Source organism: Paenibacillus sp. FSL R7-0312 (assembly GCF_038004445.1).
GTDB lineage: Bacteria > Bacillota > Bacilli > Paenibacillales > Paenibacillaceae > Paenibacillus_AQ.
In genome coordinates, this window is record NZ_JBBORE010000001.1 from 4,666,681 (window position 1) to 4,724,351 (window position 57,671).

Consider the following 57,671-nt stretch of genomic DNA (forward strand, 5'->3'; position numbering starts at 1 on the left):
TGGAGAGCTGCGGAATGCCTACTCCATTAAGTCGATTGCCGACAGCGACGACAAGACGGTCTATAAGGCCAATACCACCGCTGAACGGGTGATGAGCGAGGACACGGCTTATCAGATGACTGAGATGATGCAGAAGGTCGTACAGGACGGCACGGGTAAAAAAGCCAGAATTAACCGTCCGGTAGCCGGTAAGACAGGAACCACCCAGAGCGGCTACGAAGGAATCAGTTCTAACCGCGATGTCTGGTTCGTCGGCTATACACCGGAATGGACAGCCGCGGTCTGGATGGGCTATGACAAGCCAAGCAAGAAACATCTGCTCAAGAACAGCAGTCCGCTTGCGGCAGCCTTCTGGGGCAAGGTCATGGAGGAAGCGCTGGAAGGCGTTCCTGCCAAATCGTTCCCGGTTCCCAAAGGCTCGGCAGAGGTTGAAGCCACACCGACACCTGAGGCGACTCCGGTTGTAACCGGTCTGCAGGCGGCTTATGATGCCTCGACCATGACGGTCAACCTCAGCTGGAACCCGGTTGAAGCTGCAGGGGTGGACTACCGCATATACCGCCGGGAAACCTCAGAAGCAGATTTTACTCAGCTTCTTAACACGAGCGCTGCTAGTGTTGGTGATATAAGTGCGATGCCGGGACTGTCTTATGAATATTATGTAAGAGCTTATGATCCGGAGCTTGATGTGGAAAGTGAGCCTTCGGATATCGTAACAGTGTCCGTGCAGGATGAACTACAAACGCCGGAACCTGAACCAACACTCGATCCGAATCTGCCTACGGATGACACTGGCAACGGCGGCAACTCCGGAAACGGCGGTATTCCGGGTGATGACGGCTCCGGCAACAACGGGAACGGAAATGGTAATGATAATGGCAATGGTAACGGTAATGGTAATGGTAATGGTAATGGTAACGGCAACGGCAATGGAGGCAGCGGCAATAACGGCGGAACAGTAACACCTCCGCCTGAAATAACACCGCCTCCAGTGCAAAGCACACCGCTGCCAACGCCGGCTCCGGAAGCAACCGCGACTACTGGCGAACCTGTAACGGATCCCGCTACAGATCCGGGCAGCGATCCGAACGCCGGTTTTGTAGAAGGCGCTAATACTACGCAGTAGGTAGCAGCGGTTTAATTGAAATCCATGGAAACATTTGACCCCGGCAGTCCGGAGCGCTCTGCATGCTGCAGAATTCCCGGCTGGCGGGGTTTTCTGGTGACTTGGATCACTGTGATATTTTGAGTGTCTACGCGAAATGTGTTAAGCTGAAGGCACCATTATCTGAGAGGGTTATTCATATGAAACGTAAATTCGGAGACCGGGCCAACTGGCGCCGGATTACGCGCCGCCATTTTGCCTGCCGCTATGTGGAAACCCGGGAATTCAGTGGGTACATTACACTGTATACCATTTACGGGCTGAAGGAGCCGCTGTGGAAGAGCTATGGCAGGCATACATACCGCATTGCGGACAAAGGGTATTCATGGCTGCAGTATTTTCCCAAAGACAGCCACTATATTGTGACGGCCATGTTTGACGAACGGCAGAATATTGTACAATGGTATATCGACACCTGCAAGGTTCAGGGAGTAACTGACCAAGGGGTTCCCTGGTTTGATGATTTATACCTGGATGTTGTGGTGCTGTGGAACGGTGAAGTGTTCTTGCTGGATGAGGATGAGCTGGAGGAAGCGCTGGAACGGGACGACATAACAGACAGTGACTATAATTTAGCCTGGTCTACAGCAAATACGATACTGCGCAGTATCGATGCTCATGCCTTCCCTTATTTCTCCCTTTCACTGAAGCACCGTGCCGAATTATTTCATCACGGAGAGTTCAGGAGGAAATAATAATGGAATGGTATGTCTATCAAAGAGGATCCTCCCCTATTCGCAGAGTCACCCGGAAGCGCCATTACCGTATGAAGCGAATGTTGTGGGCTGCACTGATTCTGCTCATCGTTGCCGGACTGATCTGGTGCGCTGTGGCACTTAGCAGAATTAATGGTGCAGAAACAACCGCGCCAATGGTGAAAGCGGATGCGGGTGTAATTCTGGGCATGTCGATGTGGGGGGATGAACCCAGTCCGGGTCTGAAGGAGCGGCTGGATTACGCGCTTGAGCTCTATCGTTCAGGGGCATTCACCCATTTTGTGGTTTCAGGAGGTCTGGATCACCCGGATTACAAGTATACTGAAGCCGAGGGAATGAAGAGGTATCTGGCGGCACATGGTGTTCCGGAGGATGTGATCTATCTGGAGAATCAGTCTACCAGCACCTATGAGAATCTTCTGTTCAGTAAGGCTGTCATGCAGCAGGAGGGCTTGTCTTCTGCGGTTATCATTACGCATGATTTCCATGGCCGCCGTGCGCTGGAGATTGCACGTGAGCTTAAGTTCACGAACCCGGAGCTTGGGGTTATGGAGTCTAAGGTCATGTCAATGTTCAAGTACAAGACACGCGAAATTCTCGCCTATACCAAATGGAAAATGCAGCAGTTATCTTTATAAATCTGCTAATTTCGGAAACTGCTAATAACACCCCCTGTACCGGAATAGACTGTTTAGAGCAAGTCAGCCCTGTATAATGAGGTGAATAAGGTGAACGGACATGTAGCGGCGGCAAGTGGACGGGATGAAGGAAGACCGTCACGGCAGATCAATATTGTGCTGAGGAATCAGGATCCGGCGCCGGTGGCCAGCTCACCCGCAGACAGTGCCAGCGGCCCGGTACCCCCCAAAAACCACAGCCACAGCGGACTGTTCCAGGAACTCAGCCGGGAACTGGACGCGTTAGTAGGTCTGGATAATATCAAAGAGCTAGTTTTTGAGATATATGCCCTGCTCCAGGTAGCACAGATGCGCAGTGAAGCCGGACTTGCCAGCGGGGGCCAGGCCTATCATATGGTCTTCAAGGGAAATCCCGGTACAGGCAAAACAACCGTAGCACGGATTGTTGCGAAGCTGTTCCAGCGGATGGGTGTGCTCAGCAAAGGCCATCTCATTGAGGTGGAACGGGCGGATCTGGTGGGCGAATATATCGGGCACACTGCCCAGAAGACGCGGGATCTGGTGAAAAAGGCGCTGGGGGGCATACTTTTTATCGATGAGGCCTATAGTCTGGCCCGCGGGGGAGATAAGGATTTCGGTAAAGAAGCCATCGACACACTGGTGAAATCCATGGAGGATCACCGGAGCCAATTTGTGCTGATTCTGGCCGGTTATTCCGGGGAAATCGACTATTTTCTGATGAGCAACCCCGGTCTGCCCTCACGGTTTCCGATTCAGGTGGAATTTCCTGACTATACGATTGACCAGCTGCTGCAGATTGCCGAGCTAATGGCCAAGGAACGCGATTATATTCTGATGCCGCAGGCCATACTCAAACTTAAGCAGGCTTTACTGCTTGAAAAAACAGAAAGTCTGCATGCCTTCAGCAACGCAAGGTATGTGCGCAACAGTATTGAGAAGGCGGTGCGCTCGCAGGCGGTACGGCTGCTGAATCAGTATGAGAGCACAAGTCCCGGCAAGCAGGAGCTGATGACCCTGCGGACGGAGGATTTCAAATTGTAAGACATGAATGCATACAGATAAGGAGCACTTAATTAATGGCAATCACCACACATGATACCCAAACAGATGTTCAGGACCGGGCAATACTCGTCAGTCTGGTCACGGACAAAATCAAACGCACGGGCATTGATCCCGAGCTTTCACTTCAGGAGCTGGTCCAGCTGGCTGAAACGGCCGGGGTGGAGGTGCTCGATGTCATCCGGCAGAACAAGGAAACCCCGGATTCCAAATGGTTCATCGGTAAGGGAAAGGTAGAAGAGCTGCGGATGGCCGCTGACGGACTGGGTGCCAATACGGCGATCTTCGACCAGGAGCTGTCCGGAGCACAGGTGCGGAATCTGGAGGAGTCTCTGGATCTGAAGATTATTGACCGGACCCAGCTGATCCTTGATATTTTTGCCGGCCGGGCAAAAACCCGGGAAGGCATCATTCAGGTAGAGCTGGCGCAGCTCTCCTATCTGCTTCCGCGTCTGTCCGGACACGGGAAGAATCTGTCGCGGCTCGGGGGCGGGATTGGTACGAGAGGACCAGGGGAGAGCAAGCTGGAGACCGACCGCCGTCATATCCGCGACCGGATTACCGAGCTGAAACGCCAGCTCGATGAGGTCGTCAAGACGCGTGAGCTGCACCGTGAACGCCGCCGTAAGAGCGGCGCTGTCCAGGTGGCACTTGTTGGCTATACCAACGCCGGCAAATCCACGCTGCTGAAGCAGCTTACAGATGCGGATGTCTATATTGAGAACCAGCTGTTTGCGACCCTCGATCCGACATCTCGCGTGCTCCAGCTTCCAGGGGGCAAAGAAGTTGTCCTTACAGATACTGTAGGGTTCATTCAGAATCTGCCGCATGATCTGGTAGCCTCCTTCCGGGCTACACTGGAGGAAGTGAATGAAGCGAATCTGGTGCTGCATGTCGTTGATTCCTCTTCGCCGATGCGTGAAGAGCAGATGGATGTTGTCCAGTCTATTCTGCAGGATCTGGGAGCCGCAGGAAAGCCGCAGATCGTCTTGTTCAACAAAACCGATCTGTGCCAGCCGGAGCAGCTGGAAATGCTTCCTACAGGTCCGGGCTTCCTGAAGATCAGTGCTTTTAATCAGGATGACCTGACCAGGATTACGGGGATTATCAGCGATGAACTGGCCGGGGACACCCTTATCTTCCGGATTCCCGGGGACCGGGGAGACCTGTCATCACTGCTCTACCGGGTTGGAGAAGTACTTGAGCAGAATTATGACGGGAATGACGTACTCTATAATGTTCGTCTGAATAAAGAGGACTACGATAAATGGAGCTACAAGCTTGCTGAGTTTATCGAACCGCAATAAGTGCAAGATAGGTACAGGCATTACAAGTCCCCGCACAGCCTCAGTTCTGCTTCGTATCATTCGGGGCAGGCGCTGCTGTGCGGGGTTTCTCGCTGAAACGCACACCGTTCCTCTTGGAATCGCGTAGATGTGTTCAGCTTTGACAAGTAAAAGTAGGGTAAGGAGAGATTGAGGGGAAATGGCAGTATTTGCAGAGGATCTATTACAGGCAGCGGAAGCTGCAGAGCTTGAAATTGAAGTTGCCGTTAAGCGGCTGGATAAAATTGTAGATCATAATCAGTGGAAGGTCATTGAAGCCTTTCAGCGCCAGCATGTCAGTGATTTTCATTTTGCCGGGTCTACGGGATATGCCTACAATGACCGGGGGCGTGAGGTACTGGATCTGGTCTATGCTGAAGTATTCGGCGCCGAGGCGGCGCTCGTACGCCCGCATTTCGCTTCTGGCACTCATACGATATCTACGGCGCTCTTTGGTGTGCTTCGTCCCGGAGACGAGCTTCTATACATTACAGGACGCCCCTACGATACACTGCATAAGGTAGTTGGCAAGGCCGGCGACGGGACAGGCTCTCTGGCGGACTTTGGCATCGGCTACCGCGAGACTGCACTGACGGCTGACGGTAAAATTGACTGGGACGAGGTTGCAATAGCGGTAAACGATAAAACTAAGGTCATAGGAATCCAGCGTTCCCGCGGTTATGATTGGCGTTCTTCCTTCACTGTTGCTGAGATTGGTGAGATGGTAGCGAAGGTAAAAGCGCTAAAGCCTGATGTAATTGTATTCGTAGACAACTGCTACGGAGAGTTCACCGAGACTCTGGAGCCCCCTCAGGTTGGCGCTGACCTCGTTGCCGGTTCATTGATTAAGAATCCTGGCGGCGGAATTGCCGAGACAGGCGGGTATATCTGCGGCCGGGCAGATCTGGTGGAATTGGCCGCATACCGCTTGACTGCTCCCGGGATAGGCGGAGAAGTCGGTGCCATGCTGGGGACGACGCGCGGACTGTATCAGGGGCTCTTCATGGCTCCGCATACCGTAGGGCAGGCTGTGAAGGGCAGTATTTTCGCTTCCGCTGTATTCCAGCGCTGCGGGTTTACGACCAAGCCTGCCTGGGATGAGCCGCGGACGGATCTGATCCAGGCAGTAGCTTTTGACGGACCTGAGCATCTGATTGCTTTCGTGCAGGGAATTCAGCGTGCAGCGGCAGTAGACAGCCACGTTGTTCCCGAGCCATGGGATATGCCTGGTTATGAGCATCCGGTCATTATGGCGGCAGGGACGTTCATTCAGGGCGGCAGTCTGGAGTTATCTGCGGATGCGCCGATCCGGGCACCGTATATCGGGTATATGCAGGGCGGATTAACTTATTCCCATGTAAAGTACGGGGTACTAATGGCCCTGCAAAGCATGAGAGAGCGCAATTTACTTTAATTAATTGTGAACTTACATTGACCGGACACTCAGCAGATGGCTGTCCGGTTATTTGCATTGGTGGATTGAATTAGAATTTCTCAAATTTGTCTACTTTCATAGAAGCCACTTCGCCGCATCTTTTGCAAATTGTCAATGTAAGCTTCGAACCAAAAGAAAAGTAGTTATTTACAGGCCTTACATTAGCGTAGCCCTCCAGTTTTCCTTCAGCAAAAGTGTTATTTCCGCAAGCTTTACAAATGAGATTATTCTGGTTCATAGAAGTCACCCCGTAGTAGTTTTATACTATATCTACGTAGTTTAAGGAGAAGCGTTCCCCTATGCTCAAAGTGAAGAGGAGATGAAGTCTATGCTGAATGAAGCAGCAGCGATAGAATATTTAACGCAACAAAACAATGTGAGCGAAGCTCCCGTTATAGTGATGATGTGCGGTGTGGCTGGCTCGGGGAAAACAACCTTTGCGCTGAAGCTGGAGAAAGCGGGATTCGTCCGGCTCTCGATCGATGAGGATATTTGGAGTACACATGGCCGTTTTGGTGTAGATTATCCGGAGCAGGCTTATGAATCCTTTAAGGAACAATCGGAAATCAGGCTGCGGGGGGAACTGGTGAAGCTGATTCAGGCGAAGCGTCATGTCGTTATCGATTTCAGCTTTTGGCAGCGGCAGAAGCGGGATGAATATAAACAACTGATTGAGCGTTATGGAGGCGTATGGGCACTGATCCATTTAAAAGTCCATCCGGACGAATTGCGCCGGAGGCTTCAGATCCGGAGCGGGCGTTTTGATGCTAATGCCGCTTTTCCAATCACGGAAGAGATTCTGACCCGTTTTTTGAGCGGATTTGAGACCCCGGCAGGAGAAGGGGAGCTGGTGATTGAAGGTTAGCCAGTCACATTTTCTTTTGAATAAGGAGTTTCTGAAAAGTTGGAGTCGTGCATGATGCGCGTTTGAGCGAAACTGTTTCCAGTACGGAACTTTTGCTTGAGGATTGATCTATGTGATATACTGCGGGAAGCCAGGTCCCATGTAGCTGACACTTTGTTCACTTAATCTCTCATTGGCTTAAAGAAATCTTGTGAGAAAAACTCACATACCATTGACACGCCATATAAGGAAATGTACAATGAGATGAGAAAAAGATCATTGGAAGGTTGGATGAGTCATGGGTGATGAAATCCGCAGAAATATGGCATTATTCCCTATAGGAATCGTAATGAAGTTAACCGATCTATCTGCCAGACAAATTCGTTATTATGAACAGCACAGTCTGATCGTACCCGCGCGCACATCCGGCAACCAGCGTTTGTTCTCCTTTAATGATGTTGAACGTCTGCTAGAGATCAAGGCATTGATTGAGAAGGGTGTTAATATTGCCGGCATTAAGCAGGTGATGAATCCTGTCTCGAAGGAATCCGAAGAAGCTACAGTCATTACCCCTGATACAGAGGTTCGGCGTAGAGAGTTATCCGATTCACAGCTTCACCGTCTGCTTAAGCAGGAACTGGTTTCCGGTAAAAGACCGGGACAAGTGTCTCTAATCCAAGGCGAGCTATCCCGGTTTTTTAATAAATAACATAGAGATTTTGAAAGGGAGAGGGTAAAGTGAGCTTTTCTAAAGAGGATATTCTGCGTATTGCCAAGGATGAGAACGTCCGGTTTATTCGCCTGCAATTTACCGATCTGCTCGGAACAATCAAAAATGTGGAAATTCCCGTAAGTCAGCTGGAAAAGGCACTCGACAACAAAATGATGTTCGACGGTTCCTCCATCGAAGGTTATGTCCGGATCGAAGAATCCGATATGTACCTGTATCCGGATCTTAGCACTTGGGTGATTTTCCCTTGGGTGACGGATAGTCGTGTTGCACGTCTGATTTGTGATGTGTATATGCCAGACGGAACACCGTTTGCCGGAGATCCGCGCGGTATCCTCAAACGTTGTCTGCTCGAAGCTGAAGAAATGGGCTTTACTGCTATGAACGTTGGACCTGAACCTGAATTCTTCCTGTTCAGAACAGATGAGAAGGGTAACCCGACCACTGAACTGAACGATCAGGGCGGATATTTCGATTTGGCGCCGATGGATCTTGGGGAGAACTGCCGCCGCGAAATCGTACTGACGCTTGAAGAAATGGGCTTTGAAGTGGAAGCCTCCCACCATGAAGTGGCTTCCGGCCAGCATGAAATTGACTTCAAATACGCCGATGCTATCAAGGCAGCGGACCAGATTCAAACCTTCAAGCTTGTCGTGAAGACGGTAGCCCGTCAGCACGGCCTGCATGCTACTTTTATGCCTAAGCCGCTATTTGGCATGAACGGATCCGGTATGCACGCACACCAATCCTTGTTCAAAGGCAACGAGAACATGTTTTATGACGAAAGTGACACACTGGGTCTGAGTAAAACAGCCCGTTATTACATGGCAGGGATTCTGAAGCACGCACGTGCTTTTGCTGCGATCACTAACCCGACTGTCAACTCATACAAACGTCTGGTGCCTGGTTATGAAGCTCCTTGCTACGTGGCCTGGTCTGCGAGCAACCGCAGCCCGATGATCCGTATTCCCGCTTCCAGAGGGCTCAGTACACGCGTTGAAGTCCGTAACCCGGACCCGGCAGCTAACCCTTACCTTGCACTTGCTGTAATGTTGAAGGCAGGTCTGGATGGAATCAAACGCCAGCTTGATCTTCCGGCTCCAATCGACCGTAACATCTATGTGATGTCTGAGGAAGAGCGGATTGAAGAAGGCATCCCAAGCTTGCCGTCCGATCTGAAGGAAGCCCTCAACGAAATGATCCGCAGCCATGTTATTACCGAAGCTCTGGGTGAACATGCGCTGGCCCACTTCTACGAACTTAAAGAAATTGAATGGGATATTTACCGGACCCAGGTTCACGAATGGGAAAGAGATCAGTACATGACGCTTTACTAGGATACAGCAGCCCTTGGCGCTCTAAGCGCCGGGGGTTTTTTTGTGTGGGCGTGAGGGTGGTGGGGGTTGCTTAAACTAACGGTGCCCACAAAATGCCCACAAATTAAATAGTGGGAGTTATTCGAGGATAGATTTTATGTGGGCTTCATATTTGCTGGAGGCGAATCTTGCCAAGAATGAGGCATATGTAAATAATCCGGCGTAATGTGCCGGTGACAGCACAGCTTAACCAAAATCAATACGATGCGCTGGTTGGCTTTTGCTATAACTGCGGCAACGGCAGTCAGGTCATCAAGGAGGACGACAGATTGGAACTGACAACCTAATAACGGAAACGCTACAGACACAGGTTAAAGCGCTGCTGAAAGCTGGGACAATTAAGGATACATCATGGTCGGATAAGATCGACAAAAAGACTCTGACAACATCTCAGCTTGCTTGGCTATCTTTTATTATTGTCAAAAAGTAAAGTGCAATTTGTTTCCATGGAAAATGCAAAATAAACCCTTACCACAGCTCCTTCCGTTAGTGGCAACAGCCGTTATCGATCATGGTTGAGAACTGAGAAAAGAAAAATCCCAGAGAATCTATTGAGCTCTGGGATTTTTCTAATGAACGTTAGCGATCAGAACGGGAAATCATCAATAATAAGGTGGTAAGTGCCGGATTTAGATTTGGCTTTGGCATACACATGATATCCACCACTTGGTATACCATTCACGGTTTTCATTTCTCCAGGTGCTACTTCTGTTGTGCTATATATTTTCCCTTTAGAGTCTTCGATGTAAAAATAAACATTTCCTTTATTGCCAGAGACGTTTTGAAAATTCACATTAGCAGTAAGCCAGTTGCTTGGCTCCCAAGCTACTTTTAAATATGATGGGTAGAGGAGTAGTTCACAACTACGATTTTGGCTGCATCAGTATTTGATCCAGTCGGGGCAATCTTTGCTTGCAGTAAGTGAATGATTTAGTTTTCACTAGTTGATATCGTTTGCGTAAAGTATGAATATAAATTCGTAATGAGAATTTTCTGGGCAGATAAAATGATGAAAACTGGAGATGTCTTTTACATAATGTACCATGTCCTATATACTAGATCATATGTACATTAGAGGAACCTTTTTGAAGGTGCTTACTAAGGGAGGGCTGTATTGAAGCATGTGTTTAGAGAGTTTGGGCTTGGGAAAGTAGTTGCAGTTATAACTGATATGGGGCGTTGCGGTATCGGTATTTCCTTTTTAATAAATAAGATACATAGGGGTATGAAATGAGAAATAAATATGTAGGTATCATTGCAATGATCCTATTCTTAACGCTAATTTGTTCTCAGGCTGGAGCTTCAGAAGGGACTGGCATGTCAACTGATACCAGGGAACGGATTATAGAGCAATACGGGCTGGATTTGCCGGTAGCGGGTAGTCCGGACTGGAGCGGAACGGATGTGGGGATAAGCGGGCCGGTTGAGCTGTTGGTTATGATCTGCAGGTTTATTGTGAGTCCGTTAGTGTTCACGATACAAGAAATATTATAGCTGGAGGGAATAAACATGAACCCGCGATATGATGCTCCGCAGCCTGAACCCAGAGCCCGCAAGAAAACAGCGGCGAAACTGTCTTTCGTAATTATAGTAGTACTGGTTTTACTAGCGGTCATGAATCCGGGTAAAGAGGACTTTGGAGAATACGCAGTGAATCATCTGGAGGAAACACTGGGGGGAGGGCTAGCTGGAGAAATTACCAGTATGGTCGCTCAGCCTATGGTCGAATCGTTTACTATCCGGGAAAATTACATTCTGTTCTCCACATTCAGCATACCTGATATTCAGGATGGTAAGACATTTATCGGTGATATTAAGGCAAAGCGCAAATACCTCGGGCTGTTTAAGATCATTTTCATCAAGCTCTAAGCTCTAAATAGGGTATACATTTTGTTCCAGAACCCGTTATAATTGAACTGATTTGTTTGCTCTATGAATCCTTATTATTCTTGCGTGTGCACTAAGGAGGAAAGATGTTGAATACTGCGTATAAAGTTCTTTCAAGTGATGCTGATATATTCGCGGCGGCACTTGCCCAGGTGAAGGTCTATGTCGTTCAACTGATCGAGGGTAAACCGCATGTTATAGCTGATTACGCCGGACCTGTACAGAAATGGACGCCGGAGTATGTATTGCTGGCCGGAATGACCTATAGACGTGACGAATTTGAGTTCCGGGTAAGGCTGCCCAAGAAGTAAAAGCAGGTAAACGCTTCGGGGTAACGAATTAGTAGCTGAGGAGGTGGTCGCAAGTGAGTAAAGTTATTTTTGAGCTTCAGTATGTGAATGGGCAAATTGAAGAGCTTGAATCTGTGTTTGAATCGGCGGGAGAAGCCAGAACCTATCTGACATCCGGTGGTTTGACAGGCTGGATTCCGGCAGGAGGCAAGTATCTTAATCCTGTCAATATTATCTCTATCAAGGTCAAAGAAAGCTAATTTTAATATTACTGCCAAATCACACAGTCTCCGAAGCTAATCTTTGCATTTCTTATACTATAAAACGTAAAAGAGGTGTAATGATGACGCAAAGAGAACGAAACAGAATCCGCAGAGCAATTAATGCACTGCTCGCACAGAGAGCAATCCTGCTTGAAAGACTTGAGGAAATTAATGAGAACCTGCGCAGATTTCCAAGTGGTTCACGTGCCAGAAGAGAATTGCTGGCTGCCAGAGCATCTATACGTGAAGCGATTCGTTTAAACACTATTGCTATCCGGTCGTTGCGCAGCGTATTGTAGTCTGTAGTCAGGGGAAAAGTATCCAATCAAAGACATCCTCCCGGGATGTCTTTTTTGCCGTACGATTGAGACTGTAGAAGGCACGGAGTATAATTGATCAATGAAGAGTAAGAGGTTTGAGGAACGATACATACCAGGAGATATGGTGAACAAGCTGCACAAGAGCTTGATACAGGAAGGTGTGAAGAATGGACGATCAATTACGGCAGCGTTTGGGACTGCCAGAATTACAGGATAGTACACTGGCTGTTAACGCAGATATGGTTTTGGAAGAAAGTTCTAAATTGGATGCAGCCGGAACCACCGTGCTGAATGTCTCCAGAGAAGATGTGGAGAAGGGGCGGCTCGAGAGCTATTTGCGTGAATTTAAGAAATATGAGAAGAAGCGGCTACGGGGCAAAATCATAATTATATTCAATGGGTATGAGCAGGATCGCCGGGAAGTCTATCAGGTGCGGGAGATTACGAACTGGGTTGACCGTCTGCTCAAGAACGTGCCTCATCTATTCTATTTCCTCAGCAGAGACAATTACGCGATGCGGATTGCGTTCTTTTGTCTGTCTGAGGTGGTGGGCCGCTCCGGGATGGAAGTGTCCATCACCAAAGAGCAGGGACGCAGGCTGATCGAGAAAGTTACCAAGAGTGCATTGGTCTACGCCAAAAAAAGCAAAGACTCACCTGCGGAACAGTGGAGTCTGGCTGAAAGTATTCTGGACGAGCTTGGTTATGAGCAAACTGTGCAATAATGCTGTGAAGAACCCCTTTGGCGAAAACCCGTCAGAGGGGTTCTTGTGTTCAAATATAGGGAGTTATAGGTGGCTGCATGATTGCGGCTACTCCCTGATGGTTACACGGGTACCAATGGGAATGATGGCAGCCAACGCGACCACGTCCTGGTTATACATGCGGATACAGCCGTGGGAGACCATGTGGCCGATAGAGGAAGGGTCATTCGTTCCGTGAATTCCATAATGCGGCTTGGACAGGCCCATCCAGAAGGCTCCGAACGGTCCGCCCGGATTGGGCTGCTTATTAATGATCGTGTACTCGCCTACCGGCGAGACGGTCAGCATCCGGCCAATGCCGACAGGAAATCCTCTGGTTACGGTGTCATTATCAAGCAGATAAAGCATGCGCTGTGAAAGGTCGACAATAATTCGATAGTTGGGCATGGGATCAGCACTCCTTTGTAATCAGGATATGTGCGGATAGCTAAAGCGGTTCGGAGTAAAAAATGCCAAAAACCGATATGGGAACAAATGTTCCTGCGTTGGTTTTTTGGCATTTTAGGCAAGCGTAACAGGATCTAAATAGGAAAAAGGCTGCTTCGCGTGATGCGGAGCAGCCTGATTATGGAGGAGAAGGATTAATGGATATCGCGGAATAATCCAATGACTCTGCCCAAAATAGTAACGCGGTTAAGGCGGAGAGGCTCGTAAGCCGGATTCTCCGGCTGCAGCCGGATATGATCACGTTCTTTGTAAAAGGTCTTAACGGTTGCTTCATCTTCTTCGGTCATCGCAACAACGATGTCACCATTGTCAGCGGTTTGCTGTTGGCGGACAATAACATAATCGCCGTTCATAATCCCGGCATCAACCATACTGTCGCCGAGTACAGAAAGCATGAATACCTTGTTATCCCCTACGTAATGAGTAGGAAGCGGGAAGTAATCCTCAATATTCTCTGTAGCGGTAATAGGAACACCAGCAGTGACCTTACCAATTACTGGGATGCGGGTAACCGTCTGGACGAATTGATGTACATTCTCTGAATCTTCCTGTCCGAGCAATTCAATAGCCCGCGGTTTCGTAGGATCGCGCCGGATCAGGCCCTTCTTCTCAAGCCGGTCCAGATGACCGTGCACTGTAGAACTGGAGGCCAGGCCAACAGCTTCACCAATTTCCCGAACGGACGGAGGATAACCCTTGCTGCGGACTTCGTTACGTATAAATTCCAGGATCGCCAGCTGGCGACTCGAAATCTTTGACATCGGAATCAACCCCATATACTATGTTTGGGAAAATTATAACATAGAACTGCCGTTCGTACAAACATAAGTTCTAAATTGTGAGAATAATAGCCCGAAAAATAAAGGGAACAGTTGTTCGAAAAAACTATTGATCAAAACACATGTTCGTGTTATATTATTTTCGAAAGTAAGAACAAGTGTTTGGAGGACGATATTTATGTTAAAATACAGTACCTACAATAGTATCTACAATGAGGATATCAAGGTGTCCGCTCCCGGTAATCCATTACCCCATAATCCATTGGCACAATTCAGAGACAAGACCCTTCGCCTGCTGTCTGTACTTACCTCGATATTCCGCCAGGTCAGCTTTGTTAAGATATCTCTGATACTATTACTCACGATCTCCGGATTTACAGTAGTCGGTAATGTGTTCGCTGGTTCTGTCACTTTAATGAAGCCTGAGAAACGGATCGTAGTTGAACGCGGAGACACCTTGTGGAGCATTGCACTCAAGAATAAACCGGATGATATGAGGACTGCTGTATATATAGAAGGGATCAAGAAGTCAAATGGTCTGAAGGACAGCGGAATTAAGGCAGGAGATATACTGACCGTGCCGGTATATTAACCGAAAGAAGCATACTGGTGTTTGACTAAGAGAGCTTTCAGGGGGTAGACCTTGACAAGCTCTTTTTCTCATGGCAAAGTTAGAATGAATTTATAGGGGAGGGGAACGTATTGAATATTGACGAATTGGTCGCACGCATTAATGAATTGGCACGCAAACATAAGAATGGCGGCCTGAATGAGGAAGAATTGGCAGAACGCGCCAAACTCCGCGAGATATATCTGGGCAATATCCGCAGCAATTTCCGGGCCCAGCTTGATACCATTGAGATTGTGGATGATCCGGAGCATGAAGAAGGCAACAACGGACGTAAAGCTTAGTCTGCGGCCTTTTCATAGATAATACAGGATGACTAGGGGGAACTAACATGGCCCGTTCTTGGGAAAGAATGGTTCAACGCAACACCAAGCAAATCAATCAGCAAAGAAAGAAGCAGGGAAAAGAGACGATCTATGGGACGAGCTCTAAAGCTGCTGCAAAGAGCGTCGATATTTTCAAAGGCCGGAATATTGTATTCCCTGTCGTGTTAATGCTGCTTGGCATTATGTTCTGGGTAGTCGGTTCCATTGATGAAGCGAAAGGAAGCGGAATACTGGCCAACTGGCTGGGGGTAGTACTGTACTTCCTGCTTGCCGCGCTGTTATTCTTCCGCCGTCCGTTCCTTAAGGTGGAACGCGCCCGTCTGTCTACTATTAAATACAACCGCGAACGCTTTTTGCCAGCAACTGAAATTGAGAAGATTACCTTGTCGCGCAGTGTAGTTACCATTAAGTATAAAGGCAAGCGCAAGCAATGGATTTTCTCCAAGCTGATCAACCGGTATGACACCGCCGCCATGGCTGCACGCCTGGAACAATTCGGCAAGAACAACAACATTGAAGTAGTGCACGAATAGTAAGATAGACCAGCATAGGGAGTGGGAGAACGAAATGCCGATTACCGCCGTACTATTTGACCTTGACGATACACTGCTATGGGATGATCGAAGTGTGGAAGAAGCATTCCGCTACGCCTCTGAGGCTGCAGGGGATTCTGTTGATCCGCAAGAGCTTGAACAGGCGGTGCGCAGAGAAGCGCGTGCGCTTTATGAGTCTTACGAGACTTTTCCGTTCACGAAGCTGATTGGGATTAATCCTTTTGAGGCACTATGGGCTAACTTCACAGCTGGAGACCAGCCGGAATTCCGCCAGCTGGAACAGCTTGCTCCGGCCTACCGCACCGAATCCTGGCGCCGCGGACTTGCCTCTCTTGGAGTGGACGATGAAGCGCTGGCGGCACGCCTCGCTGCCAAGTTCGCCGTTGAGCGCCGCAGCCGTCCTTATATATATGAAGAGACGCTTCAGGTGCTGGATGAGCTGCGCGGCAAGGTGAAGCTGCTGCTGTTGACGAATGGCTGTCCTGCACTCCAGCAGGAGAAGCTTGATGGTGTACCTGAGCTTATTCCGTATTTTGACCATATTGTCATTTCTGGAAGCTTCGGTAAAGGGAAACCGGACAAGACAATCTTCGAGCATGCCCTCGGACTGCTGGATATTACGCCTGAGCAAGGGATAATGGTCGGAGATAAGCTTACGACTGATATTCTCGGTGGATTGGCTGCAGGTCTAACGACGGTCTGGATCAACCGGACGGCCAAGACTCCTGACCCGGACATCACTCCGGATTATCAGATCAGGCATCTTTCGGAGCTTCTGCCATTGGTACACTCCCTATAACTGATTTAGATGAAGCCGGTATCCTTATAGGATATTGGCTTTTTTAATATCCCTGCGAGGATCAAGATGAATGTAGTTCATGTATATGACTATTATCATGTGATATGGCCGTTAATGAAGCTTATTTCCGACAAGTTGAATAAAATGTGTATAATAAGGAAGAAAGCAATCTGACTTTCGTTGTTAACATGAAGATGAATCTATTCGATGAACCGGGAGGGCTCCAGATGATTAAGCCAAAGATACTTAGAGGTCTCATTTGCATTGTCATGGGCATGACGCTTGCCGGCTGTTCAGGGAATAATGAAGAGGAAATGTATATGCATGCAGCTGCTGATTCCTCAATGGTGCCTATCAAGGTAGAGCTAAGCTGGAGTCCGGAAGAAGTATCCGTTAACGACAAGGTGATTTTTAAAGCTGTCATTAGTCAGGACGGAGTAGTTGTAGAGGACGCCAAAGAAGTGATCTTCGAAATTGTAGATAATGCAGAGCCAGACAAGAGCACTGAGCTGAAAGGGGCAAGTGACGGAGAGGGAGCTTATGTATGTGAAAGTACATTTGAGCAAGCCGGCAGCTATACGGTCACTTCCCATGTGACTGCCCGTACGCAGCACTCAATGCCGTCTAAAGAACTCACGGTACAGCCGTGATGAGTTGTGAGCCGTAGCTATACTGTTAATACAAATAATGCAGGGTGGAAAGGAAGGCTTTCCGAATTCCCTTTATTCTGCTAAACTTACTCTAATGTTTTACTGGGGGGATTGAAAGTGGCCAAATTCACACTTGCAGAAAGCTTGCAGCAACGCATATTGATACTAGACGGAGCCATGGGCACAATGATTCAACAGGTGCCGCTTACCGGTGAGGATTTCGGCGGGGATGAGCTGGATGGCTGTAATGAAATGCTGGTGCTTACCCGGCCGGAGGTGATTCAGGATATTCATGAGAAATACCTGGAAGCCGGTGCGGATCTGATTGAGACCAACACATTCGGCGCCACCTCTGTGGTGCTTGCAGAATATGATATCCCGCAGCGGGCCCGGGAGATTAACCTGGAGGCTGCGAGACTTGCGCGTAATGCTGCAGATAAATACGATACACCTGAACGCCCAAGGTACGTTATAGGGGCAATGGGACCGACGACGAAGACGCTCTCCGTAACCGGAGGAGTAACGTTCCAGGAGCTCGTGGACAGCTATGAAGAGCAGGCGGTCGCGTTGATCGACGGTAAGGTTGACGCCCTGCTGCTGGAGACTTCCCAGGACACATTGAATGTGAAGGCTGGAAGTATAGGGATCCACAATGCCTTCGAGAAAAGCGGAATTACACTGCCGGTGATGATCTCGGGTACCATTGAACCTATGGGAACTACGCTTGCCGGACAGAACATCGAGGCCTTCTACATTTCACTGGAGCATCTTAAGCCGATTTCTGTCGGATTAAACTGTGCGACCGGACCGGAATTCATGCGCGATCATATCCGTTCGCTGTCTGCTATTTCTTCAGCAGCAGTAAGCTGCTATCCGAACGCCGGGCTCCCGGACGAGAACGGCAACTACCATGAATCTCCGGATTCACTTGCCCGCAAGCTGGCCGGTTTCGCCGAGAAGGGCTGGCTGAACATTGCCGGCGGCTGCTGCGGCACAACCCCGGATCATATCCGGGCGATGGCCGAAGCCCTGTCGGTATATCCGCCGCGCGGACTGGATGGCATTCATCCGCCGGCACTCTCCGGCATAGAGCCTGTGTACATTGAGAGTGATAACCGTCCTTACATGGTCGGTGAACGGACCAACGTGCTGGGATCGCGGAAGTTCAAACGACTGATTGTCGAAGGCAAGTATGAGGAAGCTTCAGAGATTGCCCGCGCACAGGTGAAGAGCGGAGCGCAGGTCATTGACGTCTGTGTGCAGGACCCTGACCGTGATGAGACGGAGGATATCAAACGTTTCCTCGAGCTGGTAGTGAAGAAGGTCAAAGTACCGCTGATGATCGATACCACCGATCCGAAGGTGATTGATCTGGCCTTGCAATATTGCCAAGGGAAGGCGATTATTAACTCCATTAACCTTGAAGACGGTGAAGAGAAATTCGAGCTCGTGACTCCGCTGATTCATAAATACGGTGCTGCGATCGTTGTGGGCACCATTGATGAAACCGGGCAGGCGATCCTGGCTAAGGACAAGCTGGAGGTTGCCAGACGTTCATACGATCTGCTGGTGAACAAATACGGGCTGGCCGCCGAAGATTTGATCTTTGATACCCTTGTATTCCCTGTCGGAACAGGGGACGAACAATATATCGGTTCTGCAAAAGAGACGATTGACGGTATCCGCCTGATCAAGGAAGCTCTGCCTTCCGTTCATACGATTCTGGGCATAAGCAATGTATCGTTTGGACTGCCGGAAGCGGGCCGTGAAGTGCTCAACTCTGTGTTTCTCTATGAGTGCACCAAAGCCGGACTGGATTATGCAATTGTGAATACCGAAAAGGTGGAGCGTTATGCCTCCATTCCGGAAGAAGAACGCAAGCTTGCCGAACAGCTGATTTATAATACGAATGATGATACTTTGTCTGCGTTCGTAGCGGCTTTCCGGGAGAAGAAGGTCGAGAAGAAAGAGAAGATCTCCAATCTCTCGCTGGAAGAACGTCTCGCTTCGTATGTCGTTGAGGGAACCAAGGAAGGGCTCATTCCTGACCTGGACGAAGCCTTGAAGTTATCCGGTCCGCTTGAGATAATTAATGGTCCGCTGATGGCGGGGATGTCGGAAGTCGGCAGATTGTTCAATAACAATGAATTGATTGTTGCTGAAGTGCTGCAAAGCGCTGAAGTAATGAAGGCCTCGGTCGGACATCTGGAGCAGTTTATGAAGAAGGATGAGACCTCGGTTAAAGGAAGAATTATGCTCGCAACCGTTAAGGGCGATGTGCATGATATCGGTAAAAACCTTGTGGAGATTATCCTCTCTAATAATGGCTACGAGATCGTCAATCTGGGTATAAAGGTTCCGCCAGAGAACATAATTGAAGCCTTTCGCAAGGAAAAAGCAGACGCCATCGGATTATCCGGCCTTCTGGTGAAGTCGGCGCAGCAGATGGTGCTAACGGCGCAGGATCTGCGCGCTGCCGGCATTGACGTACCGATTATGGTCGGCGGTGCGGCATTAACCCGTAAGTTCACCAAGACCCGTATCCGGCCTGAATATGACGGCCTGGTATTATACGCCAAGGACGCCATGGATGGTCTGGATATCGCCAACCGGCTGATGAATCCGCTGGAGCGGGGGAAGATTGAGGAAGAGATACGCCAAGAGGCAGAGGCTGCCATAGCTGTGGCTCCGCAGCAGCCGCTTCCCGAGCTGACGCGTGCCGTCCGCTCCAAGATTTCTGCGGACGCCCCTGTGTTTACTCCGCCGGATCTGGAACGTCACGTCCTGCGCAATTATCCGCTCGGACATATTATTCCTTATGTGAACATGCAGATGCTGCTCGGTCATCATCTGGGGCTGCGTGGTTCCGTGGAAGCACAGCTGACAGCTGGAGATGCGCGTACAGTGGAATTGAAAGAAACCGTAGACGATATTCTGCATCAGGCGATGCTGGAAGGTACCATTGTTCCTCATGCCATGTATCAGTTCTTCCCGGCCCAGTCAAGCGGGAATGATATCCTGATCTATGACCCGCAGAACCCTGCCCGTGTGCTGCATACCTTCACCTTCCCACGGCAGAACGTTGAGCCTTATCTCTGCCTTGCCGACTTCCTGAAGCCGGTGGACAGCGGGGTTATGGATTACGTCGGATTCCTGGTCGTAACCGCCGGCCATGGTGTACGTGAATTGTCCACGGAGCTTAAGGACCGGGGAGATTATCTCCGTTCCCATGCCTTGCAGGCAGTAGCGCTGGAGGTGGCAGAAGGTCTGGCTGAACGCGTTCACCATATGATGCGGGATACCTGGGGGTTCCCGGACCCGGCGGATATGACGATGAAGCAGAGACACGGGGCGCGTTATCAGGGAATCCGTGTATCCTTTGGCTACCCGGCTTGCCCGGATCTGGAGGATCAAGGGCCGTTATTCAAGCTGCTGTCCCCGGAGGATATTGGAGTTCACCTTACTGAAGGCTTCATGATGGAGCCGGAGGCTTCGGTATCGGCTATGGTATTTGCACATCCTGAAGCGCAGTATTTCAATGTGGAGAAGCTGTAACTGCCCTGATTGATCATCACCTGTCAGAAGGGCTGTGCCCGTCATAGCTGAACCTCCCGTCACCGGGAGGTTTTTTGCTGGAAATATAAGAAGCTATATGTATCGTATCCAGCCGATTCCGCTTGAAAGATGCTTTCAGCGCTAAAACAGAGTAGAATTCTTTTCATAAGAACCGGCATTATAAAAATAAGGTGAGAAGTACGATAGAAGAGAGGAGGGGCATAATGGAAATATATTTCTTGGGAACAAATGCCGGGGTACCGACACTGCAGCGGAATGTAACCTCAATCGCCCTCAGGCTGCTTGAAGAACGGCGCACATTCTGGATGTTCGATTGTGGAGAAGGAACACAGCATCAGGTTCTCCGTTCACCGCTGCGGCTGGGCAAGCTGGAAAAGCTGTTTATCACCCATTTGCATGGTGACCACTTGTTCGGCCTTCCGGGGCTGCTGTCGAGCCGCGGATATCAGGGCGGTACATCACCGCTTACAGTGTATGGACCTCCTGGGGTCAAAGCTTATCTGGATATTTCACTGTCCGCAAGCCAGTCGCGAATCCCTTACAAGCTTGAAATTATTGAGCACAGCGGCGGGCTTGTGTTTGAGGATGACACGTTCAAGGTTGAGGCGGGATTGCTTGAGCATAGAATTGACAGCTATGGGTACCGGGTAACGGAGAAAGACAGTCCGGGCAATCTCGATGCAGAGCTGCTTAAGAGTTACGGGCTGAAGCCCGGGCCGCTGTACGGCAAGCTGAAGAGAGGTGAAGATATCACATCTGAAGACGGGGTTGTGATCCGGGCAGCGGATGTGATTCATGCGCCGAAACGCGGCCGAATTGTTACTATTCTGGGCGATACCCGTCCTTGCGAGGGAACACTGCCGCTGGCACAGGATGCTGATCTGATCATTCATGAGGCTACCTTTGCTCATGACTTGGCTGATATGGCCTATCAGTATCATCACAGTACAGCCCGGCAAGCCGCGGAGCTTGCACGTGAGGCAGGCGGGCGTGAACTGCTGCTCACCCACTTCAGCTCGCGGTACAGCTCACAGGAGGAGCTGATTCCACTCCTGGAAGAGGCGCAGGCCATCTTCCCGGCTACACTGCTGGCGGAGGAATTCTGCACCTTCCCGGTCCATCGGAGAGCCACGGGAAATGCCCCCGGGGAATGAATTATTTTCCGGGAAAGCGCAGGAAATGACAGGGCTATGCCAAAAAAAGCCTGCCGGTACAGCGGTTCGCTATCGTTCGACGAAGTATGTTAAATTTTAAATAATAGGAGAGCATTAAGCGTACGAAGCAGTAGAGAAATTGACGAAACGGAGTAGCGGAAAAGTTAGGATGCCATCAAAAAACTCAATAACAGTGGGCTATAGAGGGAAATGGTTAGAAAATTGCGAAGATAATTTATAACATTAACTATTAATGCGATGATTTAAATAAACGGGACTCAAACAGGGGGTATTATGAACAATATAGGTGGTTTGTTAATTGATCTGGACGGAACCTTGTATCACGGCGGCCGGATGATTCCGGATGCAGATCGGTTGATAGCAGCGCTGCGTAGAGCGGCTGTACCGTTCCTGTTTGTCACGAATAACTCATCACGCACAGCGGCAAGTGTTGCTGTACATCTGCGCGGGATGGGAATTGATGCGAATCCGGAAGAGGTCTGCACCTCATCGCTTGCTGCGGCACGCTACATTGCTGAGGAATCACCGGAAGCTACAGTGGCGATACTTGGAGAAGAGGGACTGGTGCAGGCCTGCGCCGAAGCGGGGCTGACCCTGGTTACGGAGAATCCACAATATGTTGTCCAGGGCATCGACCGTTCTTTTACATATGAATCGCTGGCCCGGGCTTCGCGCTGGATCCGGGAAGGAGCCAAGTTTGTGCTTACCAACCCGGACTTGATGCTCCCCTCCGATGACGGGGTGATGCCCGGCGCCGGAACCCTTGGAGCTGCAATTGAAGCAGCTAGCGGAGTGTCACCTGTAGTGATCGGCAAACCTGAATCCCATCTGATTACCTATGCGACTTCACTGCTGGGGATCACATCTGAGGAAGCGGTTGTTGTCGGAGATAATATGCGTACAGACATTTCTGCCGGTGTAAATGCAGGCTGCCGCACGATACTGGTGCTGACGGGTCTTACCACACGCGATAATCTGGAGCGCTACCAGACAGTTACAGGAGTTAAGCCGGATGAAATTTGTGCTGATTTAGCTGAACTTATGGTGCTGCTCGGTGTATAATGACAAAGGTATGCCTTTTACCAACCTGGAAGGGAAGATGACAATATGCCGGAATTGCCGGAAATGGAGAATTACAGAAAGCTGCTGAGCCAGCATCTAATAAATGTTCCAATTACGGGGGTAACCGTAAATAGAGAAAAAACAATCAATATGAAGACGGAAGAATTCGTGAACAGTCTGGTTGGAGCGCGGATCGTGTTCGTAGAACGCCGTGCCAAACATATTCTGTTCCATTTGCATGACGGAAGAAGACTGCTGCTGCATCTGATGCTGGGCGGACTTTTGTTCTATGGTACAGAGGAGGAACGTCCGGACCGGACTACTCAGGTTGAACTGGCTTTTGGAGAGCATATCCTCTACTTCATGGGTCTGCGCCTGGGATATCTGCATCTCCTGTCTGTTAAGGAAAGCGAAGCGGCAATGGGTAAGCTTGGACCGGAGCTGCTGGACCGGAGAATGACGGCTGAACGCTTCGCCGCACTGCTCAAAGGACGCCGCGGTGCGCTGAAGAGCCTGCTGGTCAACCAGCATGTTATGGCCGGTATCGGCAATTGTTATGCCGACGAGATTGCCTTTGAAGCAAGACTTTTGCCTTCTACGCTCGTTCAGAATCTGTCACCGGAGGCAGTAATCCGGCTGTATGACAGTGTGCGCAAGGTATTGACGGAGGCAACCGAGATTGGCGGTTATATGGAAATGCCGTTCATGACCGGAGATACGGTTACCGGCTCTTACAACGATGCTTGTAAAGTGTACGACCGCGGCGGCGAACCCTGCCTGCGCGGCGGGGGAACGATTATCAAGACTGAGCAATCCGGACGCAAGGTGTTTTATTGCCCGGATTGCCAGCATGACGCTTAATCCCGGAATAGGGGCACATGTCAGCATACGCGGCGGATACGGGCAGGCTGCCCGGTTCGCCAGGGAGAGCGGTGCGTCGTGTTTCCAGTATTTTCCGAAGAATCCGCGCAGTCTGAAGCTTAAGCCTGTGGACTACCGGGATGCGCACAGCTGTGCCGATTATTGCCGGGAACAGGGGATGGTCTCCATTGCCCATACCCCATATCCGACCAATCTGGCCGCAGATCCCGCAGGCAGAGCCGTTATGGCCGCTTCGCTGCGCAATGATCTGGAGATCGCCGAAGCCTGCGGCTCCCTGGGCATTGTGGTGCATTTTGGCCATTTTGCCGGAATGGAGCCATTACAAGGCTATCAAAATATTATACAATGTATAAATGACACCCTGGCCGGGTGGGAAGGCCGGACGAAGCTCCTGATTGAGAATATGGCAGGCAATCACGGCCAAGAAGGCATGACGCTGGAAGAACTGGTCAAAGTCCGTGAATTGAGTCATTATCCGGAGAAAATCGGCTTCTGCTTCGATACCTGTCACGCCTTCGCATCAGGGATATGGAATCCGCAGCATACTGACGAGTTTCTGCAGCGGGGCACAGCGCTAGGCTACTGGCAGCAGCTTGCTGCCGTACATTTGAATGATTCCCTGTTCCCCTGCGGCTCCAGACGCGACAGGCATGCAAGGGTCGGACAAGGCCATATTGGCGGGAAGGCGCTGCGGGAGCTACTGACTTCTGCTCCTCTGCGCAATGTGTCTGCTGTTGCGATGGAAACAGAGAAAGGGCCTGACGGCACTCACAGGGCGGAAATTGCTGTAGTCAGGCATTGGTTTGAAGCGGAGGATGAAACGTGATGAATATATATATGGACGATATGAGAAGACGGCCTTCCGGTTTTGCATTGGCCAGAACCACCGGAGAGTGTCTGCTGATGCTGCGCAGCGGCCCGGTTGATATTCTGTCGCTTGATTATGATATGGGCCCGGAGGATTTCTGCGGGGGTGAAGTGGCTAAACGGATGGTGCTCGAAGGATTATTCCCGCGGGAAATCTATCTGCACACCTCGAGCCTTGAGGGGCGCAAGGAAATGTACGAAATCTTATATCCGGCCGTGCCTGCCGGTACACAGCTGTACAATGGCCCGCTTGGGCTGGAGAGGCTGCAGGAAATTGCTGCAGGAGCGGCGGCTGGATGAAGGATATGAATCAGGATGAGCTGATGGAGTTGCTCGGAAGACCGGGAGAACCTCTCGTAGTGTTCTTGTATACCCCACTGTGCGGGACCTGCAAGGCAGCACGGCGTATGCTGGAGGTTGCACAGCATCTGCTGCCGCCCGGACTACTGATTGCTGAGGGCAACGTAAATATGCTGCCCGGACTTATAAACACGTATCGTATATCCAGTGTGCCTGCACTGATGGTAGTGCCGGCGGACCGCCGCGCTGAACCGGAAATCTTTTATTCAATGGGCTCGGTAGAACGGGTACTGGATTACATAAGGAGAGTGACCTCATAATGATATCTTTACAACATCTTTCCCTGCGCAGGGAACAAAGTCTGATTCTTGATGACGTGTCTCTGGAAATGAAGCAAGGTGAAAATTGGGTAATTCTCGGGCGTAACGGCTCCGGTAAAACCACCTTACTGGAAATGATGACCGGTTACCTGTTTCCAAGCAAGGGTTCTGTTGAAGTGCTGGGCTACAAATTCGGCCAGTGTGATGTACGTGAGGTGCGCAAGGAAATCGGTTATATTGGACCATCCCTGATGGAAAAGCTCTCGCTCAGCGATCCCGTATGGGAGGTCGTCGCAACTGGCGCTTATGCCTACCTTCGCTTTTATCAGGCAATCCCGCAAAGTGTGCAGGATCAGGCACTGAAGCTGCTGGACGATATGAATCTCAGCGAACTGGCGTACCATCCGTTTGGTACCCTGTCCCAGGGGGAACGTAAGAAAGCGATGCTGGCGCGCTGCCTGATAGCCGAGCCCAAGCTGCTGATCATGGACGAGCCTTGCGCCGGCCTGGATCTCTACGAGCGTGAGAAGATGCTGGCCGAGATCGACAAGCTGAAGCAGCGCAATGTGGCTGTAGTGTACGTAACGCATCATGTAGAGGAGATTGTACCGCTCTTCACCCATGTAGCGCTGATCCGTGACGGGAAACTGGCGGGAGCTGGTCCCAAGGAAGAAGTGCTGACTAGGGAAATGCTGATGGACACTTTCGATATACCCGTTGATGTTGAATGGGATAGCGGCCGTCCCTGGATAAAAATAAGACCTGGAGGCACATCGATTTGAACGAATTTACGCAAGAACCCCTCGAGCCAAACATGGCTCCTGATGAAAAAATAATTTCAAGATACATCTGCACCGCGAACCACGGCTTTGCTCCCTATGCACAAGAGGAGCTGCGCCGCCTGTTCGGAGCGGTGAAAAGTACATTGCTGCTGCCGGGTGAAGTGTTCCTGGCAACGCTGGAGGCAGAGCCTGAAGAGGTATCGCGGATGCTGGCACAGAACCTGCCGATCTTCCTGCGGCATATCCAGCCGGTGCAGTTCCAGGACACAGGTGATATGTCTGCTATGGACAGGCTGGCTGTATACTTAAGCCGGCGGACAGAGCTGGAGGGCGAGAAGGTCTCGCTGCATGTCCGCAAGGGCAGCACGTCCTTCTGGGAAGACAGCCCGGGAGAGCTGCGGGAGTGGCTGCAGGGTCGGCTTGACAGTCTGGGTGCAGAATTCACCGTGCAGGAGCCGGCATGGGTGGTGTCTGTATATGCAGATGGAGAAGCCCTGTATGCCGGTGTATCCCGGCCGGAAGAGAATCTCTCCAGCTGGAACGGCGGGATGATCCGCTTCCGCAAGGAAGACGGGCAGATCTCACGGGCCAAGTTCAAGCTGATGGAGGCGGAGAAGGAATTCGCCATTCCGTTCTACAGCTTCAAGAATGCGGTGGATATCGGCGCTTCCCCGGGCGGCTGGACCTCGTTCCTGCTGGAACGCGGCCTTAAGGTAACCGCTGTAGATCCGGCCCTGATGCATGAATCGCTGCGTAATTATCCTGGACTCAAGATTCTGCGTAAAAATGCCGGGGAGGTCAAATTCCGTGAGAATGAATTTGACCTGCTGGTCTGCGATATGAGCTGGAGTCCCAAGCTGATGGCGAAGCTGGTTACCGGACTGCTCCATAGTCTGACCCCGGGCGGTACGGCCATTGTCACGGTGAAGCTGATGCATAAGAAGCCGCTGGCGATGATCAAAGAGATTATTGCGATGTTCGAAGGTGAGCGGATGCAGATTCAGCGCGCGAAGCAGCTGTTCCATAACCGCGATGAAATTACACTTTATATGATTAAATATTAATTAGGTTCATGGATAAAGGGAAAGCATCCCGCTATCTGCACCGCCGGCTTCATGCCGGAACTAGGTGCCGAAAGCGGATGCTTTCCCTTTTTTGCGTGACAATAAGGAGGAAAAAAGATGAATGTAGCGGGCAAGCTGACAACCGGACAAATCCTTGGAGGACGTTACTCTATTACCGGACTTATCGGTGCAGGAGGAATGAGCCGTGTATATCTGGCAGAGGATTTGCGGCTGCCGGGAAAGGTATGGGCGGTTAAGGAAAGTGTGATACGGGAAGGGGGAGGGCATAGCATTGGAGCCATCCAGGCAGAAGCAGAGCTTCTGATCTCACTGAATCATCCTAAGCTGCCGCGGATTGGTGATTTCTTCCCGCCGGACCGTGACGGCTACAGTTATCTGGTGATGGATTACATTGATGGGGTGACCCTTCATCAATATATGATTGAGCATCCGGCAGCTCTTACAGGAGGGCGGATTATCAGCTACGCCAGGCAACTGCTGGAGGTCCTGCAATACCTGCACAGCCATCATCCGCCGATCGTCTACCGTGACCTGAAGCCCTCCAATATTATGCTGGCCGGACAACAGGAGCTGAGACTGATTGATTTCGGCATCGCCCGTAAGCTGAGAAACGGACCGGATGAAGACACGGAGAAGCTGGGAACCGCCGGCTTTGCTGCCCCGGAGCAATATGGCAGTGCACAGAGCAGTCCGCTGTCTGACCTGTACGGGCTGGGTGCGCTGCTGCTGTACATGGCTTCCGGCGGACAATTCAGCAGCTGGCAGCCGGGAATGGAACGGAAGCTGCATGGCAGCATTCCGGACCGGTTGATTCCGGTAATCCGGCGCCTACTGCGTCATCATCCGGAGGAGCGGTACGGCAGTGCCCAGGAGGTGCTGTCAGCTCTTGAACCGCTTGAAGCCCAAGCCGCAGAGCTGATAGCGCCGGAGCTTAAGCCGGATTTGCAGGCTGCTTCTGTTAGGCTGCAGTCCCAGCAGACCTTGGTAGTGGCCGTGCTGGGCGTAGCTCCGGGACTTGGGACAACGCATACTTCACTGGCTGTGAGCCAATATTTGTCGCGGACTGGCCACACCGCCTGGGTGGAATGCGCTCCTGATGCGCAAGTATTTAACCGCATTAAAGGAATGGCAGAAGTGCCTGAAAGAAGTGCCATCCATGGTGGAGTGCGGCCGGAGCGTCCCTACACCTGGAACAACGTAGATTTCTGGAAGCTTGCGCCGGCTGACGGACTGCCTCAGCGGACGGGTGAGGCATATTCCTTCGTGGTTCTGGATCTGGGGACAGGCGGTTACGAAGGGGCCCTGACCGCCTTCACGGCCAGCGGCAGGCCGTTACTGGTGGCCTCCGGGGCGGATTGGCGGCTGGAGGATACGCTGCACTGGCTGCGCCGCAGCGGGCTCACCCCTCAGCCGGAATGGCGGATCTGTCTGCCGCTGGCCGGCGGTTCTGCGGCAGCGCTTCTGGCTTCTGCTTTGGGACAGGCCAAGGTGTGCAGCCTGCCGCTTCAGCAGGACCCTTTTCAGACCAGAGGGAAGCTGGGGCAAGCGGTTGGAGAGATGCTTGGACTCGGAACGGACAAACGATTTTCTGCAAAAAATAGAGGAATATTTCAGAAAAAACGATGAAATCACTACTTTTTCTGCGTGTTTTGCAGGAATTAGGCTTATTTTCTATTTCGGCACTGGACATAGGTGTGCTAGAATGTAGTGATGTATGTGCTTAACCCGATTAGTAATATTGATAATATAGACAGGAGCTTGCGGAGAATTTATGAGTTTACTTACTGTAGAAGACGTTTCCCACAACTTTGGGGACCGGGTATTGTTCAAGGATGTATCTTTCCGCCTGCTGGATGGAGAACATGTAGGAATTGTTGGAGCTAACGGCGTGGGCAAGTCTACGCTGATGAATATTTTGACCGGTAAATTGTTAAAGGACAGCGGCAAACTGGAGTGGACTCCGCGTGTCCGATACGGCTATCTAGATCAGCACACCCAGCTAACGGCAGGCAAAACGGTACGCGATGTGCTTAAAGATGCCTTCCTGCCGCTGCTGGAGCTGGAGGCTGAAATGCTGGCCATCACGGATAAAATGGGCGACGCCACTCCCGAAGAGCTGGAATTGCTGCTGGATCAGATGGGCACGATTCAGGAACAGCTGGACATCGGGGACTTTTATATGATTGATGTGAAGGTGGAGGATATGGCGGGCGGCCTCGGCCTGTCGGCAATCGGTCTGGACCGGGATGTAACTAGCCTGAGCGGGGGGCAGCGGACCAAGGTTCTGCTGGCGAAGCTGCTGCTGGAGAAACCAAATGTGCTGCTGCTCGATGAGCCTACCAACTATCTTGATGTGGAGCATATTGACTGGCTGACCAATTATTTGAAGAATTATCCGTATGCCTTCATGCTGATCTCCCATGATACGGAATTTATGAATAAAATCGTGGATGTGATCTATCATCTGGAGTTCTCGAAGCTGACCCGTTATACTGCCAACTACGAGAAATTCCTGGAAATGGCGGGGATGAACAAAGCCCAGCACATTGATGCGTATGAGAAGCAGCAGGATTTCATCAAAAAGCAGGAAGACTTCATCCAGCGCAATAAAGCGCGGGCTTCCACATCGGGCCGGGCCAAGAGCCGTGAGAAGCAGCTTGGACGTCTGGAACGGATTGACCGTCCGGAAGAGGCGATGAAGCCGACCTTCCAGTTCAAAGAGAGCCGGGCCAGCGGGAAGACCGTGTTCGAAGGCGTTGACTTCGAGATTGGTTATGATCGTCCGCTGCTGCCAAGCAAGCTGAATATGATGATTGAACGCGGAGAGAAGATTGCAATTGTCGGGTATAATGGTGTAGGCAAATCCACGCTGCTCAAAACGATTCTAGGTGTAATCCCGACCTACAGCGGCAAAACCTATCTGGGGGATTACCTGAGTTCAGCGTACTTCCAGCAGGAAATGAAGGCGGAGAATATTACCCCGATTGAAGATGTATGGAATGAATTCTCAAGCCTCACCCAGAATGAAGTACGTGGCCATCTGGCGCGCTGCGGGCTGAAGAATGAACATATTACCCGTCCGCTTAGCATGCTGAGCGGTGGCGAGCAGGCCAAAGTACGTCTGTGTAAGCTGCTGATGCGTGAGAGCAACTGGATTCTGTTCGATGAGCCTACGAATCACCTTGATATTATTGCTAAGGCAGAGCTCAAACGGGCGCTGCAGGAATACAAAGGGACGATTCTCCTTGTCTCCCATGAACCGGAATTCTACGAGGATTGGGTAACGAAGGTATGGAATGTGGAGCAGTGGTCTGCTCAGACTGTATAGATGAATTACAACATCCGGGGAGGAGCGCTGCAAGGCGCTGTTTCCCGGATTTTCATAATATTAAGTGATAAACGGAATTAACATTTTTTATTGGATAAAGGGGGCTGTTCAGGGATGGGCTCTAAGGACAATGACAAACCGGCTCCGGCATCAGCGGCGGGACGGGACGGAAGGTATTCGAGACAGGTCCGCTTTACTCCGTTCGGTGCTGCGGGGCAGCAGGGACTGGCACGTTCGAGCGTGCTGATTGTTGGGATGGGCGCACTAGGTACAGGGATTGCCGAGACTCTGGCGCGCTGCGGGGTAGGGCGGCTCATACTTGTGGACCGCGATTATGTAGAGTGGAGTAATCTGCAGCGGCAGCAGCTGTATACGGAAGAGGATGCCCGTCTGCGGATGCCCAAAGCGGCTGCGGCCAAGTCCAGACTCATGGAGATTAACTCGGAAATCGTGCTTGAAGCCCATGTGCTGGATGTGCGTGCAGAGGAGATGGAGAGCCTGCTTCCGGGAGTAGATCTGATTATGGACGGGACGGATAACTTCGACACCCGGCTGATCATGAATGACCTGGCGCAAAAGCACGGTATACCCTGGATCTATGGCGCTTGTGTCGGAAGCTACGGAATTACATACACCATCCTCCCGGGTGAAACACCCTGTCTGAATTGTCTGCTGGGTACGATCCCGCTGGGCGGGGATACCTGTGATACGGCCGGCATTCTGCCACAAGCTGTGCAGATGGTTACAGCGAATGGAACGGCTGAGGCGCTGAAGCTGCTCGGCGGGTACAAAGAGAAGCTGCGCGGCAAGCTTCTGACATTCGATCTCTGGCAGAATGAACAGCAGGAGATTGGCGTCAAGGCGGCGAAAAAAGTTGACTGTCCATCCTGCGGTGAACGTCCGGTCTATCCGTACTTGTCTGCATCTAACACAGAGCGCAGTGACGTGCTCTGCGGCCGGGATACGGTCCAGATCCGCCCGGCACAGCGCAGGAGCCTCAATCTGCAGGAGACAGCTGTACGTCTATCCAGGCTGAATACCGGCAAGGTGGAGAGCAATCCGTATCTGGTCTCATTAACGGAGGAGCCTTACCGTATGGTTGTGTTCGCCGACGGGAGGGCATTAATTCATGGAACCAGTGATACCGCTGCAGCACGCAGCTTCTATCACCGGTATTTCGGCTAACGAAGGGGAGAAGAGGATGAAGAACGGTACAATCAGGCATATGGCTATTTTTACATTGAAGCATGCACCCGATTCTGCGGAGACCGCTGCCTTCCTGCGGGACGGAGCGGAGATTCTCAGCGCCATTCCGGTAGTGATGAATTTCGAGGTGCTGCGCCAAGTCAGTGTTAAGTGTGATTTCCAGTATGGCTTCTCGATGGAGTTCGCGGATCAGGCAGCTTATAATACTTATAATAATCATCCTGATCATCAGGCTTTTGTGGCCAAACGCTGGGACACCGAGGTAGCAGCCTTCCAGGAAATCGATTTCGTAAATTAATTGAATTCGCTTAATAAGCTCAAAGAGACCATTCATGGGAATGGTCTCTTTGCTTATTGGGAATTCTAACCTTCATCTGTGGCGGCTCAGCTGGTGCAAGCCGGGAATATGGAGGAATCAATGTGAATGAAGTCATCGCCTGGTATGTGCCCGGCCCGGATCCGGGCGGACAGGAGACTGCTGAGGAACGGAGCAGACGGGAGGAAGGACATGCCGAACTTGAAGCGGCAATCCGTGAACTCGGCATGAAAACAGCAATAAGCGCGGATCTGGAAGATCTTCGCTTATTGCTGTCAAACAGGGGGCCTGTGCTGCTGCTCGCAGAGCTGTGTGAACCCGGAGAGTGGTCAGGCTGGAGGGTGGTATCAGAAATGCGGGAAGAGGGGATGGTTCTGCCGGTAATGGTGATATCCGGAGGAAATGAAGGGGAGCGTGGTCCGGCAGCTGTCTCGGCTTTTGAGGCAGGGGGCAATGAATATATGGTGAGGCCTGTACATACCGGAGAGTTCAAATGCAGGGTGCTCAATTTATTGAAGCTTACCGGACGCCGCAGAGGAGCGGCTTCGCTGCTTAGGGTGGATGGCTTATTGCTCGATCCCAGCCGCCGGCAGGTGAGCCGGGACGGAATAGAGTTGAAGATGACCCCCAAGGAATTCGACCTGCTGTACTATCTAGCCGTTAATCTGGGTGAAACCTGTCCCAGAAACGAGATTTTACAGCAGGTATGGGGATATCATTTTCACCCAGACACTAATGTGGTGGATGTCTACATCCGGCATATCCGTATGAAGGTAGACAAGGGCCACCGGAATAAACTGATACATACGGTACGCGGAACCGGATATGTACTGCGGACGCCGGAGAGCGGTGTCACAGGTTAGGGAATTCTTAACTGCCTCTCCGGCTTTTTTGAGAACCGTGCTATGGATTTTGCAACAAATCGTGAATGAAGCACGTTTAGTAAGAGAGAGATGCGCCTACAGTACGCGGCGTGCTTTCAGGTAGGTTTTTTTCCAGTTGCCCGAATTCAAATCTGAAATTGTTACTCCAGGTGAACCGTAGGTGTGGAGAATCTTGCCGTTGCCTGCATAGACTGCTACATGCGTTACGTTCTTACCTGTTGCCCGGCTTCCGCTGGAGAAGAACACCAAATCGCCGATGCGCAGGTTGGCCTTGCTCACGGAGGAGCCTACTTTGGATTGGGCTACGGAAGTACGCGGCAGGTTAACGCCATATTTCTTGAAAATATATTGAGTAAATGAAGAACAGTCAAAGTATCTTGTAGTAGAAGTGGATGCACCGAACTGGTAACGCGTTCCCAGATATTTTTTGCCGAAGCTGACAATACTAGAGCCGGTCGAAGATGCGGATACAGATTCGGATGTGACAGCCGAAGAGGATACGGATGCGGCAGCAGCAGGGGTTGTGCCTGCTCCGGTTGCCATTAGGGTGCTGAACCCGATTGTTGTGCACATTCCAATAGCAATTACTTGCTTAAACCATTGTTGCTTATTCATGTAGTAATACCTCCCAGGTTTGTGTTTATCTTTCTAGTTTCTTTCTCTGATTCGTAGTATAGCAGGTTATCTATTTCCTAAATTATGGAGCAGAGGCTTCAAATGCAGGCTGGACCTACGTTGTAAGCGTTTTATTAAAATCTCATTAAAAGTTACAAAATATTAATATTTATCTTAAACAGGCATAGGAAAAAGCCGGGAAAACCCTTACTGCGTAAGGAGATTCCCGGCTTTACATTTTTGAAACAAAGGTTACAGTGATGTCTCTAAAAACCTATGTAATCAGTCCTTGCTCTGGATAATTAACAGGAGTCCGCTCTCAATGGCAACCGTTCCGCTAGCGGCGCTCAGTACATTACTTACGGCCAGAGACTGGCCAAGCTTAAGGGTGGCATTCTCCAGCGGATATTGAAAACCCTGCAGCGTAATCCCTGTGACCTCCGGTGTCAAAGGCAGCAGAGAAACATAGGTATACCCTCGTTCCTCGACTACAGCATGCGAGCCGGTCAGCGTAATATAGTTATTCGCATCCATGATAGAACAGGCGACCTGACGCTGCAGCGCCCGGGTCATCATCTGGATACTGGCCAGTGTATGGTCCATGCGGGTTCCGGTTACACCCATAAGAAGAATGGACTCAGGCTGAGTATTCAGGGCAAGATCCAGCGCCATTTCACTGTCCGTCAGGTCCTTGTTGACCGGATCACAGCTGATGGTCTCCTTGCTTCCCGCCTGTATCTGCAGCAGCGCTTCAGGGGAGACGGAATCGAAATCTCCGACGGCAATATCAGGTGTGTATCCGTGATCAATCAGGAAAAGAGCTCCCCGGTCCGCTCCGATAATAAAATCCTCTTCATCTAATAGGTGCAAACAATCCGGTGATAGCCCACCGCCTGCAAATATGACAACACGCCCAAATGGCAATATGATCCCCTCCTTGTTGTGGCAATTAAGTTAGTCACCCTGAACAGTATAATGCAGTTTGAAAAGTTGTACAATTGCTGCCATAACGCTAAAATGAAGTCAGGTGCGTTCTGCCCCAAGATTCATCTGCGGATTGGAAGGCATATATGGTCACAGGAGGTGAGAGAGATCGTAAACGTGTTATTCGTATGTCTGGGCAATATTTGCCGTTCACCGATGGCTGAAGCAGTTCTGCGCCACAAAGTAGAGCAGCGTCATTTGTCCGATCAAATCGCTGTAGATTCAGCCGGAACCGGAGACTGGCATATCGGCAAGATGCCCCATGAGGGTACAAGAGGGATTCTGGATCTGCATGGAATTAGCTATGAGCACATGACAGCCCGGCTAGTGAGTGGTGATGACTTTGAGAAATTTCAATATATAATCTGCATGGACAAGTCTAATGGGGACAATGTTCGCAAAATTCCCGGAGGCGAGAAGTCTAGGCTGTTGTTCTTCATGGATCTGCTGCCGGACGAGGAGCTTCGTGAAGTGCCGGACCCATATTTTACCGGGAATTTCGAGCAGGTGTATGATCTGGTGAATGCCGGCTGTGAGGTGCTGCTCGAACGTATTATTACCGAGAAGCTGGAACAGAATTAAGTCCGCAGCCGGGCCGGTTGCCGTCCTTACAAATAAGGACGGACACCGTTTGCCCGCCCTTTACTGAGAGCGCACTCACCTGCAGAACATACATAAGTTCGGAAGATGTTCACTTTTTAGGCCTTATAAGGTGTTTCAGCGGTTGAAGAAATAGAGTAATGATTCCGGTAGCTCTTTTTGCCAGAATCCCCAGAGATGACGTCCGTCCTTCTCACGGTAGGATACGGTTGCTCCCCTTGACTCCAGCATCGCTTTGGTTTCCCTGTTCATTTCTACGAAATCGTAGATTCCGGTATCAGTTTTATAGTCTCGCTCCTGCAAACCGACGACCATATTGATCTGAAGCCAGGAGAGATCATCTTCCTGTTCCAGCAGCCGGCGGGTTTCGGGGTAATAGGCGCCGGAAAGGCTAAGGACACGGTTGAATAGGGCCGGATAAGCCAGGGCAAGATGCAGGGAGACACTGCCGCCCAGGGAATCTCCGGCGATGATTCGTTCTTCCGGCGTACGCCGTACGGGATAATTGTTTTCAATGAAGGGAATAATCTCTTCGGCGAAGCATGCAAGGTACTGCTTGAAGCGGCTGCCAAACGGAGCGTATTCTTCGGTGCGGACTGCTACGTTCACTTCAACACCCACTATAATGAAGGGATCCACATCCTGCTCCAGAATCAGCTGTCCGGCAAGCGTGGCGATCCGGCCGAAGTTGAAGAATTCTTCTCCGTCCTGACAGTAGACCACCGGATAACTGAGTACCTCGTTATAGCCGGGAGGAAGATAAATGCGCAGCTTGCGTTCCTCCTGCAGATGCTCGCTCCAGAGTGTTTGTTTCACTATTGTACGTTTCAGAAAAACAGGTTCGCTCATTGTCAAATCGTCACCTTTCGTGTCGGATTTTTGCATTAGACTAAGTGTTACGTTAAAATTACCCAAGCAGCAAATGTGGGATATATCATTTACTTGAATAATATCCTTCTATCTGTTATAGGATAATTGAAAACCTGTTATACATACAAAATTTATGGAAACATAAATTTTATGCGTATTTCTTTGACGAAACAGCTACAACAGGTGTATAATAATTCTATAACAGAGACCACTGATATTCAAATTTTTTTATTGAGGTGAAGATAATGACTAGAGTTCCTTATGAAGTGTATACAGAGGACGTTGAAGCCCTTTCGGTACTTTCACCGGATGGAGAAGTTATCAACAAGGAAATGATGCCTGATCTTACCGATGACCAACTGAAAGAAATTATGTACCGTATGGTATTTACCCGTACCTGGGATGACCGTGCCGTCAACCTGGGTCGTCAAGGACGCCTCGGCTTCTATGCACCAGTATCCGGTCAGGAAGCTACGATGATCGGCAGCGAGTTCGCTTTGCAGAAAGAAGATTTCGTCTGCCCGGGTTACCGCGATATTCCACAGCTGGTGTGGCATGGACTTCCATTATATCAGGCTTTCCTGTATTCCCGCGGACATCAGCACGGCGGACAGATTCCAGAAGGCGTAAATGTACTTATGCCGCAGATCATTATCGGAGCACAGATCCTGCATGCTACCGGTATTGCAATGGGCTTTAAATTGAAGAAACAAGCTAATGTAGCTATTACTTATACTGGTGACGGCGGTTCATCCGAAGGTGACTTCTATGAAGGACTTAACTATGCAGGTGTCTACAAACTTCCTGTAATCTTCTTTGTTCAGAACAACGGCTATGCGATTACAACTCCGTTCGCGAAGCAGACGGCAGCTAAATCGATCGCCCACAAAGCGGTTGCAGCAGGTATTCCCGGAATCAAGATCGATGGTATGGACGTGTTTGCGGTAATCTCCGCTGTCCAGCAGGCTGCTGAACGTGCACGTAAAGGTGAAGGCGCGACATTGATTGAAGCGGTAACTTACCGTTTCCGTCCACATTCCCTGTCCGATGATGCCAGTAAATACCGCTCCAAGGAAGAAGAAGGACAATGGAATGAGAAGGATCCGATTGCCCGTCTTGCCAAGTACCTGGAGAAAAAAGGCCTTTGGACCGAAGAAGATACTCTGCGCGTAAGAGAAGAAGCGAAAGCTACTGTGAACGAGCAGATTAAAAAAGCAGAACAGACCGAAAAAATGACCATTCCCGGCTTGATCGACAGCATGTTCGAGGTAACTCCGAAACATCTTGAAGAACAAAAAGCCGATTTTGAATAAGGGGGATATCAGGCAATGGCACAGATGAATATGAAAGAAGCAATTCGTGACGCAATGCGCGTTGAACTGACTCGTGACCCCAATGTTCTTATCTTCGGAGAGGATGTTGGTAATGTAGGCGGCGTGTTCCGTGTAACGGAAGGGCTGCAAAAGGAATTTGGCGAGGAGCGTATCTTCGATACTCCGCTGGCTGAATCCGCAATCGGAGGTTTGGCTTTCGGGCTTGGCGTGCAGGGTTTCCGTCCGATTGCCGAAATCCAATTCGTAGGCTTCATCTTCGAAGCACTTGATCAAATCGTCATTCAGGCTGCCCGCCTGCGCTGGCGTTCCGGGGGCAGATACAATGCTCCTGTAGTCTTCCGCACTCCATTCGGCGGCGGCGTCAAAGCAGCCGAACTTCATACCGATTCCCTGGAAGGCCTGATTGCCCAGAGCCCGGGTATCAAGGTTGTAATTCCTTCCAATCCATACGATGCTAAGGGACTGCTGATCGCTTCGATCCGCGACAATGACCCTGTATTCTTCATGGAGCACTTGAACCTGTACCATGCTTTCCGTGCAGAAGTGCCTGAAGGTGAATACACCATTGAATTGGGTAAAGCTAATGTAGTACGCGAAGGAACTGATGTCTCAATCATCACTTACGGCCTGATGGTACATACTGCTACCAAAGCGGCCGATCAGCTCGAAAAAGACGGCATCAAAGCCGAAATTATCGACTTGCGTACGGTTAGCCCGATTGATATTGATACGATTGTTGCTTCTATTAAGAAGACCAACCGTGCCATTGTAGTCCAAGAAGCACAAAAAAGCTCCGGCGTAGCCGCAGAAGTGATTGCTCAAATAAATGAAAAAGCTCTGCTGCATCTTGAAGCTCCTGTGCTTCGTGTAGCTGGCCCTGATACCATCTTCCCGTTCGCACAAATTGAGGATTCCTGGATTCCTACACCGGCGCGTGTCATTGCGGCAGTGAAGAAAGTAATGGAATTCTAAGAGAAAATTACCTTGCCGTCCTTGCAAAAGGGCGGCACCCGTTTCTGCAATGCATTGTACTGCTTACAAACTAAGTGTATGTAAACATAACTTTTAGGAGGTTATCAAGGTGGCAAAATTTGAGTACCGGTTCCCTGAGCTGGGCGAAGGTCTGCATGAAGGCGAAATTATCAAAATGCATATCAAAGCCGGCGATAAAGTAACCGATGACGATATCGTAATGGAAGTTCAGAATGACAAGGCAGTAGTAGAGGTTCCTTGTCCTGTTAACGGCACAGTGCTTGAAGTCTTCACCAAAGACGGCCAAGTATGCCGTGTGGGTGAAGTAGTGGCAATTATTGATGCAGAAGGCGAAGTTCCTGAACAGGAAGGCGGCCATCCTGCAGAACAGGCTTCCCAGGAAGCAGATGCAGCTAAAGGCGGAGCAGATACAACGTCATCTCCGGCAGCCAGCAGCCCTGCAACAGGCGGAACCAGTAACTTTGAATATAAGTTCCCTGAACTCGGCGAAGGTCTGCATGAAGGGGAAATCATCAAGATGCACATCAAGGTCGGCGACAAAATCACCGACGATGATATCATCATGGAAGTGCAGAATGATAAGGCTGTAGTTGAAGTTCCTTCTCCTGTCAACGGTACCGTAGTAGAAGTGTTCACCAAAGACGGTCAAGTATGCCGTGTAGGCGAAGTGGTGGCAATCATTGCTGCAGAAGGCGATGTTCCTCAGCAGGAAGGCGGCCATGCAGAAGCGTCTGGTGCACAGGCAGCAGCTCCTTCCCAGGCTCCGGCAGCAGCGGCAGCAGCTCCGGCTCCTAACCGTGAAGTGCTGGCAACCCCTAGCGTACGCAAATTTGCCCGTGATAAGAGTGTTGACATCTCTCAGGTCAATGGCTCCGGCAAGAACGGCAAGATCACACTTGAAGATGTAGAAGCCTTCCTGAAGGGCGGATCAGCAGCACCTGCGGCATCGGCGGCTCCTGCGGCGGCATCTGCACCTGCAGCAGCAACAGAAGCTCCAAAAGCTAAGGCAGCAGCACCAACAGCTTCCGGCAATGCAAACCTTGAAGAAGAACGCGTACCATTCAAGGGTATCCGTAAAGCCATTGCCAATGCTATGGTTAAATCGGCATACACAGCACCGCATGTTACCATTATGGACGAAGTGGATGTTACGGAGCTTGTAGCCTTCCGCGCACGCATGAAACCTGTAGCCGAGAAGAAAGGCGTGAAGGTAACTTACCTTCCGTTCATCGTGAAGGCACTCGTTGCAGCTTCCCGTCAATTCCCTGCGCTTAACGCTATGATTGATGAAGCAACGAACGAAATTGTCTACAAGAAATACTACAACATCGGTATCGCTACAGATACAGACAACGGTCTGATCGTTCCTGTAATCAAAGACGCTGACCGCAAGAGCATCTGGATGATCGCAAGCGCGATTACAGATCTGGCAGTCCGCGGACGCGACGGCAAACTGGCTCCGAATGAAATGAAAGGCAGCACCATTTCGATCAGCAACATCGGTTCCGCAGGCGGTATGTTCTTCACCCCAATTATCAACTTCCCTGAAGTTGCAATTCTGGGTACGGGACGCATCACTGAGAAGCCGGTCGTTAAGAATGGCGAAATCGTCGCTGCTCCTGTTATGGCCTTGTCCTTGAGCTTTGACCACCGTATTATCGATGGTGCAACCGCTCAGAACTTCATGAATTACATTAAGACCCTGCTTGCAAATCCTGATATGTTAGTTATGGAGGTGTAATAAATGGTAGTCGGAGACGCTTCAATCGAAATCGACACATTGGTAATTGGTGCAGGTCCCGGCGGGTATGTGGCGGCAATCCGTGCCGCCCAGCTTGGCCAAAAGGTGATCATTGTAGATAAATCGGAACTCGGCGGCGTGTGCTTGAACCGCGGCTGTATTCCTTCCAAGGCGCTGATCTCGGCAGCTCATCAGTTCGAAGCTGCACAGCACGGCGAGGTATTCGGTGTTACTGCCGAGAACGTCAAAGTGGACTGGGCCAAAACCCAGGAGTTCAAAAACGGCGTTGTCAAAAGAATGACTTCGGGTGTAACCAGCCTGATGAAAGGCAACAAAATTGAAGTATTCAGCGGTGAAGCTATGTTCATCAGCACAAATGAAGCCCGTTTGTTCAATGATCATGAATCCCCGCGCTACAAATTCAACAACTGTATCATCGCAACGGGCTCCCGTCCGATTGAATTGAAGCCTTTCCCGTTCGGCGGACGCATTCTGTCCTCGACAGAAGCACTTGATCTGCCGGAAATTCCGAAGAGCATGATTGTTATCGGCGGCGGCTATATCGGCGCAGAGCTTGGTCAGATGTACTCCAAATTCGGAACCAAAGTAACCATCATTGAAGGTCTGGACACGGTTCTGCCTGGCTTTGACAAAGACATGACCCGTCTGGTTGCCAAAAATATGGCGAAGACCGGTATTGAAATTGTGACTAACGCCAAAGCTGAAAGTGCTGTTCAGAACGACAAGGAAGTAACCGTGAAGTACTCCGTGGGCGGCGAGTCCAAAGAAGTAACTGCCGATTACCTGCTGGTTACTGTAGGCCGTCGTCCTAACACTGACGGTGAACTGGGTCTGGATCTGATCGGTGTTGAGCTGGACGAACGCGGTCTGGTCAAAGTCGACCACCAGGGACGCACTAATATTCCTAATATCTTTGCCATCGGCGACATCGTTCCCGGTCTTGCTCTGGCACATAAGGCTTCTTACGAAGGTAAAATTGCGGCTGAAGCAATTTCCGGTCACAAATCGGTTGTTGACTACAAGGTTATGCCTGCAGTAGTATTCACAGATCCTGAATGCTCCAGCGTAGGCCTGACTGAGAAAGAAGCGAAGGACAAGGGCTATGCTGTGAAGAGCGGCAAATTCCCGTTCGCAGGCAACGGCCGTGCCGTTTCCCTGAATGCTCCGGAAGGCTTCATCAAGATTGTGGCTAAGAGCGACAATAATCAGGTGCTCGGCGCGCAAATCGTCGGTATCGAAGCTTCCAACCTGATCGCTGAGCTGGGTCTGGCCATTGAAATGGGCGCTACGCTCGAAGATATCGCCCTGACCATCCACGCGCATCCGACCCTTGGCGAAATCGTCATGGAAGCGGCTGAGCTGGTAGAAGGACACCCGATTCACGTGATCAAATAATACCCTTTACGTTTTACTTGGGTAAGGATCAAGAGGATGTTTCCAAGGCCATCTAGAATGGTTAAGGGGACATCCTCTTTTCGATGGGCGCTAGGAGGAAAGGGTTCCGTATCATAACAGCAATCAGTTGCTGGGCAAATTAATTTCCTCTATTATCAGGATTAGGAAAAACTGCTTTTGTCAGTATTTGCTGACCGCAGGAAATTGCATTTTCTGCGCGCGAACAAGTTACAAGGACGGTCAGCTCATGGTAAACTGGTATAAGAAAAAAAGAGAGTGGGGTGCGATACTGCTTGCGTAATTACTTGGATTTATTACAGGATATACTGGACAACGGTACAGCCAAAGGCGACCGGACCGGTACAGGCACTTTGTCTGTATTCGGGCGTCAGCTCCGCTTCGATCTGTCGAAGGGATTTCCGCTGATGACCACCAAACGCATCCATCTGAAATCGGTGGTGCATGAGCTGCTCTGGTTCCTCAAAGGGGATACCAATACTTCTTATCTGAAGGAGAATGGAGTCTCTATCTGGGATGAATGGGCGGATGAGAACGGTGAGCTGGGACCGGTATACGGTTCGCAGTGGCGGGCCTGGGAGAGCAAGGACGGACGACATATCGATCAGATTGCGAATGTTATTGAGTCGATTAAGCATAATCCGGATTCCCGCCGTCATATCGTCAGTGCCTGGAATGTAGGTGAGATTGAGCAGATGAAGCTACCGCCATGCCATTTTGTGTTTCAGTTCTATGTAGCGGGCGGGAAGCTGTCCTGTATGCTTACCATGCGTTCTGTGGACACGTTCCTGGGTTTGCCTTTTAACATTGCCAGCTACGCGCTGCTCACCCATATGGTGGCCCAGCAGACTGGGCTTGAGGTTGGTGAATTTGTCTGGTCAGGCGGCGATGTGCACATATATACAAATCATATGGAGCAAGTGGCCACACAGCTCGCGCGGGAGCCTTACGCATTGCCGAAGCTGAATATCCGCCGGGTGCCTGACAGTATTTTTGATTATACGTTTGAGGACTTCGAGTTTACCGACTATATCCATCATCCGGGGATCAAAGCGCCGGTTGCTATATAACCCTGTCCGGAAACCTATTCGATGATTTCATGGAAAAGAGGGCGTGAATATGAGTATCACCATGATTTGGGCGATGGCTTCGAATGGTGTGATTGGTAAGAATAACGATATGCCCTGGCATTTGCCGCTGGATTTCGCTTATTTCAAAGCAGAGACACTCGGCAAAAGAATGCTGATGGGCCGTAAAACATGGGACTCTCTCGGCGGGAAGCCGCTTAAAGGCCGCACCAGCCTTATTCTGACCCGGGACCACAGCTTTGCGCCAGAAGGTGCGGAGGTTGTACACTCGTTGGAAGAAGCCCTGGCAGAAGGCCTTAAAGAGGATGAGCTGATGGTGATCGGCGGAGCGGAGATCTACAGCTTAATGCTGCCTCATGCAGACAAGCTGCTGGTCACGCGGATTTACGCAGATATTGCGGGAGATACGAAGTTTCCGGAGGTCAACTGGAGCCAGTGGAGCGAAATTTCAAGTACACAGGGGATTCGCAATGAACAGAATCCTTATGATTACCGTTTTTTTGTATATGAACGCAGGGAGTAACGAAAAAGCGTTTTCTCTGACACAAGATGTGAAATAGTACAAATAATCAGCAGATTAATCCATTACAGTGTGAAAGTATTGAATGCTACTATAATTAAAATTAGAAATGATATTTCACTAGGTAGTATAAAATATGCAGGTTCTTCACCTACGCTGCATTAGATATATTTCTGCCGCAGGTATGTTATAGTGTACTATACATCAACACGAAGAGAACGGATGGGGGAAACGTAAATATGTCTACACCTACTGGATTTATGGAGTATAAGCGCCAGCTCCCAGGGGACCGGGATCCCGAGCAGCGCATCAAGGATTGGGAAGAGTTCCATGAGCATCTGACCGAGGACGAGCTTCGGACTCAGGGTGCACGCTGTATGGATTGTGGAACACCTTATTGCCATACCGGCATAGATATGAGCGGCGGTACCTCGGGCTGTCCGGTGCATAATCTTATTCCGGAATGGAATAATCTGGTCTACCGGGGATTGTGGAAGGAAGCGCTGGAACGCCTGCACAAGACGAATAATTTCCCGGAATTTACGGGCAGCATCTGTCCTGCACCCTGTGAGGGTTCGTGTACCGTCGGCCTGATTGGCCAGCCTGTCACCATTAAGACCATTGAGCTGGCAATTGTGGACAAAGGCTTTGAAGAGGGTTGGGTGGTACCGAACCCTCCGGAGAAACGCACAGGCAAACGTGTTGCCATTGTCGGTTCCGGACCGGCAGGTCTGGCGGCGGCAGCTCAGCTGAACAAAGCGGGCCATACTGTGACGGTCTTTGAACGCAGTGACCGCATCGGCGGCCTCCTGATGTATGGTATCCCTACCATGAAGCTGGACAAACGTGTCGTGCAGCGCCGTGTGGATCTGCTGGCAGCAGAAGGCATCCAGTTCGTAGTGAATACTGAAATCGGCAAGGATATTCCGGCACAGCAGCTGGTGGATGAATATGATGCCGTTGTACTCTGCGGCGGAGCGACCAAAGCCAGACGCTTCAATGTAGAAGGCAATGAACTGAATGGCGTAATGTACGCTATGGATTACCTTAACGGTACGATTAAGAGCTATCTGAATTCCAATCTGGAGGATGGCAACTATGTATCGGCTGCCGGCAAGGATGTTATCGTACTTGGCGGCGGGGACACGGGTTCCGACTGCGTGGCTACCTCATTGCGTCACGGCTGCAGCAGCATTACACAGTTCGGTACGCATGACAAGGCGCCGCTGGAGCGCGATCCGATTGCTAACCCATGGCCGCAATTCCCAAATGTCTATACGCTGGATTATGCCCAGCAGGAAGCCAAGGCGGTTTTCGGAGAAGATCCGCGTGAATTCTCCATCATGACTACGAAATTTGTAGGCGATGAAGAAGGCAACCTCAAGGAGCTGCACACCGTGCAAATCCGCCGTATGGTGGATGAGACCGGACGGAAGATTTACCAGCCGGTTCCGGGAACTGAGGCTGTCTATCCCGCACAGCTTGCGCTGATCGCGATCGGCTTCGACGGACCGGAGCAGGATATTATTGAGGAGCTCAAGCTGGATACGGACCGCCGCAGTAATGTAAAGGCCCGTTACGGTAAATTCAACACCAATGTGGATAAAGTATTCGCAGCCGGAGATATGCGCCGTGGTCAGAGTCTGGTGGTCTGGGCGATCAACGAAGGCCGTGAAGCGGCACGTGAAGTGGATAGATATCTGATGGGTTCGACCGTACTCGTCTAGAGAATAAGATGATGAGATTTTAGCTTAAGATAATGAAATGCACACAAAAACCGTCATCCCAGCATTTGCTGAGTGACGGTTTTTGTGTGCAGCTATAGGACTGTAATCCGTGTGAACTAGTCCTCCAGCTTGAAGCGTTCGATCTTAAGCTGCAGTGCTGCGGCCATCTTGGACAGCTCTGTGGAGGAGGAGGAAATTTCTTCCATGGAGGCCAACTGCTGCTCGGTAGCCGCAGTTACGCTCTGGAACGCATCTGAAGTTGAACGCGAGATGCCGGAAATTTCATGAACAGAAGCAGCAACCTCCTGCGCACCGGCAGACATTTGCTCGGTAATGGCCGAGATGTCATGCAGTTGGCTGTTGATTTTGGTCGTGGAGTGCTCAATACTGATAAACGCTTCCTTAGCTTCAGCTGTAACCTGAATGCCCAAATCTACATCTGCTGCAACCGTATGCCGGATGGCTTCATAGGTCTGGTCAATAAGCCGGGTCATCTGCAGCAGGGTGTCCTGGATATCTCCGGCTGTATTCTTCGATTGATCCGCCAGCTTCCGTACCTCAGTGGCGACTACAGCGAATCCTCTGCCATGTTCTCCGGCCCGGGCGGCTTCGATTCCGGCGTTCAGTGACAACAGGTTAGTCTGCACGGCAATGGCTGTAATCGCGCTGCTCATAGCCGAGACTTCGGTGTTCAGGCCGTTTAATTGGCCAATCAGCTCCGAAGAATGGTGGGTGGAGGTACGGATGGCATCCATTTGCCGGCTGACCTGTTCGATCTTGAGGCTGCCGCTAAGCACGTCAGCTTCTGTATTGGCCGAAGAGTCTACAATGGTGGCTGCAGCTTCAGCGATTTTTTGGATACCTGAAGACATTTCCTCCATCGCACGCGAGGTCTCAGCCATCGCTGAAGTCTGCGTTTCAGCACCTTCTGAAGATTCCTGCACGAGTCCGGTCACATAAGCAGTGGCTTTGGAGTTCTCCTCAGTCGTGGCTGTAAGCTGCTGGCTTGAAGAGGCAAGCTGTGCCGAAGTGTCTGAAATATCAGAAACGATACCACGCAGAGAACCTACCATCAGATTATAATTCTCCGCCAGCTGTCCGATTTCGTCCGACCGGTTAATGTGAATCTGTTCATTCAGGTACCCTTCGCTCACCCGCTGCGCAGAACGGTTCAGACTGCGGATCGGATTCGTGATGGAACGGATAATCAGGAACAATAAGGTCATGCTGACAATCAGAGACACGGCCAGTACAATTGCTCCTGTATTAATAATAGGCTGCGTCGCATCAGAGAATTCCTGGGTCGGAAGAATGCCGACAATCTTGAATCCGGTATTCGCATCGGTTGTATAGTAACCCCGCATATCCATGCCTGAATCCGGATTCGTATAGTTCAGATCTCCACTCTCATTAACCAGCATCTCCACGACATAGTCTGCTACATCATCACCTGCAGCTTTTATGGGATGAGAGACGAACTTATGATTCCGGTCAACAATATAAAAATAGCCTGTTTCCCCTGGTGTGGTCTTGTTGATTTTCTCACTTAAGGCTTTCAGGTTGAGGCTGGTTGTAATCGCACCCTGGCCATCCTTCAGCGTTTCCGAGATAAAGAGCGTATAGTTGCCGGTTGTTGCTGAGACAAAAGGATCGATGATCGTGATTTTACCGGGATTCAACAGGGTTGCCTTATACCAGTCTCTGGTACGCGGATCATATTCCTGCTTCCCGGGATCGGGAGCTTTCATCCACGCACCCTGATCATTGCCCACCGTTAGGATCTCCAGCTCGGGATGCGCCTTCATGAACAATTCAATCAGCGTACGTGTTTCCGGCGAATTAGCATCAATATCGGAAGAATTAATCTGCTGGCTTAGCAGATCTACATTTCGCATTGCGGCTGAAACATATTCGTTAATTGTACTTGCGACAAGATCCACACTGGAATGCGTGGAATCCTGCATTTTGATCTCCAGTTGCTTATTTGCACTGAAATACGAGAAAGTACTTACGAGCAGGATGGGGATCACCAGCATAATACTGAATAGAATCATCATTTTTCTCTGCAGTGAACCTGATTTGGATTTTCGCTTAGAACGGTTGACGGATTTGGACATTGGAATGGTTCCCCCTCGGATACATGGAAATCGGCTTTTATATGAGAATGTAGCCGTTTCTTTGAATAACTCTATTCATATATTCGGTTTATCGACACATTTTTTTCATATCTAAAAGCGCTTGAAAAAAATATTTAATTGTATCACAAATTTCTGGGAATGAAAGGGGATACATATAACAAAATATTGAATTTTATCATAATTGTGATTTTGCAGTACCGACTTGACGGGTGCCGATATATCGTATAGATTAAGTACAATATTTATAATGTACAAAGCGTTGACCAAGGATCTATGTTTCCGTACCCGCCAGAACAGAGAGGGGATTCACCGGCTGAAAGGTCCCTCAAGTGCGTGTGAGGCATATCCTGCCTTGGAAGCTGCAGCTTATGGCAATATGCGTAATGCTGCCGGCCCCGGCCGTTATCCGGATTTAAGGATCGCCAGGCTCTCTCTAAGGCGGTTGAACCAGGGTGGTAACACGACGCATTCGTCCCTGACGGATGCGTCTTTTTTGCGTATTCAAAGAGACTTAAGCGGCAACATAACACATTTATCGAAGAAAGAGGCTGATCCGTATGCGCCAAACCAATCTATTCGTCACAACTCTCCGCGAAGCCCCTGCTGAAGCAGAAACGATGAGCCATCAGTTGCTGCTGCGTGCCGGATATATCCGCCAGCTGGCGGCAGGAGTATATACATATATGCCGCTGGGGCGGAGGGTACTCCGCAAGATTGAGAACATAGTCAGGGAAGAGATGGATGCATCCGGAGCACAGGAGCTGCTCATGCCCTCTCTGCAGCCCGCAGAGCTCTGGAAAGAATCTGACCGATATGACGTGTACGGTAAGGAGCTTATGAAGCTGCAGGACCGTCATGAACGGGAATTTGTGCTGGGACCTACCCATGAAGAGGTAGTGACAGCACTTGTAAGGGATGAAATTAACTCCTACCGGCGCCTTCCCCTCACGGTGTATCAGATTCAGACGAAGTTCCGCGATGAACGCCGTCCGCGTTCGGGGCTGCTGCGGGGCAGGGAGTTCCTTATGAAGGATGCTTACTCTTTTGACACAGGCTGGGAAGGTCTCGATTTGAACTATGAGCAGATGTACAATGCCTACGGGCGGATATTTAACCGCTGCGGTCTGACCTACCGGGCAGTGCAGGCCAATGCCGGAGCTATCGGCGGAAAAGGCCAGAATCACGAATTTATGGCTCTGTCAGAGATTGGAGAGGATACGGTTGCGGTCTGCTCCATCTGCGATTATGCCGCAAATCTGGAGCAGGCTGAAGTACGCGGTGTAGCCGCATTCGAGGAGCGGGATTACAGCGGCATTCCTGTTCCTGTAAAGTTCCACACGCCTAATCAGAAGACGATCCAGCAGCTGGAGCAGGAGAGCCGGATTAAACCGCAGGAGATTATCAAGACGTTAATCTACACAGACGGCGGTAAGACCTTTGCTGTATTAGTCCGAGGAGATCATGAGGTTAACGAGCTCAAAGTGCAGAAATATCTGGGCTGCGGTGAAATCGCATTGGCTGAGTATGATAGTGTGCAGGCGGTAGCCGGAGTTGAAAGCGGCTTTGTCGGTCCGGTAGGATTGTCTTTGACCATCCTGGTTGACGCAGCCGTTGCCGGCATGACAGAGGCGGTCACAGGTGCCGGGGACAAAGATTACCATCTGAGTGGCGTAGTGCCTGGCCGAGATTTCACGCTTACGCATGTAGGGGATTTCCGCAACGCTGCTTCAGGTGATCTCTGTCCGGAGTGTGGCGAAGGGAAGCTGGTTTTTCATCAGGGGATTGAGGTAGGGCATGTCTTCAAGCTCGGCACAGTCTATAGCGAGAAGCTGGGTGCGACCTTCTTAGATACGGCCGGGCGGAGTCAGCCTATGGTGATGGGGTGCTATGGTATTGGCATTTCGCGGCTCCTGTCGTCTGTAGCCGAGCAGAATCATGATGATCAGGGGCTGATCTGGCCGGCGGCCATAGCTCCTTATACGGTTCACATTCTGCTGATGTCCGTGAAGGATAAGGGGCAGCGTGAGGTTGCTGAAGCATTGTACGCACAGCTCACCGCCATCGGCATTGAGACGCTGCTGGATGACCGGGATGAGCGGGCCGGGGTCAAGTTCAAGGATTCCGGGCTGATCGGCATTCCGGTTGCGCTGGTTGTCGGCAAGGGTGCAGCAGAGCAGAAGGTCGAATATATGGACCGCAGAGCCGGGACCAAAGAAGTGATTGATATCAGTGAGGCCGTGGCGCGGGTGAGCGGGATCTAAGGTTTATGGAACTGCACATGGTACAAAGGCCGATTAAGGTTTCAATGGAAGCTAATCGGCCTGCTCCGTTTGATCATCCGCGTTTGGTACGTTTTATGTAGCTATCAAATAACAACAACTGCGTCTTTTACGCAAATGTGTTTTTCACTCTTTTAGATATGAGTAAGTAAGGCAACCAGATCAGCATATAAGCAAATGAAGATATAACACCCTGATATATATTTATTTCTTCATAGAATTCCTCCGGCAAAAAATGAATACCCAGCAGCCAAAAAAGAGTTAAGCATTGAATGATGAAAGAGCTGATTATGTAAATTACAGATAACTTTTTGAACCATATACTATGTCTTACACAAAAATAGATAATGAATATGATCATAATACAGATGACCAGACTTAGGGTGGTATCAACGATTAATGACGGATACAAGGATGAATTATAATATTCACTGTCTGGATCGGTGATTCGTTTAAATTCGTCAGACTTGATAATAGAGTAGTTATCAAGGGTACTTAATAGAAGTCTGATAAATTGTACGAATAAGCTAGCAGCAAACAGCACTAACCATCCGCCAAATCCCACATAAGATTTTCTTGAAATGTTTTTAAACGCCATGATTTCACCTGTTAAGATCCGCATCGGCTGCAGGTTTTGCTAAATTTATGTAACTGAATTATATATCGCAAATAAATAGTGCGAAATGACATATTTAGGTGTATCTATTGGGATGTGAAAATATTCATTGAACTGGGACTCAACCTGTGAGGTATAACCGCAAATACCGCGGGTCTGAACTCAGTCTTCAAGTCAATACGTTAAAAAGTGGTGAAGTAATGGTATAATAGACTACTGGACGTATTTTGGAAGAACCATGGGTAAGGAGCGATTATTTTTGAAGACACTCATTATTGCGGAAAAACCGGACATGGGGCGGAATATCGCCGCCGCAATAGAACCGAAGGCCAAAAATTACCGTTCCTATCTGGAAGGGGAGCAGTATATTATCACCTGGGCGATCGGGCATCTGATTGGCCTGGCGGAGCCTGAAGCATACGACAACAAATATAAAAAATGGAACATTAATGATCTGCCGATTATTCCGGAGCAGTTCAAGCTGGTGCCGAATGCGCGCACGCTGGATCAGCTGAAGGTGATTGGCGAGCTGGCGAAGCGCAGCGACCTGCTGGTCAATTCCTGCGATGCCGGGCGCGAAGGGCAGCATATTTTCTCGCTAATCCAGCGCCATCTGGAGCTGAGCCAGCCGGTCAAGCGGCTGTGGATATCGGACCTGACACCGGAAACGATCCGCAAAGGGTTCCAGGAGCTGAAGGACGGCTCGGAATATGAGAATCTGACCAAGGCGGCCAGGGCACGCAGCGAGGCGGACTGGCTGATCGGGATGAACGGCTCGCGGGCGTTTACGACGAAGCATAATGTGCTGCTGTCTGTAGGGCGGGTGCAGACCCCCGTGCTTGCGCTGATCTATGACCGGCAGAAGACGATTGAGGCATTCTCCTCGCTGAAGTTTTTTGAGGTGGAGGGGCATTTCAGCCAGAATGAACTGAACTATAAGGGAATGTGGCAGGGGGACCGGCTCACTGACGGCGCCAAGGCAGAGGCTCTTGCAGCCAAGGTTAAGGGCAAACCGGCCAGAATTGAATCCTATGAGGTTAAGGAAACCAAGGAATATCCGAACAAGCTGTATGATTTGACGCTGCTGCAGCGTGAGGCGAACGGGAAATATGCATTTTCAGCCAAAAAAACGCTGGATATTGCCCAGGCGCTCTATGAAAAGCACAAAGTGATATCCTATCCGCGTACCAACTCCAACTACGTGACGGAGCAGAACATCCCGGAGATGCACAAGACGCTGTCGGCGCTGCAAGGTACGCAGTACGATGAATGGGTGAAGGGTGCCAACCGCAACCTGGTCCATAAAGGCAACAAGTTTATCTGTAACCCGTCCAAGGTTGAGGATCACCATGCCATTCTGCCGACGAACCGCAAGGCGAACGGACTGAGTGCGGATGAGGCCAAGCTGTACGACCTGATCGTCCGCCGGCTCCTCTCCCAGTTCTATCCGGCTGCTGAATACAAGGTGCATACTGTAATCACCGAAGTGGAGAATGAGAAGTTCAAAACCACCGTCAAGGAGCTGCTCGGCCTGGGCTGGAAGGTGATTTACGGAGACCAGAAGAAGGACAAGTCCAAACCGGCCAAGGGCAAAGGCAAGGAGGATGAGGAGGACGAGGAGGTTGAGGTGAACGAGCCGTTCTCGATCTCAACAACGGATGAAGTGGTCTGCAGTGACGCCATCGTTAAGGAGAAGGATACCCAGCCGCCGAAGCACTATACGGAAGGGACTTTGCTGAAGGCGATGGAAAGCGCAGGCAAGCAGATAGAGGATGAGGAGCTCCGCGATGCCATGAAGGATTCGGGGCTCGGCACTCCGGCGACACGGGCAGCAACCATTGAGCGGCTGAAGAATGTCGGCTACGTGGAGATGCAGGGTAAAAAAATCGCCATCACCCAAAAGGGACGGACAGCGATTGAGCTGATCCGCGGTGCGGGTGTTGAGCTGCTGACCTCCCCGGAAATGACCGGGCAGTGGGAGCGCCGCCTGAACGAAATCGCCCGCGGCACAGCCGCGGACGGCCAGTTCATGGAGAACGTCAAACGTTTCGCCTCTATGATCGTGGACAAGGTCCGGGTGCAGTCCCGTGCAGCCAAAACCTCCTTCGAAGGCGAAACCCCTTCGCTGAATGCCGGAGCCAAAGGACGCATTGCGGGAGCAACGCCGCGCAAAGCTGCGGACCGCAAAGCCGCCGACAAACCTACTGCGGCAAGGAAACGCAGCGAGCCGGCTGCCGCGAAAGCGGAGGACACCGGGCCGAAGGTAATTGGCAGCTGCCCGCGTCCCGGCTGCGGCGGGATGATCTTCATGGGCCGCAAGGGCTACGGCTGTTCCCATTACAAGGAAGGCTGCAAATTCGTGATCTGGAAAGAAAATCACGGCCGCACGCTCACCGACGCCCAGGTGAAAGCATTGATTGAGAAGGGCAAGACCGGCAAGCTGAAGCTGGCTGCAGAAGACGGCTCTCCGCTGGAAGGCAAGCTGGTGCTGACGAACATGGATACAGGACAGCTGGCTGTGGAATAATTCATAAATGAAAAAAGCGCCCCGGCCAGTTTTTTGAACTGTGACCCACAAGAAAGACACTTTGAAAAAAGTGACCTTCTTGTGGGTCTTTTGTGTTTTAATCAGAATATTGGAAAAGGAGCGGGATAAGACTGTGGGAAATTTAAATCGAACCCTATTTACGGAAGATATCATCAGAAGATTAGAGAAGAATCCAAATGTTCAGCGAGTATCCGAGACGAATATTTCGTATACTGCTGAGTTTAAGTTGGCGGCAGTGAAGGCCTACAACGAGGGGACACCCCCGTCAGAAATATTTCTTAAGGCGGGCTTTGACCTAAATCTCATCGGTTCTAAAAAACCAAAGCATAGTTTGAAACGCTGGAGAGATAGCTTTGCTAAATATGGTGAACTGGGACTACTGGAAGAACGGCGTGGCAAAGGCAGCGCTGGACGAAAGCCTGCATGTGCCTTGTCTGCTGACGAAGAACTGAAGCGCGCAAAGGCGAAGATTAAATTACTAGAAGCTGAGGTCGACTTTCTAAAAAAGCTCGAAGCGCTCGAACGGAACCAAGGAAAACCTTAACACCTTCGGAGCGCTACGAAATCATTTATCACACCCTGAGAGCCCATGGATTAAGCCGTATGACTCGTTATCTATGTGGAGTCGCCGCTGTGAGCACCAGTGGCTATTACAGATGGCTGGGCGCCGAGCAAAGGCGTCAACTTCGTGCAGCCGACGACGAGCGCGACCTTGTTCTTATTAAGCAACACTTCAACGCATTACAAGGAAGAGCTGGCGCTTTGGTGATTAAGATGCGTTTGGAGCATCTCAGCGGTGTCACCATGAATCACAAGAAGATTCGCCGATTAATGCGTAAATTTAACCTTGTCGCAGCCTTACGGCAAGCTAATCCGTACCGTAAGATGGCAAAGGCAACGCAGGAGCATCAGACCTGCGCAAACTTACTGAAACGCCAATTTGACCAGAAAGAGCCGGAGAAAGTCTTTCTAACCGATATCACCTATCTGCGGTACGGAAACGGACAGTGGGCTTATCTTTCGTGCATAAAAGATGGAGCAACCCGGCAAATTCTTGCTGACTGTGTAGCAGGGACACTAGAGTTACCACTCGTTGAAAAAACCATTCGGCGTCTGCTGGAACGGCTTGATGGAAATCTTCATCCAGAAGCCATTTTCCACTCCGATCAGGGCATGCACTACACACATCCTAAAACTCGTCTCCAAATTGAGCAGGCAGGTTTTCAACAGTCCATGTCCCGTAAAGGGAACTGTTGGGACAATGCATCGATGGAGTCGTTCTTTGGGCATATGAAAGATGAAATGAGCGTTCGAGATTGTCAGAATCTCACAGAAGTCAGGGCTCGTGTTTCGGAATATATTGCCTACTATAACTCCGAGCGATACCAATGGACATTAAAGAAGATGACTCCTGACGAATTCAGAAGTCATCTCCTTGCGAGCTAGCTCTAGGGTATTTCTTTTAAACCGTCCTCAAATCGGGTCACAGTTCATTTCCCGGCCGGGGCGCTTTTTTATATGCTTTTACAGGTTGTGAAGTTACTTAGCTTCTTGCAGTGCGCTGTCAATTGCAGCGCTTAAGCCTTCATAAGAGGAGTCCGGCAGCAGAACGCCGTTCACCATGAACTTAGGCGTGCCGTTTACACCGTAAGCGCCGGCGATCTTGAAGTCTTCTTTTACATCGAACATATACGTATGGTTCTTGACGTCCTGCTCGAACTGTCCGTAATCGATGCCTTCGATGTTATCCTTAACGAATTTCAGGATGAACTTCTGCGTAGCCCAGATCTTGCTCTCATCCCCCTGATTGGCATAGAGCTTGTGGACATATTCCCAGAACTTCTCGTTGCTCTGCTTGTATATGGCTTCACCTGCACTGGCGGCAAAATAAGAGTCCCGGTCAATAAAGGCAAAGTTCATGAAGTAGAACTGTACTTTTCCGGTATCTACGTAATCCTTGATGAACGTATCCAGATAGGTGGCGGTCCATTTTTTGCAGGCTGGACATTTGAAATCGGCAAACTCAATGACCTTCACCTTAGCATCTTCCTTGCCCAGATGAGGCTGTTTCTCATATTTCAGCCCGTCAACAACGATTGTTCCCTTCACATCTGTGTAATTGGGCAGGCCCTCGAGTTCGGCTGAACCGGATGACTTGCTGCCTGTAGTGATGAAGAACAGGACAACCACCAGAAGAACGACAATGATTGCAAGCAACATGGGGAGCAGACGTTTGTTACCCGTGGAATTCTTGGGATTCTTAGATTTCTTAGATTTCATAGGTTTGTTCATTGCCTACCTCCTGCGCGGGATGAAAATCTACTCAAATAGTATAATCATACCCACAGCAGGCTGCATATGTCATTTGTAACAGGAGTTAGCCGTGATGCTTGCGCAGGGCAGCTGAACGGATCACCGGCGGTACCTCATGAATTGCTGAAATGGTCATGACCGACTGCTGCATTTCACGCTGAAGCTCAATCAGGTTGTAGAGCCACTCATTCTGCTGCTTCAGATAGATGCTGTTGATGCCGGCAGTCAGCGCGGGAAGCACGTCCGTCCGCAGGGAGTTGCCGATCATCCAGGTTATGTTGCGGTCGAAATTGTAAGTAGTCAGGATATTCTCAAGCGCCTCCACATTCTTGTGCTGGCGAATGTAGATCCGGTCATCGAAGTAGGCATCCAGCTTCATTTGGGCGATTTTGCGCTGCTGAATGGTATCATCTCCGCCAGTGTAGAGGTATAGGGAATGACCATCCTGCTTCAAGGTATCGAGGGTTTCCACCATACCCGGGTATGCTTCAACCTCCTGATCATATACGCTCAGGCCGAGCTTCATCAGCTGCTGCTCCTCGAACGGATCGGTTTTGCGGTTAAATTTGGCGGCGAAATAACGGTATGTGGCAATCAGGGATTTCGGGAAATTATCGCTGGCCAGTCCGCTGGTGCTGACTGTTTCTACGTCGATTTCTACCTGCTTGGTACGGAACTCGCTCATGGTCGGTCCGTAATCACTGAACCAGTCCGACATAAGCTCGAAATACCGGCCTAGAATGAGGTCGAAATATTTGTTGCAGTGCACCAGGGTGTCGTCCAGATCGAAGATTACTTGTTGGGTCAAATATTTCATACTGCTCACTCCTAAATGTTTTGTGAGGAATCCTTCTATGATGTGCGCTTCGAACAAAATCTGCTCCGGAAGCATCCGCTTGGTTGTGTAAGGTGTAAGTAACTATGCCTCTGCTGTAAATGTACAATTATTATATACGAATATAGGACTCCAGAAACATCTGAAGTTCAGCTGCGCCATCCGGCCGTATGCTGTAGCGTTCAGTGCCTTCACCGCGCAGATGTACGCGCAGCAGTCCGGCGACCCGCAGACTGAGCAGATGATGCATCAGCATCTCCCGCGACTGGTTCAGCTCGGATTGCATTTCCCAAAGGGTCTTGGGCTCACCCGCCACAAAGCGGAGCAGTCTAAGCCGGGTCGGGTCGGAGAGGGCCTGGGTTAACCTAAGCAGCACGGTAGGCGGCTCCTCTTCATTCTCGGAGGGTACATCGACCGGATATTGTACAAGCATCAGGTTCTTATAGAAGCAATAAGTATTGATCGGCCGGTTATGTACCGTAGGAAGCAGGACAATGGTCTTCAGCTCAGGAATATCTTCAATAACAACGCCGCCCGAGGCATATTCGATCAGCGGTACCATGTCCATTTTGCTCTCAAGCATTTTTTTCTCGGATGCGTCTTCAATCAGGAGCGGCAGGATCGTGTGTTCCACATGACGGAAATAATGCTCATACCACATCCGCAGCAGCGGAGTATAGCCGTTCTTGATCCGGGCACATTCTTCAAGAGTGAAGTTGTGGAAGAAGGGGGCGGTCCGCACCAGGCAATCTTCAACGGTAGAGGCTTCAAGCTCATCCAGGAACTGCAGTACTTTGGAAGCTTCCCCCCGGCTGTAAGCCCAGGCATAGAGCACATCATAGTCGTCAAAAGGCCATTCGGCAGCCTGCTTCAGCGCAGCCAGCTGCATAGGCGGGAACCGGCCGTCCACATCCCGAACCCAATCGGTGCCGATCTCCAGATTGGAAATCCATTTCTTCGTCACATATAGCATAAAACTGTCCAGCAGTTCATATACGGGTGAAACATCAATTTCGAGTTCATATTTCATTAAGCCGGGTCACCTCCAGAAAATCCGTCACTTCTATATATTATCTCTTGTTTTGAAGAGGGTTGTCCACTATAATGTTCGGTGTTTGCCGCTCTGACGGCAGTTTTGATCACCGCTGAATTACATAGGAGGATTTATTCGTGTCAGATTCCAAATCTATATCGCTTGAGCACAGCAGCAAAATGAATTATATGATTCTGATTACCGTAATTATATTGGCAGGACTAAGTCAGGGGATGCTGCTGCCTGTATTATCCATTCTGCTGGAGCAAAAGGGTGTATCCTCCTCACTGAACGGATTAAATGCCGCAGCTCTATACGTAGGGTCTTTCGCAATGACCCTGATTGCAGAGCGGGTACTTGGCGCAATCGGCTTCAAGAAGCTCATTGCCGCAGGCCTCAGTCTCGTGCTGGTGACTCTGCTCCTGTTCCCGCTGCTTCCCGGGGTCAAGGTGTGGTTCGTACTCCGTCTGCTGGTAGGCATAGGCGATTCAGCCATTAACTACGCCGCTCAGCTATGGGTGCTGCTGATGTCACCCGCTGAGCACCGCGGACGCAATCTGTCCCTGTATGGAATGTCCTACGGTCTGGGCTTCAGCCTGGGACCGCTGGGCATCATCCTGCTGCGCTTCGGCCCGTCCGCGCCGTTTCTGATTACCGCCGGACTGTTTGTCCTTGTACTGCTTCTCGTTGCGGTCAAACTGCCGGATTCACATCCGCACCCGATAGATCATAGTGAAGGGCAGGCCAGACGGTTCGGACGAAGCTACAGGCTGGCCTGGTACGCTCTGATCCCGGCACTGCTGTACGGATATATGGAAGCGAGCCTGAACAGTAACTTTCCTGTATACGGACTGCGGATCGGCTTCAGTACGGATCAGATTGCGACGCTATTGCCGTTTGCCGGCATTGGCGGCCTGCTGCTGCAGTTGCCGCTTGGCATATGGAGCGACCGCTATGGCCGCAGAGCCATCCTAATTGCTTCAGGAGTTGGCGGAGGCCTTGCCTTCACCCTGCTTCCTCTGGCCGGAGAGCATTTTCTGCTGAATCTGCTGCTCCTGATGATTGCCGGAGGCCTGGTGGGCTCCTTCTTCTCGCTTGGCCTAAGCTATGCCGCAGATATCCTGCCGCGCCATCTGCTTCCGGCGGCGAATGTTGTGTCTTCCTTCCATTATAGCCTCGGAAGTATTGCCGGGCCTGGTGTAGG

General features: G+C 50.4%; 55 protein-coding genes and 1 pseudogene (2 of these 56 only partly in view). 46 read left to right on the forward strand and 10 right to left on the reverse strand.

Features of this window, described 5'->3' with window-relative positions:
• From MKX70_RS20480 to MKX70_RS20545, 15 genes are all read left to right on the forward strand, one after another.
• A protein-coding gene (locus tag MKX70_RS20480; RefSeq protein WP_340840623.1) for a PBP1A family penicillin-binding protein crosses the window boundary here: on the forward strand, window positions 1-1,126 show its 3' end. 1,526 nt of this gene lie to the left of the window's left edge; 1,126 of the gene's 2,652 nt are visible here — the last part of the coding sequence; the start codon falls outside the window, past its left edge; its stop codon occupies window positions 1,124-1,126.
• 179 nt (window positions 1,127-1,305) lie between these two features.
• The gene (locus MKX70_RS20485; RefSeq protein WP_039299253.1) at window positions 1,306-1,860 is read left to right on the forward strand and encodes a DUF402 domain-containing protein; all 555 of its coding nucleotides are present in this window, start codon (window positions 1,306-1,308) and stop codon (window positions 1,858-1,860) included.
• A gap of 2 nt (window positions 1,861-1,862) precedes the next feature.
• Window positions 1,863-2,519, forward strand: a complete 657-nt coding sequence (locus MKX70_RS20490; protein WP_340840624.1) for a YdcF family protein — start codon at window positions 1,863-1,865, stop codon at window positions 2,517-2,519.
• Window positions 2,520-2,609: 90 nt separating this feature from the next.
• Window positions 2,610-3,581: an AAA family ATPase gene (locus tag MKX70_RS20495; RefSeq protein WP_340785634.1), complete on the forward strand. Its 972-nt coding sequence runs from the start codon at window positions 2,610-2,612 to the stop codon at window positions 3,579-3,581.
• A 35-nt stretch (window positions 3,582-3,616) separates the two neighbouring features.
• Window positions 3,617-4,906: a GTPase HflX gene (gene hflX, locus MKX70_RS20500; protein ID WP_340785636.1), complete on the forward strand. Its 1,290-nt coding sequence runs from the start codon at window positions 3,617-3,619 to the stop codon at window positions 4,904-4,906.
• Window positions 4,907-5,084: 178 nt separating this feature from the next.
• The gene (locus tag MKX70_RS20505) at window positions 5,085-6,338 is read left to right on the forward strand and encodes a methionine gamma-lyase family protein (RefSeq protein ID WP_042137898.1); all 1,254 of its coding nucleotides are present in this window, start codon (window positions 5,085-5,087) and stop codon (window positions 6,336-6,338) included.
• Between the two features lie 349 nt (window positions 6,339-6,687).
• The gene (locus MKX70_RS20510; protein WP_336101786.1) at window positions 6,688-7,224 is read left to right on the forward strand and encodes an AAA family ATPase; all 537 of its coding nucleotides are present in this window, start codon (window positions 6,688-6,690) and stop codon (window positions 7,222-7,224) included.
• 277 nt (window positions 7,225-7,501) lie between these two features.
• Window positions 7,502-7,912: a MerR family transcriptional regulator gene (locus MKX70_RS20515; RefSeq protein WP_019910684.1), complete on the forward strand. Its 411-nt coding sequence runs from the start codon at window positions 7,502-7,504 to the stop codon at window positions 7,910-7,912.
• A 29-nt stretch (window positions 7,913-7,941) separates the two neighbouring features.
• Window positions 7,942-9,270 carry a type I glutamate--ammonia ligase gene (gene glnA, locus MKX70_RS20520; protein ID WP_039299225.1) on the forward strand — a complete coding sequence of 443 codons (1,329 nt, stop codon included), beginning with the start codon at window positions 7,942-7,944 and terminating at the stop codon, window positions 9,268-9,270.
• A gap of 212 nt (window positions 9,271-9,482) precedes the next feature.
• A complete protein-coding gene (locus MKX70_RS33450; protein ID WP_445323672.1) occupies window positions 9,483-9,596 on the forward strand; it encodes a glycoside hydrolase family protein in 114 nt (37 codons plus the stop codon).
• 1,030 nt (window positions 9,597-10,626) lie between these two features.
• Window positions 10,627-10,803: a hypothetical protein gene (locus MKX70_RS20525; RefSeq protein WP_340840625.1), complete on the forward strand. Its 177-nt coding sequence runs from the start codon at window positions 10,627-10,629 to the stop codon at window positions 10,801-10,803.
• Window positions 10,804-10,818: 15 nt separating this feature from the next.
• Complete coding sequence (locus MKX70_RS20530) at window positions 10,819-11,178, forward strand: hypothetical protein (RefSeq protein ID WP_340840626.1); 360 nt, start codon at window positions 10,819-10,821, stop codon at window positions 11,176-11,178.
• Window positions 11,179-11,282: 104 nt separating this feature from the next.
• The gene (locus MKX70_RS20535) at window positions 11,283-11,507 is read left to right on the forward strand and encodes a hypothetical protein (protein WP_305954185.1); all 225 of its coding nucleotides are present in this window, start codon (window positions 11,283-11,285) and stop codon (window positions 11,505-11,507) included.
• Window positions 11,508-11,560: 53 nt separating this feature from the next.
• Entirely contained in the window at window positions 11,561-11,746 is a 186-nt protein-coding gene (locus MKX70_RS20540; protein WP_042236902.1) for a hypothetical protein, read from the forward strand.
• A gap of 490 nt (window positions 11,747-12,236) precedes the next feature.
• Window positions 12,237-12,794, forward strand: a complete 558-nt coding sequence (locus MKX70_RS20545) for a hypothetical protein (protein WP_340840627.1) — start codon at window positions 12,237-12,239, stop codon at window positions 12,792-12,794.
• Between the two features lie 87 nt (window positions 12,795-12,881).
• Here the strand turns inward: MKX70_RS20545 and MKX70_RS20550 are convergent, their stop codons facing one another.
• Together MKX70_RS20550 and lexA are read right to left on the reverse strand one after the other, a co-directional pair.
• Window positions 12,882-13,220, reverse strand: coding sequence for a L,D-transpeptidase (locus MKX70_RS20550; RefSeq protein WP_039299202.1), 339 nt, complete (start codon window positions 13,218-13,220; stop codon window positions 12,882-12,884).
• Window positions 13,221-13,414: 194 nt separating this feature from the next.
• Window positions 13,415-14,041 (reverse strand): transcriptional repressor LexA, encoded by a 627-nt coding sequence (gene lexA, locus MKX70_RS20555; RefSeq protein WP_039299199.1) that lies wholly within the window; start codon window positions 14,039-14,041, stop codon window positions 13,415-13,417.
• A gap of 196 nt (window positions 14,042-14,237) precedes the next feature.
• On the opposite strand from lexA, the gene MKX70_RS20560 reads away from it, so the two are divergent.
• The 19 genes from MKX70_RS20560 to MKX70_RS20650 all read left to right on the forward strand — a co-directional run bounded on the left by MKX70_RS20560 (window position 14,238) and on the right by MKX70_RS20650 (window position 32,778).
• A complete protein-coding gene (locus tag MKX70_RS20560; protein WP_042236899.1) occupies window positions 14,238-14,651 on the forward strand; it encodes a LysM peptidoglycan-binding domain-containing protein in 414 nt (137 codons plus the stop codon).
• A 110-nt stretch (window positions 14,652-14,761) separates the two neighbouring features.
• Window positions 14,762-14,971 carry a DUF896 domain-containing protein gene (locus tag MKX70_RS20565; RefSeq protein ID WP_042236897.1) on the forward strand — a complete coding sequence of 70 codons (210 nt, stop codon included), beginning with the start codon at window positions 14,762-14,764 and terminating at the stop codon, window positions 14,969-14,971.
• Between the two features lie 47 nt (window positions 14,972-15,018).
• Window positions 15,019-15,546 (forward strand): hypothetical protein, encoded by a 528-nt coding sequence (locus tag MKX70_RS20570; RefSeq protein WP_042236895.1) that lies wholly within the window; start codon window positions 15,019-15,021, stop codon window positions 15,544-15,546.
• Window positions 15,547-15,580: 34 nt separating this feature from the next.
• Window positions 15,581-16,366 carry an HAD family hydrolase gene (locus MKX70_RS20575; RefSeq protein WP_042236893.1) on the forward strand — a complete coding sequence of 262 codons (786 nt, stop codon included), beginning with the start codon at window positions 15,581-15,583 and terminating at the stop codon, window positions 16,364-16,366.
• A 227-nt stretch (window positions 16,367-16,593) separates the two neighbouring features.
• Entirely contained in the window at window positions 16,594-17,016 is a 423-nt protein-coding gene (locus tag MKX70_RS20580) for a FixH family protein (protein ID WP_340785662.1), read from the forward strand.
• A 177-nt stretch (window positions 17,017-17,193) separates the two neighbouring features.
• On the forward strand, window positions 17,194-20,571 hold the full coding sequence (gene metH / locus MKX70_RS20585) for a methionine synthase (protein WP_445323711.1): 3,378 nt from the start codon (window positions 17,194-17,196) through the stop codon (window positions 20,569-20,571).
• A gap of 224 nt (window positions 20,572-20,795) precedes the next feature.
• A complete protein-coding gene (gene rnz, locus MKX70_RS20590) occupies window positions 20,796-21,746 on the forward strand; it encodes a ribonuclease Z (protein WP_340785667.1) in 951 nt (316 codons plus the stop codon).
• 294 nt (window positions 21,747-22,040) lie between these two features.
• Window positions 22,041-22,829: a TIGR01457 family HAD-type hydrolase gene (locus MKX70_RS20595; RefSeq protein WP_340785669.1), complete on the forward strand. Its 789-nt coding sequence runs from the start codon at window positions 22,041-22,043 to the stop codon at window positions 22,827-22,829.
• Window positions 22,830-22,874: 45 nt separating this feature from the next.
• On the forward strand, window positions 22,875-23,690 hold the full coding sequence (locus MKX70_RS20600) for an Fpg/Nei family DNA glycosylase (RefSeq protein WP_340840629.1): 816 nt from the start codon (window positions 22,875-22,877) through the stop codon (window positions 23,688-23,690).
• A complete protein-coding gene (locus MKX70_RS20605; protein WP_340840630.1) occupies window positions 23,680-24,537 on the forward strand; it encodes a deoxyribonuclease IV in 858 nt (285 codons plus the stop codon). Before MKX70_RS20600 ends, MKX70_RS20605 begins: the two co-directional genes overlap by 11 nt.
• Window positions 24,537-24,878 carry a cyclic-phosphate processing receiver domain-containing protein gene (locus tag MKX70_RS20610; RefSeq protein ID WP_340790189.1) on the forward strand — a complete coding sequence of 114 codons (342 nt, stop codon included), beginning with the start codon at window positions 24,537-24,539 and terminating at the stop codon, window positions 24,876-24,878. Before MKX70_RS20605 ends, MKX70_RS20610 begins: the two co-directional genes overlap by 1 nt.
• Complete coding sequence (locus MKX70_RS20615) at window positions 24,875-25,198, forward strand: thioredoxin family protein (protein ID WP_340840631.1); 324 nt, start codon at window positions 24,875-24,877, stop codon at window positions 25,196-25,198. The genes MKX70_RS20610 and MKX70_RS20615 overlap by 4 nt, the downstream gene beginning before the upstream one ends.
• Window positions 25,198-25,980 carry an ABC transporter ATP-binding protein gene (locus tag MKX70_RS20620; RefSeq protein WP_171715949.1) on the forward strand — a complete coding sequence of 261 codons (783 nt, stop codon included), beginning with the start codon at window positions 25,198-25,200 and terminating at the stop codon, window positions 25,978-25,980. The genes MKX70_RS20615 and MKX70_RS20620 overlap by 1 nt, the downstream gene beginning before the upstream one ends.
• Before the next feature lie 32 nt (window positions 25,981-26,012).
• Complete coding sequence (locus MKX70_RS20625; RefSeq protein ID WP_052422192.1) at window positions 26,013-27,044, forward strand: SAM-dependent methyltransferase; 1,032 nt, start codon at window positions 26,013-26,015, stop codon at window positions 27,042-27,044.
• A 117-nt stretch (window positions 27,045-27,161) separates the two neighbouring features.
• Window positions 27,162-28,691, forward strand: a complete 1,530-nt coding sequence (locus MKX70_RS20630) for a serine/threonine protein kinase (protein ID WP_340840632.1) — start codon at window positions 27,162-27,164, stop codon at window positions 28,689-28,691.
• A 145-nt stretch (window positions 28,692-28,836) separates the two neighbouring features.
• Window positions 28,837-30,393: an ABC-F family ATP-binding cassette domain-containing protein gene (locus MKX70_RS20635; RefSeq protein WP_340840633.1), complete on the forward strand. Its 1,557-nt coding sequence runs from the start codon at window positions 28,837-28,839 to the stop codon at window positions 30,391-30,393.
• A gap of 114 nt (window positions 30,394-30,507) precedes the next feature.
• Window positions 30,508-31,578 (forward strand): ThiF family adenylyltransferase, encoded by a 1,071-nt coding sequence (locus MKX70_RS20640; protein ID WP_340840634.1) that lies wholly within the window; start codon window positions 30,508-30,510, stop codon window positions 31,576-31,578.
• A complete protein-coding gene (locus MKX70_RS20645) occupies window positions 31,523-31,897 on the forward strand; it encodes a Dabb family protein (protein ID WP_340840635.1) in 375 nt (124 codons plus the stop codon). Before MKX70_RS20640 ends, MKX70_RS20645 begins: the two co-directional genes overlap by 56 nt.
• Window positions 31,898-32,019: 122 nt before the next feature.
• The gene (locus MKX70_RS20650) at window positions 32,020-32,778 is read left to right on the forward strand and encodes a response regulator transcription factor (RefSeq protein ID WP_340785688.1); all 759 of its coding nucleotides are present in this window, start codon (window positions 32,020-32,022) and stop codon (window positions 32,776-32,778) included.
• Between the two features lie 96 nt (window positions 32,779-32,874).
• Here the strand turns inward: MKX70_RS20650 and MKX70_RS33455 are convergent.
• A pseudogene (locus MKX70_RS33455) lies at window positions 32,875-33,156 on the reverse strand (C40 family peptidase); the annotation flags it as partial.
• Between the two features lie 540 nt (window positions 33,157-33,696).
• A complete protein-coding gene (locus MKX70_RS20660) occupies window positions 33,697-34,338 on the reverse strand; it encodes a thiamine diphosphokinase (protein WP_340785692.1) in 642 nt (213 codons plus the stop codon).
• Between the two features lie 168 nt (window positions 34,339-34,506).
• Here MKX70_RS20660 and MKX70_RS20665 point away from each other — a divergent pair, with 168 nt between their 5' ends.
• Complete coding sequence (locus tag MKX70_RS20665) at window positions 34,507-34,980, forward strand: low molecular weight protein-tyrosine-phosphatase (RefSeq protein ID WP_340790191.1); 474 nt, start codon at window positions 34,507-34,509, stop codon at window positions 34,978-34,980.
• A gap of 135 nt (window positions 34,981-35,115) precedes the next feature.
• Here the strand turns inward: MKX70_RS20665 and MKX70_RS20670 are convergent, their stop codons facing one another.
• On the reverse strand, window positions 35,116-35,847 hold the full coding sequence (locus tag MKX70_RS20670) for an alpha/beta hydrolase (protein WP_340785695.1): 732 nt from the start codon (window positions 35,845-35,847) through the stop codon (window positions 35,116-35,118).
• Between the two features lie 266 nt (window positions 35,848-36,113).
• Between MKX70_RS20670 and pdhA the strand changes: the two genes are divergently transcribed.
• From pdhA to MKX70_RS20705, 7 genes are all read left to right on the forward strand, one after another.
• Window positions 36,114-37,181, forward strand: coding sequence for a pyruvate dehydrogenase (acetyl-transferring) E1 component subunit alpha (gene pdhA, locus MKX70_RS20675; protein WP_340785697.1), 1,068 nt, complete (start codon window positions 36,114-36,116; stop codon window positions 37,179-37,181).
• A 15-nt stretch (window positions 37,182-37,196) separates the two neighbouring features.
• Window positions 37,197-38,174: an alpha-ketoacid dehydrogenase subunit beta gene (locus MKX70_RS20680; RefSeq protein WP_042236861.1), complete on the forward strand. Its 978-nt coding sequence runs from the start codon at window positions 37,197-37,199 to the stop codon at window positions 38,172-38,174.
• Between the two features lie 109 nt (window positions 38,175-38,283).
• The gene (locus tag MKX70_RS20685; protein WP_042236860.1) at window positions 38,284-39,936 is read left to right on the forward strand and encodes a 2-oxo acid dehydrogenase subunit E2; all 1,653 of its coding nucleotides are present in this window, start codon (window positions 38,284-38,286) and stop codon (window positions 39,934-39,936) included.
• Between the two features lie 3 nt (window positions 39,937-39,939).
• On the forward strand, window positions 39,940-41,352 hold the full coding sequence (lpdA, locus tag MKX70_RS20690) for a dihydrolipoyl dehydrogenase (protein ID WP_039299144.1): 1,413 nt from the start codon (window positions 39,940-39,942) through the stop codon (window positions 41,350-41,352).
• A gap of 293 nt (window positions 41,353-41,645) precedes the next feature.
• Complete coding sequence (gene thyA, locus MKX70_RS20695) at window positions 41,646-42,440, forward strand: thymidylate synthase (protein WP_042236858.1); 795 nt, start codon at window positions 41,646-41,648, stop codon at window positions 42,438-42,440.
• Between the two features lie 49 nt (window positions 42,441-42,489).
• A complete protein-coding gene (locus MKX70_RS20700) occupies window positions 42,490-42,981 on the forward strand; it encodes a dihydrofolate reductase (protein ID WP_042236856.1) in 492 nt (163 codons plus the stop codon).
• 236 nt (window positions 42,982-43,217) lie between these two features.
• Window positions 43,218-44,705 carry a glutamate synthase subunit beta gene (locus MKX70_RS20705; protein WP_042137832.1) on the forward strand — a complete coding sequence of 496 codons (1,488 nt, stop codon included), beginning with the start codon at window positions 43,218-43,220 and terminating at the stop codon, window positions 44,703-44,705.
• 116 nt (window positions 44,706-44,821) lie between these two features.
• On the opposite strand, the gene MKX70_RS20710 is transcribed toward MKX70_RS20705, so the two are convergent.
• Window positions 44,822-46,822: a methyl-accepting chemotaxis protein gene (locus tag MKX70_RS20710; protein WP_042236852.1), complete on the reverse strand. Its 2,001-nt coding sequence runs from the start codon at window positions 46,820-46,822 to the stop codon at window positions 44,822-44,824.
• A gap of 578 nt (window positions 46,823-47,400) precedes the next feature.
• On the opposite strand from MKX70_RS20710, the gene MKX70_RS20715 reads away from it, so the two are divergent.
• A complete protein-coding gene (locus tag MKX70_RS20715) occupies window positions 47,401-49,104 on the forward strand; it encodes a proline--tRNA ligase (RefSeq protein WP_340785703.1) in 1,704 nt (567 codons plus the stop codon).
• A 127-nt stretch (window positions 49,105-49,231) separates the two neighbouring features.
• Here MKX70_RS20715 and MKX70_RS33460 read toward each other — a convergent pair whose 3' ends face one another.
• Entirely contained in the window at window positions 49,232-49,744 is a 513-nt protein-coding gene (locus tag MKX70_RS33460; protein WP_081956562.1) for a DUF2569 family protein, read from the reverse strand.
• A gap of 253 nt (window positions 49,745-49,997) precedes the next feature.
• Between MKX70_RS33460 and MKX70_RS20720 the strand changes: the two genes are divergently transcribed.
• Both MKX70_RS20720 and MKX70_RS20725 read left to right on the forward strand, forming a co-directional pair.
• Window positions 49,998-52,265 carry a type IA DNA topoisomerase gene (locus tag MKX70_RS20720; protein ID WP_340840636.1) on the forward strand — a complete coding sequence of 756 codons (2,268 nt, stop codon included), beginning with the start codon at window positions 49,998-50,000 and terminating at the stop codon, window positions 52,263-52,265.
• Window positions 52,266-52,398: 133 nt separating this feature from the next.
• Window positions 52,399-53,732, forward strand: a protein-coding gene (locus MKX70_RS20725) for an IS3 family transposase (RefSeq protein WP_156123488.1) whose coding sequence is annotated in 2 segments (ribosomal slippage) — window positions 52,399-52,780 and window positions 52,780-53,732 — 1,335 coding nt in all. Because the reading frame shifts where the segments join, the coding sequence is not laid out codon by codon here.
• 93 nt (window positions 53,733-53,825) lie between these two features.
• Here the strand turns inward: MKX70_RS20725 and MKX70_RS20730 are convergent.
• The 3 genes from MKX70_RS20730 to MKX70_RS20740 all read right to left on the reverse strand — a co-directional run bounded on the left by MKX70_RS20730 (window position 53,826) and on the right by MKX70_RS20740 (window position 56,464).
• A complete protein-coding gene (locus tag MKX70_RS20730; protein ID WP_340785709.1) occupies window positions 53,826-54,578 on the reverse strand; it encodes a DsbA family protein in 753 nt (250 codons plus the stop codon).
• A gap of 85 nt (window positions 54,579-54,663) precedes the next feature.
• Entirely contained in the window at window positions 54,664-55,416 is a 753-nt protein-coding gene (locus tag MKX70_RS20735; RefSeq protein WP_042236843.1) for an HAD family hydrolase, read from the reverse strand.
• Window positions 55,417-55,546: 130 nt separating this feature from the next.
• A complete protein-coding gene (locus MKX70_RS20740; protein WP_039299120.1) occupies window positions 55,547-56,464 on the reverse strand; it encodes an ArsR/SmtB family transcription factor in 918 nt (305 codons plus the stop codon).
• A 182-nt stretch (window positions 56,465-56,646) separates the two neighbouring features.
• On the opposite strand from MKX70_RS20740, the gene MKX70_RS20745 reads away from it, so the two are divergent.
• Window positions 56,647-57,671: the 5' portion of an MFS transporter gene (locus tag MKX70_RS20745; RefSeq protein WP_042242679.1), read on the forward strand. It continues 112 nt past the right edge of the window; only the first 1,025 of its 1,137 coding nucleotides appear in the window; the start codon lies at window positions 56,647-56,649; its stop codon lies off the right edge, out of view.

Coding starts and splice junctions, on each gene's coding strand:
- MKX70_RS20490 (WP_340840624.1), top strand. CDS start 1,863: ATGGAATGGTATGTCTATCAAAGAGGATCCTCCCCTATTCGCAGAGTC.
- MKX70_RS20485 (WP_039299253.1), top strand. CDS start 1,306: ATGAAACGTAAATTCGGAGACCGGGCCAACTGGCGCCGGATTACGCGC.
- MKX70_RS20680 (WP_042236861.1), top strand. CDS start 37,197: ATGGCACAGATGAATATGAAAGAAGCAATTCGTGACGCAATGCGCGTT.
- MKX70_RS20715 (WP_340785703.1), top strand. CDS start 47,401: ATGCGCCAAACCAATCTATTCGTCACAACTCTCCGCGAAGCCCCTGCT.
- MKX70_RS20600 (WP_340840629.1), top strand. CDS start 22,875: ATGCCGGAATTGCCGGAAATGGAGAATTACAGAAAGCTGCTGAGCCAG.
- MKX70_RS33460 (WP_081956562.1), bottom strand. CDS start 49,744: ATGCGGATCTTAACAGGTGAAATCATGGCGTTTAAAAACATTTCAAGA.
- MKX70_RS20550 (WP_039299202.1), bottom strand. CDS start 13,220: ATGCCCAACTATCGAATTATTGTCGACCTTTCACAGCGCATGCTTTAT.
- MKX70_RS20670 (WP_340785695.1), bottom strand. CDS start 35,847: ATGAGCGAACCTGTTTTTCTGAAACGTACAATAGTGAAACAAACACTC.
- MKX70_RS20505 (WP_042137898.1), top strand. CDS start 5,085: ATGGCAGTATTTGCAGAGGATCTATTACAGGCAGCGGAAGCTGCAGAG.
- MKX70_RS20605 (WP_340840630.1), top strand. CDS start 23,680: ATGACGCTTAATCCCGGAATAGGGGCACATGTCAGCATACGCGGCGGA.
- metH (WP_445323711.1), top strand. CDS start 17,194: ATGGGCACAATGATTCAACAGGTGCCGCTTACCGGTGAGGATTTCGGC.
- rnz (WP_340785667.1), top strand. CDS start 20,796: ATGGAAATATATTTCTTGGGAACAAATGCCGGGGTACCGACACTGCAG.
- MKX70_RS20610 (WP_340790189.1), top strand. CDS start 24,537: ATGAATATATATATGGACGATATGAGAAGACGGCCTTCCGGTTTTGCA.
- MKX70_RS20705 (WP_042137832.1), top strand. CDS start 43,218: ATGTCTACACCTACTGGATTTATGGAGTATAAGCGCCAGCTCCCAGGG.
- MKX70_RS20570 (WP_042236895.1), top strand. CDS start 15,019: ATGGCCCGTTCTTGGGAAAGAATGGTTCAACGCAACACCAAGCAAATC.
- MKX70_RS20735 (WP_042236843.1), bottom strand. CDS start 55,416: ATGAAATATTTGACCCAACAAGTAATCTTCGATCTGGACGACACCCTG.
- MKX70_RS20545 (WP_340840627.1), top strand. CDS start 12,237: ATGGACGATCAATTACGGCAGCGTTTGGGACTGCCAGAATTACAGGAT.
- MKX70_RS20620 (WP_171715949.1), top strand. CDS start 25,198: ATGATATCTTTACAACATCTTTCCCTGCGCAGGGAACAAAGTCTGATT.
- MKX70_RS20645 (WP_340840635.1), top strand. CDS start 31,523: ATGGAACCAGTGATACCGCTGCAGCACGCAGCTTCTATCACCGGTATT.
- MKX70_RS20710 (WP_042236852.1), bottom strand. CDS start 46,822: ATGTCCAAATCCGTCAACCGTTCTAAGCGAAAATCCAAATCAGGTTCA.
- MKX70_RS20635 (WP_340840633.1), top strand. CDS start 28,837: ATGAGTTTACTTACTGTAGAAGACGTTTCCCACAACTTTGGGGACCGG.
- MKX70_RS20640 (WP_340840634.1), top strand. CDS start 30,508: ATGGGCTCTAAGGACAATGACAAACCGGCTCCGGCATCAGCGGCGGGA.
- MKX70_RS20615 (WP_340840631.1), top strand. CDS start 24,875: ATGAAGGATATGAATCAGGATGAGCTGATGGAGTTGCTCGGAAGACCG.
- MKX70_RS20630 (WP_340840632.1), top strand. CDS start 27,162: ATGAATGTAGCGGGCAAGCTGACAACCGGACAAATCCTTGGAGGACGT.
- hflX (WP_340785636.1), top strand. CDS start 3,617: ATGGCAATCACCACACATGATACCCAAACAGATGTTCAGGACCGGGCA.
- MKX70_RS20525 (WP_340840625.1), top strand. CDS start 10,627: ATGTCAACTGATACCAGGGAACGGATTATAGAGCAATACGGGCTGGAT.
- MKX70_RS20515 (WP_019910684.1), top strand. CDS start 7,502: ATGGGTGATGAAATCCGCAGAAATATGGCATTATTCCCTATAGGAATC.
- lpdA (WP_039299144.1), top strand. CDS start 39,940: ATGGTAGTCGGAGACGCTTCAATCGAAATCGACACATTGGTAATTGGT.
- MKX70_RS20530 (WP_340840626.1), top strand. CDS start 10,819: ATGAACCCGCGATATGATGCTCCGCAGCCTGAACCCAGAGCCCGCAAG.
- MKX70_RS20730 (WP_340785709.1), bottom strand. CDS start 54,578: ATGAACAAACCTATGAAATCTAAGAAATCTAAGAATCCCAAGAATTCC.
- MKX70_RS20625 (WP_052422192.1), top strand. CDS start 26,013: ATGGCTCCTGATGAAAAAATAATTTCAAGATACATCTGCACCGCGAAC.
- lexA (WP_039299199.1), bottom strand. CDS start 14,041: ATGTCAAAGATTTCGAGTCGCCAGCTGGCGATCCTGGAATTTATACGT.
- MKX70_RS20580 (WP_340785662.1), top strand. CDS start 16,594: ATGATTAAGCCAAAGATACTTAGAGGTCTCATTTGCATTGTCATGGGC.
- pdhA (WP_340785697.1), top strand. CDS start 36,114: ATGACTAGAGTTCCTTATGAAGTGTATACAGAGGACGTTGAAGCCCTT.
- MKX70_RS20510 (WP_336101786.1), top strand. CDS start 6,688: ATGCTGAATGAAGCAGCAGCGATAGAATATTTAACGCAACAAAACAAT.
- MKX70_RS20595 (WP_340785669.1), top strand. CDS start 22,041: ATGAACAATATAGGTGGTTTGTTAATTGATCTGGACGGAACCTTGTAT.
- MKX70_RS20740 (WP_039299120.1), bottom strand. CDS start 56,464: ATGAAATATGAACTCGAAATTGATGTTTCACCCGTATATGAACTGCTG.
- MKX70_RS20560 (WP_042236899.1), top strand. CDS start 14,238: ATGTTAAAATACAGTACCTACAATAGTATCTACAATGAGGATATCAAG.
- MKX70_RS20535 (WP_305954185.1), top strand. CDS start 11,283: ATGTTGAATACTGCGTATAAAGTTCTTTCAAGTGATGCTGATATATTC.
- MKX70_RS20700 (WP_042236856.1), top strand. CDS start 42,490: ATGAGTATCACCATGATTTGGGCGATGGCTTCGAATGGTGTGATTGGT.
- MKX70_RS20575 (WP_042236893.1), top strand. CDS start 15,581: ATGCCGATTACCGCCGTACTATTTGACCTTGACGATACACTGCTATGG.